The sequence below is a fragment of the Micromonospora coerulea genome (assembly GCF_016598485.1).
GTDB classification, from domain to species: domain Bacteria; phylum Actinomycetota; class Actinomycetes; order Mycobacteriales; family Micromonosporaceae; genus Micromonospora; species Micromonospora coerulea.
In genome coordinates, this window is record NZ_JAEMUW010000002.1 from 113,740 (window position 1) to 167,875 (window position 54,136).

Sequence of the window (54,136 nt, forward strand, 5' to 3'; positions counted from 1 at the left end):
CTCCAGGATGCGGTCCTTCACGTCGGCCAGGCCGGCGTGGTCGGCGTCCAGCACCGCGCGGGCCGCGGCCAGGTCGGTGTTGTCCTCGGTACGCGTGTTCCACGGCATTTCGAGGACGGTGTCGAGCCAGGTACGGATCCAGCCGGCCTCCGGGGAAGCGTCGCTGGCCCGCTCCAGCTTGCCGACCTCGCGCATGGCCGCCTCGCGGACCTTCTCCGGCAGGTCGGCGGACTCCACCCGGCTGCGGTAGTCGGCGGAGCCGTCGGGCTCGTCCTCACCGAGTTCCTTGCGGATGGCGGCGAGCTGCTGGCGCAGCAGGAACTCCCGCTGGGACTTCTCCAGCCCCTCGCGGACGTCGCTGTTGATCTGCTCGGTGACCTCCTGCTCGGCGAGGTGGTCCTTCACCCAGCCGACGAGGAGCTCCAGCCGGGCGGTGACGTCCGGCGCGGCGAGCAGTTCGGTCTTCTGCGCCAGGCTGAGCCAGGGCGCGTAGCCGGCTGCGTCGGCCAGCTCGGAGAGGTCGGTCATCCGCTCCATGGCGTCGATGACCTGCCACGCGCCGCGCTGTTGGAGGACCGAGGTCATCAGCGCGCGGTACTCGCGGGCGAGTTCCCGGGCCTTGCCGGCCGGGGCGGGTTCGTCGAGTTCGGTCGCCTCGACCCACAGGGCGGCGCCGGGTCCGGGCACGCCGGAGCCGATCCGGGCCCGGGACAGGCCGCGGACCACGGCGGCGGGTTCGCCGTCGGGCAGTCGACCCACCTTCTCGATCATGGCGACCGTGCCGACGGAGCCGTACTCGCCGTCGATGCGGGGCACGGCGAGGAGCTTCTTGTCCCCGGAGGCGCGGGCCGCGTCGACCGCGGCCTGGGTGGTCGGGTCGAGGGTCACCGGGATGACCATGCCCGGCAGCAGGACGGCGTCGGTCAGGGGAAGTACCGGAAGAGTTGCCATCGAACACCTGCTATCGCGTTGAGTTGAGCGTGTCAGGCTCAAGTAACAAAGCGTTCCCCTTGTTCCTGACTGTGACCCAGACCACCCCGCCCGGGCATGGGCCGGCGCGGCAGGAACAGCTCCCGCACCGCCCTTGCGCCGCCGGCCAGGGCGACCACGAGCGGGATGGCGAGACTGGTCGCCCAGAGCGCCGTGACCGCCGGCGCGGGCAGGCCGCCCACGGTGGCCACGACGGCCAGCGCCACGAAGACCAGCAGCTTCGTCCGGATCCGCCCCAGCGGGACGGGTAGCACGGGAGCGGACATGTCGCCTCCAGGAGGTACGCGGATCAGCCGAGCAACAGCAGGACGGCGGTGCCGACGACCGCCGCCGGGATGGTCGTGATCACGGTGGCCAGGGCGGCTGAACGCCGGCGCAGGGCGGCCAGCGGGATGAGCGCGTCGCCGTCCTGGCTGACCGCGTTGGCCAACAGCGTGGGCAGCGGCAGGCCGCCGCTGATGAACAGGCCGGTGAAGACGATCTGTACGGCGCAGCCGGGGATCAGTCCGATCCCGGCGCCGACCAGCACCCCGAGCAGTCCGGTCAGGGCGAGCTGCGAGCCGTCGAAGCCGGTGGTGGTGGTGAGGACCTGCCATCCGACGTACGCCACGGCGACCCAGACGGTGACGAACGAGGCCTCGTGGGCGCTGTGTCGCAGCGTTTCCCGGAGCGACCCCGGCAGCGCGGTTTCCAGGTTGTCGTCGGCGAGCCGGCACCCGCCGGCGGCAAAGATGACCACCGCGGCCAACGTGCCCAGCACCCCGAGCGCCAGGTACGGGTCGACCCCGCCGAAGGTGTCGGTGAGCGCCACCGGGTCGACCAGCTGGAAGACGACCGGCACCGAGACGGCGAAGGCCGGCGTGGTGAGCCCCCAGAACGCCGTGGCCGGGTCACGTCGGCGGAGCCCGCCGAGCAGCCGGAGCGGGGCCGGGACAGGGCGCCGCGCGGTGGTGGTCGGCGGGTGGACGGCCACGTCCACCCCGCCGCGCCCGGCGCCGACACCACCGGCGACGGCCGCCGCAGCCGGGATCGGGGCGGGCCGACCAGCCGTGCCGGCGGCCCGGATACCACCTCGGTCCCCCCGGGAGGCCACGCCGGATCGGGCCGGGTCGATGCCGACGGCATCCACCACGTAGCCGGTGACCAGACCGACCGCGAAGAGCAGCAGATGCAGCTTCAGCGCGAAGCCGGGGTTCCAGGCGAGCACCACCCAGGACGAGTCACCCATGGTGGCGGTCAGCGCGGCGACGACCGTACCGAAGGAGACCTTCTTCCAGGCGTAGAGCGGCATCAGGATGATCGCGCCGCCGCAACCGGGACTGACCCCGAGCAGCGCGCCCACCAGCGGCCCGAGGCGGGGCCGGTTGGTCAGGCCGTCGGTCACCCGGTCGCCGTACCGCCAGCGCAGCCAGCCGAAGAGCGCGACGAGGACCGCCACGTAGACGCCGACCTGCATGAACGCGTCCGCGAGCGGGCGCAGTACGAGTTCCGTCATGCGAACACCTCCTGGAGACGGGCCGGGACGCCGCCGGGCCGCCCGCATGCCGCGGGCGACCCGGCGCGGTGGCGTCAGGTGACAGCGCTCTTGACCTTGCTGGCCAGCTTCCCGGGGCCGGACGGATTGGTGCCGTAGAGCCGGGGGTCACCGGGCGGCAGGACCGGTTCCGGCGCGTGCGCGCGCGGGCTGTGGTCGTAGCGGAACTCGCCCTTCCCGTCCGGGGTGGGTCCGGACGCCCAGGCGCCCTCGGCCGCGTCGTTGCCCGGGGAGAAGTCCAGGTAGGTCCGGCCGAAGTCCTCGAACTCCTTGGAGTCCGGGAAGGCTTCGGGCACCGGCATCCCCTCCAGGCCGTCCTCCTTGAGCTGCTCGATCGCCGCCAGCCACATCCGCTGGTGCATCGTGTCCCGGGCGAGCAGGAAGCGGAGCATCTGCTTGACGCCCGGGTCGTCGGTCATGTTGAACAGGCGGGAGACCTGGAGCCGCCCCTGCGCCTCGGCCGTCACGTTGAGCTGGAAGTCGGCCATCAGATTCCCGCTGGCGGTGATGAAGCTGGCGTTCCACGGCACCCCGGCACTGTCCACCGGAAGCGCCCCGCCCCCGCCGTGGATGAAGTGCGCCGGGTTGGACCCGCCGTAGATCGCCCCGACCATCGGGCTGTCCTCGGCGGCCTCCGACAGGGCGAGCGGCGCGTTCTCCAGCAGCCGCGTGATCATCGTGGAGATCATCTCGACGTGGCCCATCTCCTCGGTGCCCACGTCGAGCAGCAGGTCCTTGTACTTCCCGGGCAGTCGGCAGTTCCAGCCCTGGAACAGGTACTGGTTGGCGACGGTCATCTCGCCCCACTTGCCGCCCAGGATCTCCTGGAGCCGGCGGGCGAAGGCGGCGTCCGGGCCGTCCGGCTTGGCCTCGAACTGCAGGTCCTTCATATGGGTGAACATCGGTCCTCCTCGGTACCGCTGGTGTGGTACCGAGGACAGTTCCCGCCGTGCTGGCCCACCTGGGCCAACCACCGGCCCCCGGGGGTCAGCCGGTGGGACCGGGCAGCCGCACCTCCACGGCGACCCCGCGGGGCCGCAGCGCGAGGGCCCGCACCGTCCCCCCGTCGGCCGCCACCAGTTCCCGCACGATCCAGAGCCCGATGCCGTGCATCCCGACCGCGGGAGCCGGCCGACGCAACGCCTCCCGCAGCGCGGGGCTGATCCGGCCCTGGTCCGTGACCAGCAGACTCAGCCCGGTACGCCGCACCGCCGCACGGACACCGATCTCCCCCGCCCGCGGACCGTGGCGGAGCGCGTTGCTCACCAGGTTGGTCAGCACCTGCCGGGTCCGCCGTTCGCAGACCGGCCAGGCGGCGGCCCGGCGGGTCACGCTGACCCGCAGCCGGTCCGGCGGCACCAGGAGCATCGCCGAGGGCAGCACGGCGGAGAGCGGTACCGGCGCCTCATCCGCTCTGGTCAGGGCCAGCGCGCCGGTGTCCGCCACCATGGCGCGCAGCAGGAGGTCCAGGTGGACGGCCTGGTCCCGGGCGAGCTGGCTGATCGCCCTGCGGTCGTCACCGGTCAGCGGCCGGCGGTCGTCCGCCAGTGCGCGGGTCAACGCCGTGAGCGTGCTGACCGGGGCCCGGAACTCGTGGCACAGCACCCGCAGCATCAGCCCGGACTCGGTCCCGGCCACCGGTCGGGACGGCTCGCAGGGGACCTCGGCCTGCGCCAGCGCCCGGCGCAGCCCCCGCAGCAGCGTCCGGAACCCGTGTCGTCGTCGCATCAGCCCGGCTCCCCTCGTGCGGCGGCCAGCGGCATGATCGGTACCCGCTCGGGAAGGGAACAGACATGCCCAATTCCCCCAATATCCGGTTGGTGGTCGTGGACGACCACCCGCTCTTCGTCCGGGGCCTGCAGCTGCTGCTGCCGGTCACCACGGACGGACGGGTGACGGTGGTGGAGTCGACCGGGGACGCCTCCGCCGCCGCGTCCCTGGTCGGCCGGTGCCTGCCGGACCTGGTGCTGGTGGATCTGCACATGCCGCCGCCCGGCGGGATCCGGGCGGTGGCGGCGATCCGGCGCACCACACCCCGGGTCCGGATCGTGGCGATGTCGGGCTCGGACGACCCGGCGCCCGCCCTGGAGGCGCTGCGCGCCGGCGCGGAGGGGTTCCTGCCGAAGAGCAGCGAGCCCGAGGAGCTGATGCCGCCGCTGCTGGCGATCCTCGACGGCTGGGCGGTCCTGCCGGCGGCCCTGCTGCGCAACCTGCTCCGGCCCCCGCGCGCCCCCGCCGTAGATCTGGACGACGAGGAGCGGCGGCTGCTGCGGGCGATCTCCGCCGGCCGACCCACGGTGGAGATCGCCGCGGAACTGCACGTCTCCGAACGGACGGTGAAGCGGATGACCGCCGCCCTGCTCCGGAAGTTGCGGGTGTCCAGCCGGACCGAGGCGGCCGCGGTCGCCGGGCACGCGGGGCTCCTGGGCGGGTGATGCCGCCACCCCCGGATACGGCGAAAAAGCGCGACCCGCCGAATGGCGATCGCCGGTATTGTTGCGAATTCGCCGCGCCGTACGTCAAACTCTTAGCCACACCCCGCCCGACACAGGGAGCAATGGCGATGGCAAGGAAAGTAATCACCGTTCTGACCGACGACCTCGACGGCGGAAAGGCCGATCGGACCGTCGAGTTCAGCCTGGACGGCGTGGCGTACACCATCGACGTCTCCGATGAGAACGCGGGCGTGCTGCGCAAGGCGCTCGACCCGTACATCAGCGCTGGCCGGCGGATCGGCCGCGGACCGGTTGAGGCCACCCGGCCCGCCCGCCGCGCGGGCCGCCCGGCCGCCCCGGGAATGGACCGCGAGCAGAACCGCGCCATCCGGGAATGGGCCGCCAAGAACGGGTACGAGATTTCCGAGCGGGGCCGCATCCCGGTCTCGGTGGTGGAGGCGTACAAGAACCGCTGAGCCGTCGGAGATCACCTTCGGGCACACCGGGGTCACGCTGAGAAATCGGCGGGACCCCGGTCGCTTTTTCCCCTGTTCACAATTTCCCGCCGGGCGGTGGACCCCGGGCCGGGAACGGCGGAGCCGCCCGGGACAGGCCCGGGCGGCTTCGTCCGTGTCGTGAACGGGAGTCAGTTGACCTCGATCCGCACCACGTCGAAGGCCGGGGTCTGGTTGGCCCGCTCCATCATCGGGATGCGGTGGGAGCCGTCACCGGCCCAGACCGCGCACTGCGCCAGGCCCGACTCCGGCAGCCCGGGGATCTGGATCTGCACGTCGTCCGGCTCCGCGCCGCCGCGGCCGTCCTCGGTGGCCACGAAGAACGCCGGCACGTCCTGCGGGTTCGGGGGTTGGCGGGTGCCGTTGAGCATCCGGCACGCGGTGTGGAAGTGGCCGCGGACCAGACCCTGGTCGTTCAGCAGCGAGCTTTCCAGGTAGTACCCGCCCTGGCCGGCGGCCAGGAAGCGGTCCCGGATCAGGTTCTTCGTGGTGACCCGGAGGGTGAACGGCTGATTCCGGTTGACCTCGTTCGGGAACTGCGTGATCAGCAGCGAGGGATTGTTGGCGGCGGCGCCGACCTCACCGAAAGCGGTACTCACGCAGCGGTTCCCATTCTGGAAACCGTCGTGCGCCTCGAGCTTGCTGTTCGCGCAGTCCTTGGCGAGCACGCCCAGCCCGTTGCCGTTGTTGTTCCCGCCGTTGTCGTTCTGACCGCCGTTCTGATCGCCGCTGTCCTGACCGCCGTCCTGACCGCCGCTGTCCTGACCGCCGTTCTGGCCGGCGTCGGCAAGGGCGCACGGGGCGAACTGGTCGAGGCCCTCTGGCCGCTGCGCCACCCGCCCGATCGCGGTCGCGATCCGGTTCAGCGTCGCCTTCCGCTTGTCGGCCAGGGGCCGCAGGATGACGTTGTCGATGAAATCCTGCCCGTTGCGGCTGCCGTCGGCGGCGAGCCGCCGGTTGGCCTCGGCGATCTGGGCGTCCAACTGGGCCAGGTTGCGGTCCACCTCGTTGCGCGCCTGGTCGGGCACCTGCGGCAGCTTGCCCTTGACGTCCGGGCAGGCCACGGTCGGCGGGCCGGGCGCGGCGCCGCCACCGGCCTTGACCGCCTGGCACTCCGCGACGGACATCTGCCCGTCGCCCCAGTGGTTGCGCACCCAGCGGCCGTCCTGCCACGTCCGGGTGGTGCTGCCCCGGCCGCTCGGCGAGGTGGCACCGGGGCTGGGCTGAAGGCACGACGCCGACGCGGTGCGGGTGTACGTCCGCCGGTCCTGGGCCGACGAGATCTGGGTCACGGCGACGATTCCGCCGAAGACCACGAGCGTGCCGACAACGGCCAGCAGTCGCTTGCTCCGCGCGTTACCGGATGCCCGGCGCGCCCGTGTGGACCTGCGCATCGAATTGCTCTCCTTCTCGATCCGGTGGCTGACTCGTGACCCCGGCGGACCGACGGAATTCGGGGTGAGGATCACTGCGACGTTCCGGTCACACGTCGATGACCGACGATGCCCTTTCCGCACCGTCTCCCGCGCCTGCCGGTGCGGGTGGAGGATCTGGTCCATTCCCGCTTAGGTACGGAGCGACGACGGCGAAGGTTCAACCGTTGATCGGAGAATTCCGCACCGCTGCTCCGCCCGTCGGGCGATCAGCACCCAAAGTGCAAGATCGACGGGGTGGCGGGCGGGGCGGGGGTCAGTCCGCGCAGAGGTGGTCGAAGGCGAAGCCGCCAGCCAGCTCGTTTCGGCGGGAGGCGAGCTGGCGGATGTCGCCGCGGAGCCGGTCCCGGTCCACCAGCGGCGGCTCGCCGGCGTCGAGGTCGCGCAGCCGCTCCCCCACGGCCAGGGCGGAGAGGTCCTCGGCGAGGCGGGCCGGATCCACCCCGCAGGAGAACCGCTGCGCGATGACCCGGACCCGCTCGACCAGGCACCACCCGGGCCGCACCTCGACCCAGCTCCACCCCTCGGTTGGACCGTCCTGCCAGCGCACGTGCAGGCCCCGGACGATGGGATCGGCGAGCCGCCGGTCCACGTACGCCTCGACCGCGGTGGCGCGGGCCAGCGCGCCGAGGTCGTTGACGTGTCCGCTGCGCCCGTCAGGCAGCCGTCCGATGATGTCGCGGAAACCGACCGGGTCGACGCCGTCCGGCCCGGCCGCGGCGGCGTCCGCGTAGCCGCGCGCGTCGATGACGTACTCGACGATCCGGCGGCCGTGGTCGGCGCCGCGCAAGGTCGGCGACTCGATCCGCAGCACCGGCAGGCCGACGGCCGCGCAGACGGCGTTCGTCATCCGCTCGGCGCGCTGCTCCGGTGAGCCGGGCGCGGGCGGCGCGGCGATGTCCACGGCGAACAGCGGTCGGCCGGTGTCCGCGGCACAGACCACCTGGTCGAAGCCCGCGCGGAGGGCGGTGCTCCACTGGTTGCCGGTGATGCCCGGCGGCCGCCCGTGCACGAGGTCGCCGAGCCGGCGCGACGCGTACCCGACCTGACCGGCCCGGGTGAACAGCGGCGCGCCCCCGGCCGTGATCGGACGCAGCAGGGAAGCGGCCTCGCTGCCGGTGCTCGTCATCGTCGTCAGATCCATCCGTCGGTCGGTCGACCCGGCCGAGTCTAGGACGTCGATCATGGTCAGCGCCTCGCCGGTGCGGCCGAATCCGGTTTCCGGACCGGCCGGCGAGGGCGGCGCCGGGCCGGTGACGGCCCTCCTGACCACCGACCGGCTGGCGTTGCGCGCGTTCACCGCCGCCGACGCACCGCTGCTCACCGGGCTGGACGCCGGCCCGAAGGTGCTGCGCCACCTCACCGGCGGCCGGGCCAACCCGCGGAGGAGATCCGGGAGCGGGCGCTGCCGCGGTCGGGCCTCCCCCGTCACCGGCCCCGCGCTGAACCGTCACCGGCCGACCGGTGCACCGGAGCGCCGGCACCTCTAGGCTCGGCCGGGTGCCGCAGAGTGGACGGACCCAGGAACGGTTGACCAAGCGCAGCCTCGTCGCCATCTCCCACGCCATCGAACGCGCCGCGTTGGCCACCGCGGAGGACGGGCCTCTGGTGGTGCTCGCCCTGTTCCAGCGGACGCCCTACTTCGAGCGCGAGCGCGCGATCTACGAGCGGATCGCCGCCAGCGCGGCGGTGACCGTGGTGGCGGTGGTCGGCCCGACGCCGCCCGAGCTGACCGCCGGGGCGTACGGGGTCGTGCTGGACGGGGCGGAGGAGTTGGCCCGGGAGTGGAGCGTGGTGGCCCTGACCCCGCGCTTCGGGGCCACCCTGGTGGCGTACGACCGGGGCGAGGTGGCCCCGGCGGCGACGCTGGAGGCCGGGCGGCTCTTCGACGGCCACTGGGGTTTCCGCCGCGACGAGGCGCTGCACCAGGTGATCCGGCTGCGGGCGCGGCTGGCCGAACGGTTGCCGGAGCCGGCCCGGTCCCGGTTGGACGAGGTCGTCGCCCGGGTCCGGGACATCCCGGCGGCGCCCGGCGAGTCCCGGGCCGAGGCGGCGATCCGGATGCTGGCCGACCGGGGTGAGCGTGTGCAGCGGGCGGTGACGCAACGGGCGGAGCCGGCGGACGGGCCGGCCGGGCTGCTCGACGAGCCGGGTCTGCGGCGCTGGACCGGCGAGGCGGGGGTGACCGCCTCCGGCATCCTGCGGGTGGCGCTGGTCGGGGTCCGGGTCGACGAGCCGCCCGGCACCCCGGAGCGGTTCGGGCGACGCAGCGCGGCCCGGGAGGCGCAGGCCGTGCTCGCGGCGATCACCGGCGTGCTGCGTCCGGTCGACCGGGCGGTCCGCCTCGCCGACAACGAGTACCTGCTGATGCTGCCGGCGCTGGACGAGACGGGGGCGCTGGAGGTGGCGGGCCGGGTGCACGAGGCGGTCGGCGGACTGGCCCGGTCGTACCCGTTCGTCGCCTTCACCGTGCACGCGGCGGTCACTGTGACCGACCGGCGGCCGCTGCCGCTGGCGGACGTGCGGCACGCGGTGGAGTGGGCGGCCCGCGAGGGCGTGCCGGTGGCGACCCTGGCCCCGGAGCCGACGGGGGCGCGCTAGCTCTCGGCGCCCATCACCAGCCCCTCGATGGTGTGCTTCTGGCGGATCGGGACGAGGGCGTCGACGACCGGACAGCGCAGGTGCGCCCGGACCAGCTCGGGCAGGCCCGCCCAGTAGTCGTGGGTGACCGCCATGTCGTGGTGCGCGGCGTTCCCGGCGCCCGGAGCGTCGACGCCGAGCACCAGCACCGGCCGGGCGACGTCGGAGACGTTCGGGGTGCCCCGGTGGACGGTCAGCGCGGAGCGCGCCGAGATGTCGCCGCGCTGCGGGTACTTGCGCACCGCGCGGGCGGCGTACCGGGGGTACCGGTCCTTGGGCGGGAACATCTGGTGGTCGAAGTCGCGACCGTCGTCCCACTGGGTGCCCGGGGCGATCTCGAACGGCCCCATCTCCTCGACCGTGTCCACGGTGGTCAGGTTGAACGCCAGCGAGGTGAGCCGACGCCGCAGCCGGGTCTCCTCGGGCATCGGGAAGTCCCGGTGCCAGGGCTGCAACGCCGCGCCCGGGAACGGGATGTCGAAGCCGAGCTCGACGATCTCGTATTCGGGGCCGAGGACGGCCCGACAGACCGACACCACCCACGGGTGGGTCACCAGGTCGACGAAGCCGCACAGCTGCTCGGGGTGGATCTCGACATACCAGCGCTGCGGGCCGCGCCCGACGGCGCCGTCGGGCCGGGACCGGGCCTCGCGGAACGCCGCGTCGATGTCCGCACCGACCCGCTCGACCCACGCCACGTCGAAGGCCCCCCGGCACGCGGTGATGCCGTCGCGGTAGAGGTCGCCGAGCGCCTCGACCGGCGTCTCGTCAGCGGGCTGGGTGGCGGGCCACGGGTCGGTGACCGGCGCGGACTGGGGGATCATCGGACCTCCTCGACGGCGGACGACCCGAGTATTACAACGTTGTAGAAAACTGGCAAGGGCGGGAACGGGGTACGGCACAGGCGCGGAGGTACGGCGTCCGGCCTCCGGGCGACGGACGCCCGTGCGGCATGATCAGGGACGGGTCAGCGGCGAAGGGAAGTGGACGATGCGGGTGGTGTCCCTGGTCCCGTCGCTGACCGAGGCGGTGGCGCTGACCCGCCCCGAGGTGCTGGTCGGGGCGACGGACTGGTGCACACACCCGGCCGGACTCGACGTCGCCCGGGTCGGCGGCAGCAAGTACCCGGACCTGGACCGGGTCTGCGCGCTCCGACCCGACCTGGTCCTGCTCAACGAGGAGGAGAACCGCCGGGCCGACGCCGACGCTCTGGTCGCGGCCGGCGTGCCGGTGCTGGTCACCTTCCCGCGCACCGTGCCCGAGGCGCTCGCCGAGCTGGCCCGGCTGGTCGACGCCCTCGGCACGACCGCCGAGCCGGACTGGCTGGTGGCGGCCCGGCGGGCCTGGGCCACCCGGCCCGAGCCGGAGACGCTCCGCCGGGCGGTCGTCCCGGTGTGGCGCCGCCCCTGGGTGGTGCTCGGCAGCGCAACGTTCGCCGGCGACGTGCTGCGCCGGCTCGGCGTGGTGAACGCGTACGCCGAGCACCCCGAGCGCTACCCGCGCCCCACCCTGCACGAGCTGCGGGAGCGCCGGCCCGAGCTGGTGGTGCTGCCCGACGAGCCGTACCGGTTCACCGCCGACGACGGGCCGGAGTGCTTCCCCGGCGTACCGTCCGCGCTGGTCTCCGGGCGGCACCTGACCTGGTACGGCCCGTCCCTCGCCGAGGCACCCGCGCTGCTCGCCGCCCAGCTCGCCCAGCCCGGCTGAAGCGGGCCGACCGTCCCGCCCGGCCGGGCCCGCCGCCCTGGTCCACCGCGCACCGCGGCGGGCCCCACCCGGGTGCATGGGACCCGCCACCGCGCTCAGGCGATCGGGGTGGGGTGCACCGGGTCCAGCTCGACCGGGGTGCTGTCGTCCACGTCGTACCCGATCGCGTTGTGGACCGCAACCACGCCACTGACCTGGGCCGCGAGCCGGCCGGCGAGGTCGACGGCGGTCCGCCGGTCGAGCCGGCCGTCCAGGGTGACCGCGCCGTCGCGGACCTGGACGGTGACCAGGCCGTCCCGCACGGCGAGCACCCGGCGCAGCACCTCCTGCACCACGTCCGTACGGATCGCGGCGTCGCTGCGCAGGTGCACCCGGAGCCGGTCACTGCGGGTCACGATGCCGACCAGCCGGCCCAGGTCGTCCAGCACCGGCAGTCGCTTGACCGCCTCGCGGTCATCAGCCGGGCCGCTGCCGGGAGCGACGCCTCCGCGAAGGTGGTCACCGCCGGGGCCGTCATCAGGTCCCGGGCGAGCACCGCGTCCGCCTTCTCCCGGGCGGTCCGCCGGCGCCGCCCCTCGAAGACCCGCCGCTCGTCCGGATGCCCGGCCCGCTCCACCTTGTGCAGCAGGTCGGCCTCGGACACCACCCCCAGCACCCGGCGGAAGTCGTCCACCACCGGCACGGCGCTGATGCCCCGCCGGATCAGCGCGTCGACGATTTGGCGGTAGGGGGTCTCCTCCCCCACCGTCACGACGTCCCTGGTCATCACGTCGCCCACCTGCCACGTCCTCATCACGACCTCCTCGGCCCGGGTTCTCCACCCGCACCATAGGTCCGGGTCGACGGCCCGGGTCAGAGCCGGTGGACCGGGGCGGAGAGGCCGACCGGACCGGGCCGGAAGGGGTCCAAGGTCCCGGTCAGGAGCGGCCCGGTCGGCCCTGACCGGGACACCGGGACAGGAGTGGAATGAAAGTGCCACCGGGAAGCGCGGTGCGAGGCACAAGAAGGGACGTGGAGACCATGACCGCGACAGTCGAGCGGATCACCGCCAACACCAGGGTTCCGGCGGCCGAGACCACCCGGGACGTGGAGGCCACCCGGCAGCGGGCCACCCGGTACGTCTTCGCCGGGCTCCGGATCGCGCTGGGCTGGACCTTCCTCTGGGCCTTCCTGGACAAGCTGTTCGGCCTGGGACACGGGACCGCGGCGAAGAACGCCTGGATCAACGGGGGCAGCCCCACCAAGGGCTTCCTCACCTTCGGCGCCGCCGGCCCGTTCGAGGGCTTCTACCACGAGATCGCGGGCGCGGCCTGGGCGGACTGGCTGTTCATGCTCGGCCTCGCGGCCATCGGCGTGGCCCTGCTGCTCGGCATCGGGATGCGGGTCACCGCGGTCGCCGGCGGGATCCTGCTGGTCATGATGTGGACCGTCGTTCTGCCCCCCGAGAACAACCTGTTCATGGACGACCACCTGATCTACGCGGGCCTGCTGGCCGGTCTGGCCCTGGTCGGTGCCGGCAACACCCTCGGACTGGGCCGGGTGTGGGCGAGGCTCCCGATCGTCCGGCGGTTCGGCTGGCTCAAGTGACGTGACGGCAACGGGCAGTACCACCTCGACAGGGCGGGCGTCACCGGCGGTGACGCCCGCCGTTCCGTAGGCCCACCGGTCCCCGCCGCCGACCAGCGGCGGGGACCGGCGCGTATCGGCCGGCCACGATCCGGCAGGATCGACCGGGAACGGACACATCACCCGTCGAGGTAGGAGTTTGCGAATGGACAAGCCCGAGGTAGGCCCGATCGAGGGCGCCCCGCCCGCCGATCTCGTCATCGAGGACATCACCGTCGGCGAGGGCCCGGAGGCCCGCCCCGGTCAGCTGGCCAGCGTGCACTACGTCGGCGTGGCCCACTCGACCGGCCGCGAGTTCGACGCGTCGTGGAACCGCGGCGAGAGCTTCGAGTTCCCGCTCGGCGGCGGCCAGGTCATCGCCGGCTGGGACCAGGGCGTGGTGGGCATGAAGGTCGGCGGCCGGCGTCGGCTGACCATCCCGCCGCACCTGGGCTACGGCAGCCGGGGCGCCGGCGGGGTCATCAAGCCCAACGAGACGCTGGTCTTCGTCGTCGACCTGCTCGGCGTGAGCTGACCGGACCACCGGACGCGGCAGCGGGTCCGTCGGCATCAGGCCGGCGGCCCGCGCCGGTTCCGGCCCCGCACCGACGGTGGGTCAGGCTGGCAGGAGCTGAGCGTCCCCCGCCGCGCCGACGGCCGCCGACTCACGCACCGGCAGCACCCGGTGCAGGCCGGTGGCTCGCAGCACCCGGGCCACGACTGGATCCGGGTCGACCAGCACCAGCTCGCCGCCGCGCGCCCGGACCCGCAGGTGGGTCGCGACCAGCGCGCGCACCCCGGCGGCGGAGAGCATCCGCACCCCGGAGAGGTCCAGCCGCAGCACCGGCCGTGCCGGGGCCGCCCAGAGCGCGGCCTGGAACGACCTGACGGTCGCGATGTCGATCTCGCCGACCGCCCGGACGTCGACCACCTGGTCACCGACGCTGAGCTCCACGTGGAAGCGGTCGCTGTGCTGTCCCATGCCGACGAACCTATCCGCCGGGACCGACAGTTCCGGCCCGCTGAGGCCCGGGACCCGGGTACGTCCCGGGTCCGACCCCGAGGACGTCAGGGTCGGCGCTCCGGTGCTTCACAGGATGTGCCGGGCTCCGCGGGGTGCCGCTGAGGCGCGGGTCAGTCGACCGGGTCCGGGGACGCGGCCCCGACACGCCAACGGGTGCTGCCTGGCGGCGCATCGGCGGGTGACAATCAGCGGATGGTTCCCCGCCAGCGCCCGCCCCGACTGATCCGGCCCGTCCGCGAGCCGGCCACGGTCCCCCCGCCCCTGGAGGGCCCGTGGGCCCCCACCGACCTGCGGCTCGACCGGGCCGACCTGCTGCCCCTGCCCGACGGCGCGCACGGGCCGGAGGACGTACTGATCGACCCGGACGGCCGGGTGATCAGCGGCGACGAGGACGGCCGGCTCTGGTGGTGGCCGGCGGACGCGCCGGCGGGCACCCGACCGCGGCTGCTCGCCGAGACCGGTGGCCGGCCGCTGGGCATCGAGCTCGACCCGGTCGACGGGGCGCTGGTGGTCTGCGACGCCTACCGGGGGCTGCTGCGGATCACCCCGGACGGCGTCGTGCACGAGCTGACCGGCAGCGCGCCGCCGGTGCACCTCGCCGACAACGCCACGGTGGCCCGGGACGGCACCATCTACTTCACCGACTCCTCCGACCGGTTCCCGCTCTCGCACTGGAAGAAGGACCTGCTGGAGCACCGGCCCAACGGCCGGGTGCTGGCGTACGACCGGCGGACCGGGCGGACGGAGGTGGTCACGAGCGGGCTCTACTTCCCCAACGGGGTGGCGCTGACCCCGGACGAGTCGGCGCTGATGCTGGTGGAGACGGCCACCCACCGGCTGCTCCGGGTCGACCTGCCGGACGGGCGGGCCACCGTGCTGAGCGACCTGCCGGCGTACCCGGACAACGTCGCCGCGGTGGGTGACGGGACGTACTGGGTCGCCCTGCCCAGCCCGCGCCTGCCCATCATGGAGCGGCTGCTGCCGCATCCCCGGGTACGCCAGGTGGTGGCCCTGCTGCCGGGCGCGGTGCAGCCGCAGCCCCGCCGGTACGGCCTGGTGGCGCTGGTCGACGGCGAGGGGCGGGTGCTCCGGACGTTGCACGGCCCGACCGGGGCGTACTCGATGATCACCGGCGTCCGGCAGCACGGCGACCAGCTCTGGCTCGGCAGCCTGACCGCGACGGGCGTGGCCCGGGTGCGCCTCGACTGAGCGGCCGTGCCGACCGGCCCGCCACCGGGAGAGGTGGCGGGCCGGGCGGTCGTTCCTCCCCGGTGGGTCAGCCGCCGCTGGCCGAGGGGGCCGGTGCGGGCGCCGAACCGCCGGCCACCGCGCCCGGGTGCGGCGTGCTGCTGGGGGTGGGCTTCAGCCCCGGCGGGACGGGCAGGGCGCTGCCCTTGGCGAAGTCGTCCCAGCTGACGTTCCAGGCGGTCCAGCCGTTGCCCTGATCCAACTTCACCTCGGTGCCCTTGACGGTCACCAGGTCACCGACCTGTGTGACTCCCATCAGCCAGTGCGCCGCATCGGCCGAGACATTGGTGCAGCCGTGCGAGACGTTGATGTTGCCCTGGTCCCCCTCCGACCACGGCGCGGAGTGGATGAACTCGCCGCCCCAGGTGAGGCGCTGCGCGTCGTCAACGTCGACCACGTAGCCGCCGTTCGGGTCCCCCCGGGTGTCGAAGGTGGTCCGATCGAACTTCTCCATGATCACCATGTTGCCGCTGGAGGTCGGGGTGCTCGACTTGCCGAGGCTCACCGGGATCTTGCGGAGCAGCTTGCCGTCCCGGTAGACCGACATCTGCTTGGTGGCGTTGTCGATGTCGAGCGAGACCTGCCGGCCGATGTTCGAGGTCGCGGTGTGGTCGGCGTCGCCGATGGCGTCCTTGCCGATCGGCAGCCCCTGCAGGGCGCTCCGTACGCTGATCTTCGTGCCGGGCTTCCAGAAATCAGGTGCCCGGTATTCGACCTGCTTGCCGTCCTCCACCCACGACCAGGTGCCCGGCTGCGGCGGGTCGGTCTTCACGAACAATCGCCGTTGCACGTCCGCCCGGGCCTCTTTCGGAATTGGCGGATCGAACGCGACGGTTAGCGGCAGAGCCGTCCCGTACGTCTGATTACTGGTGAAATAAAGCTCGGTGGTGATGGCCGGCTTGGACGATTTCGCCATCGTGGTGAACGTCGTCTTCTGCGTGGTGGTACGTCCGGAACCGCCGGTCGCGGTCACCTCCGCGGTGTACGTCCTCGAATTCTGCAACGGCTTGGTGGGCACCCAGCTCGACCCGTCCTCCCGCGGTTCGGCCGGCACCTGCGCGCCTTTGTCGTCGGTGAGCCGCACTGCGCTGATCTTCCCGTTCGTGACCTTCGCGCCCACCTCGGCGCTGATCGGCACATCCTTGGTCCGGTCCGTCGGTGTCACGACAACCGCCGGCGGGGCCGCCTTCTTGTGCCCCGGCTTCGCGGCCTCCCGCTGACCGGCGGTGCAGCCGCCGATCACCAAGGGTGTGACTGCGATGGTTACCGCGAACAGCCTCAGTCGCCGTCTCACATCCATATTCCGCACCCCATTTCCAGTCCCCGTTGGCCCCATTCTGTACGGCACCTCTCCGGCCCGGTCGCACTTTTGGGGGAAATGGTGGGCGAAGGGCCGGCCATTTGATGTCGGATGTGCCCGACAGGTGACGAGCGGGCCACGACGTCCGGGATCGGCAATCCTGGGCGGGCCGCGCACGGACGTGCCGGAGCGGGCCGGTCAGTCCCAGTCCTCGTCGCCGTGGTTACGGTCCCACCGCCCGCCCAGTGGCGGGGTGTCCAGCCGGGTCGCCGCCGCGGCGTTGCCGGCGAAGTCGTTGTCCTCCACCCGGCAGTCCACCCAGCTGCCCCGGTCCGTGACCCACAGGCCGTGGGTCTGCGTCCGCTCGTCGTGGTTGTCCCACACCCGGTTCCCGCGGATCGTCGTCGCGTCGAACGTCGCGTTGATGGCGATGCCGGCGCGGATCGGCGGCGCGGCCGGGAGCTCGTACGGGGTGCCGGGCAGCGGCGTGTCGCCGCTCCACGAGGTGCAGCCGTCGGGGCGTACCGGGGCGAGGGAGAGTTCGGAGCCGGTGTTGGCGGCCACCACGGCGACCCGCTGGCCGACCCGCAGCACCTTGCCGCGGTGGCCGTCGTGCGGCCAGTCCGCCGCCCGGTCGACCAGCTTCCGGTCGCTGTAGCGGACGGTCTCGCCCCCGCCGGTGCAGGCCCCGCCGCACTGCCGGCCGTTGTTGCGGATGCGGTTGTTGAGCAGCACGCTGTCGGTCATCGCCCGGTCGATCCGGATGCCGTCCAGGCCGTTACCCCAGAACTCGTTGCTCTCGATCACGATGTCCATCGCCGGGTCCTGGTACCCGCGGCCGAGGTTGTGCTCGTGGTATCCGTACTGGCCGTTGCCGCTGATCCGGTTGCCCCGCACGGTGTACGGACCGGGCGTGTTGCCCACGCTGACGCCGTCGGCCAGGTTGCCGTCAATCACGCAGTCGGTCAGCAGGCCGCCCCGCCCGGCCACTCCCGCGGTGCCGTTGGCCGAGATGTCGAAGCCCGCCTCCAGGTTCCCGGTCATCGTGCAGGCCGTGACGATCAGCCCGTCGGCCCCCCAGTCGGAGATGCCGAACCGGTTGCCCTGGCTGTGGCAGCCGACGATCCGGTAGCCGCGCGGCGGCGGCCAGTGGGCCTTCTGCAGCTCGAGGAAGATGCCGTTGGTGCCGTTGCCCAGGGTGGTGCAGTTGGCGATGGTGAGCCGCTCGACGGTTCCCCAGCCGCCGATGCCGACGCCGATGCCGGCGCCGCCCATCTCCTCGCCGTTGTCCAGCCGGCCGCAGCCGACCACCATCACGCCGTCGATAATGCTGTCCTGCAGGAAGTCGCAGCCCAGCCCGGTGGCCGCGGTGTGGTGGATGTACAGGTTGCGGAACACCCCGCGCACCACGTACTGCAGGCCCAGCCCCTTGGCCAGGTAGTTGTACTCCGCCATCGCCACGCCCGAGCCGTCGATCTCGAAGTCGGCGAAGGTGCAGTCGGCGATGTGCCGGTCCCGGCTCGCGCCGTGCTGCACGGTGGTCCAGAAGGCCAGCGGCGTCGGGTCGGCCCGGTTGCCCTCGTTGCTCAGCACGAACCGGGTCGCGGCCGGGCCGGCGCCGATCAGCGACACCCCGCTGCGCCAGACGGTCCCGGCGTCGCGGACGGAGTAGATCCCCGGCGGGCAGTAGATCACCCGCGCCCGTCCGTCGGCGACGTAGCCGTCGCCGAGCCGGTCCACCAGCGCGGCCAGCGCCGGCTGATCGTTGGTCACCCCGTCGCCGGTCAGGCCGTAATCGTGGGCGTCGCACCAGAGCGGCGCGCCCGCGACGGCCGGGCGGCGGTTCCGCACGGTGGGCGGCAGTTGCTGGTACGACACGGCTGCTCCTCTGGGACTCCAGGCGACGACGGCCTCGGATTCCCGGCCTCCCGAGCGGTTAACACCGCGGGACGGGCACGGGGAGCAGATGCGACAGACCGGACGGCGGTGGACTGCACCGCCTTCCGGGGGCGGTCCGGCCAACGCCGGCGACACCGGTCAGCGCCGGGGAACCGACCCGCACGGCAGCCCGTGCGGGTCGGAGCCGGCCGCCCGGACGGGCGGCCGGCTCCGCGCCATCAGACGTTCGCGACCAGCAGGGCGGGCTGCTCGACGCAGTCCGCGACGTGCCGCAGGAAGCCGCCGGCCACCCCGCCGTCGCAGACCCGGTGGTCGAAGGTGAGGCTGAGCTGCGTCACCTTCCGCACCGCGAGCTGCCCGTCGACCACCCAGGGCTTGTCCACGATTCGTCCCACCCCGAGCAGCGCCGCCTCCGGGTGGTTGATGATCGGGGTGGAGCCGTCCACACCGAACACCCCGTAGTTGTTCAGGGTGAACGTGCCGCCGGTCAGCCGCGCCGGCGGCAGGGTACCGGCCCGGGCGGCGGCGGTGGTGGCCGCCAGCTCGGCGGCGAGCTCCCGGGTGGTCAGCCGCTGGGCGTCGCGCAGCACCGGCACCAGCAGGCCCCGGTCGGTCTGCGCGGCGATGCCCAGGTGCACCCCACTCGACTGGATGATCCGCTGCCCCTCGGTGTCGACGTGGGCGTTGAGCTGTGGATACCTCCGCAGCCCGCTGAGGCAGATCCGGGCCAGCAGGGCCAGGATGCTGACCGGGGCGTCCGGGCTGGCCGCGTTGATCGCCGCCCGGGTCGCCAGCAATCCGGTGGCGTCCACGTCCACCCAGATGGTGACCTCGGGGATCTCCCGCCGGCTGCGGGAGAGCTTGTCGGCGATCACCTTGCGGATGCCGGTGAGCGGGATGACCACGTCCCGGTCGCCGGCCGGGGCGAGCCCGACGTGCGGGGCCGGGGCGGGCTCGTCGGGCACGGTGGCGAGCGGGGTCGCCGGTGCCGCCTGCGCGGCCTCGACGTCGGCCCGGCGGATCACGCCACCGGGGCCGGTGCCGCGCAGCGTGGACAGATCGACGCCGTGTTCCTTGGCGAGCCGGCGGACGATCGGCGAGATGACCAGGGGGGCGGTCGGCCCGGCCGGGCCGTCCTGGGCCGGCGACCCGGTGCCGCGGCCGGCGGTCGCGCCCGTCCCGATGGCAGCGCCCGGCTGTGCGGGGCCGCCGGCCGGAGTCGGCGCGCCGGCGGCGGGCTCCGGGGCCAGCACCAGCCGGGGCCGGCGGCGCCGACGGCCGGCACCGCCGTGCCCGGTGCCGTAACCGATCAGCACGTTGCCGGAGCCGGCCCGCTCCTCCTCGCGGTAGGTGGCGTGCCCGGCGGGCTCGTCGCCGGCGGCACCGTCCAGCGGCGCGATGGTGATCAGCGGCTGGCCGACCGGGCGTACCTCACCGGCCGCGCCGTGCAGGGCGACGACCCGACCGGCGTACGGGCAGGGCACGTCCACGACGGCCTTGGCGGTCTCCACCTCGACCACGCTCTGGTCGACGGTGACCACGTCGCCCACCGCGACCCGCCACTCGACGATCTCCGCCTCGCTCAACCCCTCGCCGAGGTCGGGCAGGAGAAAGACCTGGGTCCGCGCCACGGTGGTCATGCCGCGCTCCCCTGCGCAAGCCAGCGCGGGTCGGGCTGGTCGTCCCACTGGAGCCGGGCGACGGTGTCGAGCACCCGGTCCACCGAGGGCAGGTGGGTGTGCTCCAGCATCGGCGCCGGGTACGGGATGTCCAGCCCGGACACCCGCAGCACCGGGGCGTGCAAGGCGTGGAAGCAGCGCTCCTGCACCCGGGCGGCGATCTCCGCGCCGACGCCGGCGAAGCCCTGCGCCTCCTGGATCACCACGCAGCGGCCGGTCTTCCGCACCGACGCGGTGACGGTGGCGTCGTCGAACGGCACGATGGTGCGCACGTCGACCACCTCCAGGTCCCAGCCCTCCTCGCGGGCGGCCTCGGCGGCCTCCAGCGCGACGGGCACGGCGGGGCCGTAGGCGACCAGGGTGGCGTCGGTGCCGGCCCGCCGGACCACGGCCCTGCCGAACGGCGCGGTGCGGGCGGGCAACTCCGCCTCGGCGCTGGAGAAGTAGAGCTTCTTCGGCTCCATGAACACGACCGGGTCGGGGTCGTCGATCGCCTCGCGCAGCAGCGAGTAGGCGTCCTCGACGGTGGCCGGGGTGACCACCTTCAGGCCGGGGGTGTGCGCGTAGTACGCCTCGGAGGAGTCGCAGTGGTGCTCCACGCCACCGATGCCGCCGGCGTACGGCACCCGGATCACGATCGGCACGCTGAGCGCGCCCCGGGTGCGGTTGCGCAGCTTCGCCACGTGCGAGGCGATCTGCTCGAACGCCGGGTAGGCGAACGCGTCGAACTGCATCTCGACGACCGGGCGCAGCCCGGACATGGCCAGGCCGACGGCGAAGCCGACGATGCCGGCCTCGGCGAGCGGGGTGTCGAAGCAGCGCTTGTCGCCGAACCGGGCCTGGAGCCCGTCGGTGATCCGGAAGACGCCGCCGAGCTGCCCGACGTCCTCGCCGAAGACGACCACCCGCTCGTCGTCCAGCATCGCGTCGGCGAGCGCGGCGTTGAGCGCCTTCGCCATGGTCATGGTGGCCATCAGGCGTCCCCCTCCTCGTCCCGGGCGGCGGCCAGCTCGGCGCGGACCTGCTCGCGTTGCTCGACCAGCTGCGGGGTCGGCTCGGCGTAGACGTGGTCGAAGAGGCTGAGCGGGTCGACCGCGGGCTGCGCGTTCATCCGCTCGCGCAGGTCCGCGGCGTACGCCTCCGCCTCCTCGGCGATCGCGGCGACGGCGGCGTCGTCGAGCACGTCCCGGGCCCGCAGGTACGTCTCCAGGCGGGCCACCGGGTCCCGGTCGCGCCACGCCTCGACCTCGTCGGGGTCCCGGTACCGGCTGGCGTCGTCGGCGTTGGTGTGCGCCTCCATCCGGTAGGTGTGCGCCTCCACCAGGAACGGCCCCTTGCCGGACCGGGCGTGCTCGACCGCGCGGGTGAGCACCGCCAGCACGGCCACCGGGTCGTTGCCGTCGACCTGCTCGCTGGGCACGCCGTAGCCGACGCCCTTGTACGCCAGGCTGGGCGCGGCGGTCTGCCGGGACAGCGGGACGCTGATCGCGTACTTGTTGTTCTGGACGAAGTAGACGACCGGGGCCTTGAACACGGCGGCGAAGTTGACCCCCTCGTGGAAGTCGCCCTCGCTGGTGGCGCCGTCGCCGATGAAGGCCAGCGCGACGGTGTCCCGGCCCTGGTAGGACTCGCCGTAGGCGAGGCCGGCGGCGTGCACGCACTGGGTCGCCAACGGGGTGCACTGCGGCGCGGTGTTCACTCGCGTCGGGTCGTACCCGCAGTGCCAGTCGCCGCGCAGCAGGGTGAGTACCTCGACCGGGTCGATGCCCCGGGCGGTCAGCGCCATCGACTCGCGGTAGGTGGGGAAGACCCAGTCGGTGTCCCGGACGGCGAGGACGCCGCCGACCTGGCAGGCCTCCTGGCCACGCGAGGACGGGTAGACGGCGAGCCGGCCCTGCTTGGTCAGCGCGGTGGCCTGGGCGTCGAAGCGGCGGCCGACGACCATCCGGCGGTACATCTCGCGCAGCGCCTCGACGGGCGGCTCGGGGTAGTCGTCGCGGGGTGGCAGCGGGGTGCCGTCCGGGTTCAGCAGTCGGACCGGCTCGGTCCGCGGCAGCAGGCCGGCCGTCGGGTCGGGAGCGGCCGGGGTGGCCGGCCGGCGGGTGCGCGGGGATGCCCTGCGGACCGCCTGGGGTGTGGTCGTCACGGCGGGGACCTCCTGGACGTGTGGTGGCCCTATGCTCCTGCCGTTGGATGATTGACTCAAGATCCCTGGTGAACGTGGGACGAATGGCGAGCTGAGGAGCGATTCATGAGCCAGGAGACCAGCCCGACACCGGGCGAGGCGGGCGGAACGGGACGTTCGGCCGGGCCGCTGGACGAGGTCGACCGGCGGATCCTCGACGAGCTGGTCCGGGACGGCCGCCTGTCCATCCGTACGCTGGCCGAACGGGTGCACGTCTCGCGGACCAATGCGTACGCCCGGGTGGAGCGCCTGCTGCGGGACGGCGTGCTCACCGGGTTCCGGGCCCAGGTCGCGCCGGAGCCGGCCGGGCTGGGCACGTCGGCGTACATCGCGCTGACCATCGAGCAGAACACCTGGCGGGAGGTCTCCGCCGAGTTGGCCCAGGTCCGCTACGTCGAGCACGTCGCACTGCTCAGCGGCGAGCACGACGTGCTCGCACTGGTCCGGGCGCCGGACAACGCCACGCTGCGGAACGTGGTGCTGGAGCGGGTGCAGAGCATCGCCGGGGTGCTGTCGACGCGCACCTGGCTGGTCTTCGAGGAGTTCGACGGCACGCAGAGCCCCTGGGAATAGGCGGCACCTCGGGTGCGATGGCGGCGCGTGGAGCAGAAGTGGGGTTTGACCTCAAGCCCACCTGGGTGCGGGTCGCTCCGGTCAGCCGCCGAGGGTGGCGAGCAGTTCCCGGACCTCCTGCCCGGTGCGTGGCTGGTGGTGGCTGTCGACATACCAGTCGAAGCGCCCGAACCTGCCCTCGTCGAGCAGCGACCGGATCAGCTCCCCGTCGTACGTGTCACCCGGCTGGCGGAGGTGATACGGCGGCGGATAGAAACAGTCCCCGAGCGGCGAACCCGTGACGTGGTCCCAGTGGTGAGCAGGACCCCACCCTGGATGTTGTCGTGGTCCTCGTCGTGCGGATACCACCACACGCGACCGGCCAGATTCCGCAACGATCCCTGCACCGCCGGACTGTAACAACGACGACAGGAGCACCATGAACGAGCAGCGCTGCCGGGCCCGCGACCTCGGGATCGTCGTGGGCCCGCTGTCCACCGGGCGGCACAACGCGATCACCGATGTCGCGGGGATCCTGGTCGGGCACACCACCATCGACGACGGCGCCGACCTGCACACCGGTGTCACCGCAGTCGTACCGAGTCAACTCGGCCCCGGACGGTGGACCCTGCCGGCCGCCGTGTACTCCGGCAACGGTCACGGGAAACTCGTCGGCTCGACCCAGGTGGATGAACTCGGCGTACTGGAGTCACCCGTCCTCCTGACCGGCACGCTGTCCGTGTTCCGGGCTGCGGACGCGCTGCTGGGGTACCTGATGGACCGCCGGCCGGGCGAGCTGTCGTTCAACCCCCTGGTAGGAGAGACCAACGACGGGCATCTCTCGGACATCCGCCGCCGCCCGATCACCGAGGAACACGTGCTCGCCGCCATCGCCGGGGCATCCGGCGAACCGCCGGCGGAGGGCTGCGTCGGGGCCGGCACCGGCACCTCGGCCCTCGGCTTCAAGGGCGGCATCGGCACCTCGTCCAGGACGGTACGGGTGGCCGACCTCCCGGCGACCGTCGGCGCCCTCGTCCAGTCCAACTTCGGCGGAGTCCTGACCGCCCTCGGAGTCCCGCTACCGGTCGATGAGCTGATCCCGGACGCCGACCGGACCGAACCACCCGGCAACTCATGCATGATCGTGGTGGCCACCGACGCGCCCCTGGACGCGCGACAGCTCGGGCGGCTCGCCCGACGGGCGGTCTTCGCGATGGGCCGGGTCGGGGCGTCCTACAGCAACGCCAGCGGCGACTACGCGATCGCGTTCAGCACGATACCGCCGGACCGGTCACCGATCCCCGACGTGGAGATCAACCCGGTCTTCGCCGCCGTCCTGGACGCGGTCGAGGAAGCGCTACTCAACTCGCTGTTCGCCGCCACCACCACCAGTGGGCGCGGTCATACCAGTTACGCCGTTCCGCACCGAGCCGTGGTCGGGCGGTTGTCGGCGGCCGGCCGGCTGGCGGCGCGCGCCTGAGCCGGGGTATGGGCACCTGAACGATGCTCGGAGGCCTCGTCCACGACCCCGACGGCGCAGCCGGGCGGCGGGCCAGGGCCTGAGACACGGCTCCGCCCGACGTCAGCGCTCCGGCGGGGCCGCCAGCCCCTCCCGGTCGGCCAGCTCCAGCAGCGGCTCCAGCGAGAACCGCCGTTCGTCCAGCCCGGCGTGCGGGTCGCCGCGCTCGGCGAACCGGGCCGGCATGCTCACCACGTCGAAGTCCTCCGGCCGCACGTCGTCCAGCTCCGCCCAGTCCACCGGTGCGGAGACCAACGCCGCAGGCGTCGGCCGGATCGAGTACGCCGAGGTCACGGTGTGGTCGCGGGCCATCTGGTTGTAGTCGACGAAGACCGGCCGGTCCCGCTGCTCCCGCCACCAGGTGGTGGTGACCAGGTCGGGGCGGCGACGCTGCATCTCCCGGCCCAGCGCGAGCACCGCCCGCCGGCACTCGCCGAAGCTCCACCGCGGCTCGATCGACAGGTAGACGTGCAGGCCGCGCCCGCCGGTGGTCTTCGGGTAGCCGACCAGCCCCAACTCGTCGAGGAAGGCGCGCACCTCCTGGGCCACCGGCACCACCTGGTCGAAGCCGACGCCCGGCATCGGGTCCAGGTCGATGCGGAGCTGGTCGGGGTGCTCCACGTCGGCGGCTGAGACCGGCCACGGGTGAAACCGCAGGGTGCCCAGGTTGGCCGCCCAGATCACCACCGCCAGCTCGCTGGGCGCCACCTCGTCGGCGGTCCGCCCGCTCGGGAAGGTGAGGTGCGCGGTGCGCACCCAGTCGGGCGCGCCCGCCGGCAGCCGCTTCTGGTAGAACGCGTCTCCCCGGTTGGTCTGTCGGGTGGCCACCTTCGCTCCCTCGAACACGCCGCGCGGCCAGCGCTCCAGCATGGTCGGACGGTCCCGTAGCGCGCGCAGGATGCCGTCACCGACGGAGAGGAAGTAGCGGACCACGTCCAGCTTGGTCAGTCCGCGCTCCGGAAAGTACGGCTTGTCCGGGCTGGAGACGCGGACCAGCCGCTCCCCCACCCGGATCTCCTCGGCCGCCGTGGTCGCCACGCCTCACACCGTACGACGCGGGTCCACCCGCCGCCGGGCACTTGTCCGGCGACGAGCAGGACGCCGGCGGCCGGAGACCCGCGACATGGCGCGGCGACCGGCGGGCGCACCGCCCGCCGGTCGCCGTACGTCCGGTCTAGCCGTTTTCCTTCTGCATCCGCTCCATGAGCATCTTCTTGCCCTGGTCGGCCGCCTTGCGGTTGTTCTCCTGCATCTTGCGGAACCAGGTGGCCAGTTCGGTGTCACCCCGTTCCTCGGCGTCGCCGATGTACGTCTCCATCCGCCAGACGTGTTCCAGCGAGAGCTGGATGGTGTGGATCAGGTCGTAGTTCTTGTCCTTGACCACGCTGACCTGCTCGCTGATTGTCGTCACCACAGCGGACCTCCCCAAGTGTCGGCTTCGAGTGGAGCCAGCGCTTACCCGCCCACCGGGTGTTCACGCATCCGCTCCGACCCGCCGGCCGGCGACCGGGACGGTTACCCGGGCTGGGGCCCGGGTACCGGGTGGCGCATGGCGGAACTGGCAACGCTCTGGATCGTGCGGCACGGCGAGAGCACGGCGAACGTCGCGGCCACCGCGGCCGAGGCGTCCGGGGCCGAGCTGATCGACCTCACCCACCGGGACGCGGACGTGCCGCTCTCGGCGACCGGGGAGGAGCAGGCCCGGGCCACCGGCCGCTGGCTGGCCGGCCTGCCCGAGGCCCACCGGCCCGACGTGGCGGTGGTGTCGCCGTACCTGCGGGCGGTGCGGACCGCCGAGCTGGCGCTGGCCGGCACCGGCATCCCGGTGAGCCGCGACGAGCGGCTGCGCGACCGGGAACTGGGCATCCTCGACGGGCTGACCGGCAGGGGCGTGCGCCAGCGCTTCCCGGCGGAAGCGGACCGCCGGGCCCGGCTGGGCAAGTTCTACTACCGGCCGCCCGGCGGGGAGTCGTGGACCGACGTGGCGCTGCGGCTGCGCGCCCTCCTCGGCGACCTGCGCCGCGACCACGCGGACCGCCGGGTGTTGCTGTTCGGCCACGACGCGCTGGTCTTCCTGCTGCGCTACCTGGTGGAGGGGCTGACCGAGGCGGAGCTGATGGCGCTCACCCGGGAGCACGTGATCGCCAACTGCTCGATCACCGGCTGGTCGGCCGACGCCGACGGACGGTTGGTCCCGGACGTGTTCAACGACGTCGCCCACCTGCAGCAGCAGGGCGCGCGGCCGACCCGGGAGGACGAGGTCCATGCCGAACCGGTCTGACCCGCGGGTGATCACACCCGCGCTGCTGCGGGAATGGGCGCTGCCCGTACCGTCCGGCGGCAAGGAGGCCCGCGGCACCGTGCTGGTGGTGGGCGGGTCGCGGTTCACCCCCGGCGCGGTGCTGCTCGCCGGGGTGGCCGCGCTGCGGGCCGGCGCCGGCGTGCTGCAACTGGCCGCCGCGGAGTCGACCGCCGCGGCGCTGAGCATCCAGGTGCCCGAGGCGCTCGTGGTCGGGCTGGCGGAGACCCGCGAGGGCGCGGTCGAGGGCGGGCCGGGAGACCTGCTGGCCGACCTGGTGGCCGACGCCGACGTGGTCGCCGTCGGACCCGGTCTCAAGGACATCGACACCACCCGCGGGCTGCTGGACCTGGTGCTGGACGCGGCCGGGCCGGAGACGTCACTGGTGCTCGACGCGTACGCCCTCGGCGCGCTGAGCCACGCGCCGGACCTGCTGGTCGGCTCGGGGCGGCCGGCGGTGCTCACCCCGAACCTCACCGAGGCCCGGCACCTGCTGGACCGGGAGCTCGGCGACGACCTGGACGCCGAGGCGTTCGAGCTGGCCCGCCGGTACGACGCGGTGGTCTCGCTCTACGGCCACATCACCACCCCGGACGGGCAGGGCTGGCGGGAGGAGAGCGGGGACGCCGGACTGGGCACCTCGGGCAGCGGCGACGTCCGGGCCGGGCTGCTCGCCGGGCTGCTCTCCCGGGGCGCCGAGCCGGCGCAGGCCGCCTGCTGGGCCGCCTTCGCGCACGCCGTCAGCGGCGAGCGGCTGGTCCCCCGGTACGGCCGGATCGGCTTCCTCGCCCGCGAGCTGCTCGACGAGATCCCGCACACGCTGGCCACCGTCTGACCTCCGCCGGGCGCCCCGCGCGGTCGCGCCGCGCGTCGCGCCGCGCGGTCGCCCGTTTTCGCAGCTCCGGACGGGGGTAGGGAGTCCTGCGTCGACCCAGATTCAAGGAGGTACCGGTGTCCACCGACGCCATCGTGCTGCTCAAAGAGGACCACAAGGAGATGCGCCGCCTGTTCCGGGAGTTCCAGAAGGCCGAGGAGGGCCCGGCCGCCAAGCGTCAGGAGCTGGTGAACCAGATCCTGGAAGCCCTGACCGTGCACACCTACCTGGAGAACGAGGTGATGTACCCGGAGGTCCGCAAGCTCCTGCCCGACCTGGAGGACGACATCCTCGAGTCGTACGAGGAGCACCACGTGGCCGACCTGCTCTGCGCGGAGCTGGCCGCCATGGACGCCTCCGACGAACGCTTCGTCGCCAAGACCACGGTGCTGATCGAGAACGTCGAGCACCACGTCGAGGAGGAGGAGCAGGAGTGGTTCCCCAAGGTGCGGGAGGCGCTCGGCCGCAACCAGCTCCAGGAGATCGGGCAGCGGATGATCGACATGCGGGCGGATGCCCCGCGCACCCCGACCGCGCCCAAGGCGATCAAGAAGTCCGTCGACGCGATGACCGCCTGACCCCCACGACATTCCCCGGGGCCCGACCGTCGGTCGGGCCCCGGCGTGCGTCACCAGGCGGTCGGCGGTGTCCCCTCCGGGGCGGGCAGGATCCGCCGCGGGCCGCCCGGCGGCACCGACCGCTTCCGCCATTCGCGCGGGTAGCCGACCGACACCTCCTCGAAGCGCACCCCGTCGTACCAGGTGATGCGCGGAATGTGCAGGTGGCCGTAGACCACGGCGGCGGCGTCGAAGCGCCGGTGCCAGTCGGCGGTGGCCTCGGTGCCGCACCACAGGGCGAAGATCGGGTAGCGCAGGATCCGGGTCGGCTCGCGGACCAGCGGGAAGTGGTTCACCAGCACCGTCGGCAGCGCCGGGTCGCGCGCGGCCAGCCGGGCCGCCGTCGTCGCCACCCGGTCCGCGCACCAGGCCGCCCGGCTCGGGTACGGGTCGGGTTGCAGCAGGAACTCGTCGGTGCAGACCACCCCGGTCCGGTACGCCTCGGCCAGCGCCGCCTGCGGGGTGTCCAGCCCGTCGGGGCGCCAGCTGTGGTCGTAGAGCAGGAACAGCGGCGCCACCAGCGCGGGCCCGCCCGGACCGCGCCAGACCGGGTACGGGTCCTCCGGGGTGAGCACGCCGAGGCGGCGGCACAGGTCGACCAGGTGCTCATACCGGGCGACGCCGCGGAGCTGCACCGGGTCGGCCGGCGAGGTCCACAGCTCGTGGTTGCCGGGGGCCCAGACCACCCGGGCGAACCGGTCGGCGAGCAGGGCGAGGGCCCACTCCACCTGGGCCACGGTGTCGCCGACGTCGCCGGCCACCAGCAGCCAGTCCCGGGGTGACTCCGGGCGCAGCGCCTCGACGATCGCGCGGTTGTCGGCGTGCCTGACGTGCAGGTCGCTGATGGCCAGCAGCGCCCCGTCGTCCTCCCCCATCCGTCGATCCTAGGGCCGGCCGCGCCGGCCGTTGGCGGAGGTGGACCCGGCCGTCCCCGGCGCACCCGGTAGGATCGGCGCGGGCCGTGACTGGCGCGTGGGGATGGAGAACCATCGGGAAGCGGTCCCGTCATGAGGACGCACGCCGAGCGCCTGGGCCTTCCGCACGTCAGTAGGAGGTCGCATGTCGCTGAACGCCGAATCCACCGCCTTCCGCAGCGCGCTCGAGGTGATCCGCGCCGTCGAGCCGCGGGTGGCCGACGCCATCGGGGCGGAGCTGGCCGACCAGCGTGAGTCGCTCAAGCTCATCGCCAGCGAGAACTACGCCTCCCCGGCCACCCTGCTGGCCATGGGCAACTGGTTCAGCGACAAGTACGCCGAGGGCACCGTGGGCCGCCGCTTCTACGCCGGCTGCCAGAACGTCGACACCGTCGAGGCGCTCGCCGCCGAGCACGCCCGGGAGCTGTTCGGCGCCGCGCACGCCTACGTGCAGCCGCACTCCGGCATCGACGCCAACCTGGTCGCGTTCTGGGCGATCCTGGCCGACCGGGTGGAGTCCCCCGCGCTGAAAAAGGCCCAGGTCCGGCAGGTCAACGAGCTGACCGAGGCGGACTGGTTCGCGCTGCGCCGCGAGCTGGGCAACCAGCGGATGCTGGGCATGTCGCTGGACGCCGGCGGCCACCTCACCCACGGCTTCCGGCCCAACATCTCCGGCAAGATGTTCGACCAGCGCAGCTACGGCACCGACCCGGCGACCGGCCTCATCGACTACGACAAGGTTGCCGAGGCGGCCCGCGAGTTCAAGCCGCTGATCCTGGTCGCCGGCTACTCGGCGTACCCCCGGAAGGTCAACTTCCGGATCATGCGGGAGATCGCCGACTCCGTGGGCGCCACCTTCATGGTCGACATGGCGCACTTCGCCGGCCTGGTCGCGGGCAAGGTCTTCACCGGCGACTTCGATCCGGTACCGCACGCGCACATCGTCACCACCACCACCCACAAGTCGCTGCGCGGCCCGCGCGGCGGCATGGTGCTCTGCGGGCCGGAGCTGGCCGACCAGGTCGACCGCGGCTGCCCGATGGTGCTCGGTGGCCCGCTGCCGCACGTGATGGCCGCCAAGGCGGTCGCCCTGGCCGAGGCCCGCCGGCCCGACTTCGCCGACTACGCCCAGCGCATCGTGGACAACGCCCAGGCGCTCGCCGAGGGGCTCACCGGTCGGGGCGCGAAGCTGGTCACCGGCGGCACCGACAACCACCTGGTGCTGATCGACGTCACCGGCTACGGCCTCACCGGCCGGCAGGCCGAGCAGGCGCTGCTCGACTCGGGCATCGTCACCAACCGCAACGCCGTCCCGCAGGACCCGAACGGCGCCTGGTACACCTCGGGCATCCGGATCGGCACCCCGGCGCTGACCAGCCGGGGCCTCGGCACGGCGGAGATGGACGCCACCGCCGAGCTGATCCACACCGTGCTCACCCAGACCACGTCCGGCGAGTCCAAGGCCAAGTACGTCCTCGACCCGGCCCTGGCCGACAAGGTCAGCAAGCAGGCCAGCGAGCTGCTGACCGGCTTCCCCCTCTACCCCGGCGTCGACCTCGGCTGATCCGCGGCTCCTCCCCGACGCCCCGCCCTGCCTCCGGCCGGGCGGGGCGTCGCATCCCGCGGTCTACGATCGCCTCGCGGCGTTGTCCCACCAAGGCGGGAGCGAAGTGGCTGGCGGGCATCCGGCACATCCCAACAGGCCCATTCCTCGGGTCGTGCCGGCAGGCGATCCTGCCGGCTGCACAGCTGACCAGCTCATGGACGTGATGAAGGCGTTCATGGCGATCCTGACCCTGCCTCAGTCAGCCGCTGACCACGTCGACGCACTCGTCGTACCCACCGGTCAGGGCGAGGTGTGGCGGCTCACCCACGCGATCCGCCGCTGGGAGGCCAACCGGGACCTCCGCTACCTGCTGATAGCGAATGGGAACCCGGCGGAGGACACCTACCTCGAGATCACGCCTGCCTACCTGCGCAGCCTCGGCCTCCGTCGCTTTGACGGGGTGCACCTCCAGGCCGAGCCGGCCCCCCACACCGGCCGACAGGGCGCATGGATCGTCGGCCAGGTCGAGGACCTCGGCATCACCAGCCTCGCGCTCACCGTCTCCGCATACCACCTGCCGCGCGTCTACCTCACGGTCCTCAGAGCGCTCAGCCAGCGCGGGATCCGTATCCCTCTCCTCCCGGACCCGGTCCCCATCTCGCCCGACACCGCCAGTCCGGAGACGCGAGCGACCGCCTACGATCTGCTCCCCGGCGAAGCGGCACGCATCCTCGCGTACATGAACAACCACTGGGTTGCCACGCTCGAGGAACTACAGGAGTACCTGCGGTGGGTGTGGATCCAGCACCCGGCCCTCCTGACCCGGACTCCGGCCTGAAACCGCAGCCCACCTGTGGCGCGGGGTCAGAGGCGGGGGTGGGCGCGGTTGCGGAGGGCCCGGAGGCGGTGCAGGACGTCGGTGCCGCCCCGGCCGAAGTGGTCGTGCAGGGCGCGGTACTCGGCGTAGAGGTCGTCGTAGGCGGCGGCCCGGGCCGGGTCGGGGTGCCAGGTCTCGCGGTGCCCGGCGCCCATCGCCGCCGAGGCGGTCTCCACGTCCGGGTACGCCCCGGCGGCCACCGCCGCGTGGATCGCCGCGCCCAGCGCCGCCGGGTGCGCGGTGTCCACCACGTGCAGTGGGCGGCGCAGCACGTCGGCGTAGATCCGCAACAGCAGCCGGTTGGCGGTGAGCCCGCCGGCCGCGGTCAGCTCGTCGACGGGCACCCCGGCGGCCTCGAACGCCTCGACGACCGTCCGCGCCCCGAACGCGGTGGCCTCCAGCAGTGCCCGCCAGATCTCCTCGGGCCGGGTGGCCAGGGTCAGCCCGACCAGGACGCCGCTCAGCTCGTGGTCCATCAGCACCGAACGGTTGCCGCTGTGCCAGTCCAGCGCCAGCAGCCCGTGCCCACCCACCGGCTGCTCGGCGGCGAGGGAGTCGAGCAGCTCGTACGGCGAGACCCCGCGCCGTCGCGCCTGCTCGGCGTAGGCGGCCGGCAGGGCCCGCTCGACGTACCAGGCGAAGATGTCGCCGACGCCGCTCTGCCCGGCCTCGTACCCCCAGCGCCCGGCGGTGACGCCACCCGCGACGACCCCGCAGATCCCGGGCACCTCGTGGCCGGCGTCGGAATTCATGATCAGGCAGGTGGAGGTGCCGAGGACGGCGAGCATCCGGCCCGGCTCGACCGCGCGCGCCGCGGCGGCGGTGACGTGCGCGTCGATCGTGCCGGCGGCCACCGCGACGCCGGCCGGCAGGCCGGTCCAGCGGGCCGCCTCGGCGGTGAGACCGCCGGCCCGCGTGCCGAGCGCCGCGAGCGGCCCGTCGACCTTGGACAGCAGGTCGGGCAGCTCGGGATGGAGCGCGGCGAGGAACGCGGCGGTCGGGTAGCGGCCGTCCTGGCGCAGGCCCTTGAAGCCGGCGGCGGAGACGTTGCGGGTCTCCCGGCCGCAGAGCTGCCAGACCAGCCAGTCGGCCGTCTCGATCCAGCGCGCCGCGCGGCGGAAGACCGCCGGGTCCTCCTCCAGCAGGTGCAGCGCCTTGGCGAGCTGCCACTCGGCGGAGACCCGGCCGCCGTACCGGGCCAGCCAGGGCTCGCCGCGCTCGGCGGCGAGGGCGGTGATCCGCTCGGCCTGCCGTTGCGCGGCGTGGTGCTTCCAGAGCTTCGGCCAGGCGTGCGGCCGGTCGCGCAGCTCCGGCAGCTCGGCGAGCGGGGTCCCGTCGGCCAGGGTGGGCAGCACCGTGCAGGAGGTGGCGTCCAGCCCGATGCCGACCACCTCGGCCGGGGCGACGCCGGCCGCGCGGACGGCGGCGCGCACCGCCGTCCGCAGCACCTCGCGGTGGTCCGCCGGGTCCTGCAACGCCCAGTCCGGGGGCAGCGCCGGACCGTCCGGCAGCCGGTCGGTGAGCACCCCGCGCCGGTACGCGTGCACCGCGCTGCCGAGCTCGGCGCCGTCGGCCACGTCGACCACCACGGCCCGGCCGGAGAGCGTGCCGAAGTCCACGCCGACGACGTAGCGGCCCACGGTTCCTCCTCCCGCCCCCGCCGGCCCGGCGGCGGTGGGAGGACACGCTAACGGGTCAGGCGAGCGGGCGCTTCAGGTGGTAGCGGTGCACCTCGGTGCTGCCCTGGACGTTGTTCACGTCCTCGGCGGCGGAGACCAGCTCCCAGCCGTCCCGGCCGGCGCGGTTGAGGTGCGCGATCGCGGTGTCGCCGTACGCGGTGATGTCGGTGCGCGACCCGTCGGGGCCGTACCAGACGAACGACACGTGGAAATTGCGGCCCTGCCCCTGATAGCGGCGGACCAGCAACGCGTACTCCCAGGCAACCATCGGTCCATTATGTTGGGTCGCCGCCAGCGTCCGGAACCGGCCTGCCTGCGCTCCGGGCATCAGGTGTCGGGCCGCGACACCGCCAGGTCGGCGGCCAACTCGGCCCGCGTGGGCGGGTCGGCGCCCCGTCGGCCGCAGGTGCGGGCGGCGACGTGGGCCGCCTCCGCCAGGACGGAGGTGAGGGTGTCCCGGCCGACGCCGCCGAGGGCCGTCCGCCGCGCGGCGCCGAGCAGGTCCCGCTCGCCGAGCGCGGCCAGCAGGCCGGCGGTGAACGCGTCGCCGGCGCCGACGGTGTCGACCACCCGGATCGGTCGGGCGTCCACCCGCGCCGCACCGCGCCGGGTGACCGCCCAGGCCCCGCCGTCACCGAGGGTGACCACCACGAGGACGGCGCCCCGCGCCAGCCACTCCCGGCCCAGCTCCTCGTGGCCGCGGCCCGGGTGCAGCCACCCCAGGTCCTCCAGGCTGACCTTCACCACGTCACTGACCGAGACCAGCTCCTCGACCAGGTGCCCGGCGGTGGTCCGGTCGCCCATCAGGGCCGGCCGGCAGTTCGGGTCGTAGCTGATCATCGTGCTCGCCCGGCGGTCCCGGAGCAGCGCCAGCACGTCGTCGGCGCCCGGTGCGAGGACCGTGGCGAGCGAGCCGGTGTGCAGGCAGTGGCTCCCCGAGCCGACACCGGCCAGCGTACGGTCCGGAAAGGACCGCCAGGCGATGTCGAAGTCGTACCGGGCCTGCCCGTCCGCGGCCACCCGGGTCCGGGCCACGCTGGTGCCGGGCAGGTCCAGCACCGACGCCGGGTCCAGCCGTACGCCGCTGCCGGCCAGGTGGGCGCGGAGCAGTCGCCCGTACGCGTCGGCACCGAGCTGGGTGAGCAGGGTGGTGGGCTGACCGAGGCGGGCGAGCGCCACGGCGACGTTCGCCGGGCTGCCCCCCGGGTGGGCGACCGCCTCGCCCGACGGATCCTCGATCAGATCCACCAGGCTCTCGCCGACAACGGTGATCACAGTCTTCCTCTCCCGGGCTGGATCGCCCGGTCACGTCCGTGGCGGGCTTCAGGCCGCCGGCCGGCCCGGGGTCTCCGCGAGGGTGGTCGCGCCGGTCATGATGGCCACCGCCTCCGGCATCGTGTGCGACGCCGGTGTCACCACGCCCGCGCAGCGGCCCAGCCGCTGGATGTGGATGCGGTCGGCGACCTCGAACACGTGCGGCATGTTGTGGCTGATGAGGATCACCGGCAGTCCGCGCGACCGGACCTCCTCGATCATCCGCAGCACCTGGTTGGACTCCTTGACCCCGAGCGCCGCGGTGGGCTCGTCGAGCACGAGCACCTTGCTGCCGAAGGCCGCGGCCCGGGCCACCGACACGGCCTGGCGCTGACCGCCGGAGAGCGTCTCGACCGCCTGCGCCACGTTCTGCAGCGTGCCGATGCCGAGGTCGGCCAGGGCCTGCGCGGCCTCCCGGCGCATCCCCTTCTGGTCGAGCATCCGGAACACCGAGCCGAGCACGCCCCGGCGGCGCTTCTCCCGGCCCAGGAAGAGGTTGCTCGCGATGTCCAGCGCCGGCGCCACGGCCAACGTCTGGTAGACGGTCTCGATCCCGGCGTCGCGGGCGTCCTGGGGGCGCTTGAACTGCGCCGGCCGGCCCTCCAGGAACAGTTCCCCGGCGTCCGGCGTCAGCGCGCCGGTGAGGCACTTGATCAGCGTGGACTTGCCCGCGCCGTTGTCCCCGATGACGGCGAGCACCTCGCCGGGGTAGAGGTCGAGGTCCACCCCGTCGAGCCCGACGACCCTGCCGAACGTCTTGACCAGGCCGCGGGCCGACAGGACCGGCGAACGCTGCCCGCTGTTCGCCGCGCCGGACCGGCCGGCGGGGGTGTGCGTGGTGGTGGCGGTCATGACCTCACCTTCCTGATCCACTGGTCCACGGCCACGGCGAGGATCACCAGCAGGCCGACGGCGAGCACGCGGTACTGGTCGTCGACCCCGGCGAGGGAGAGGCCGCTGCGGAAGAAGCCGACGATCAGCGCGCCGAGCAGGGTGCCGAGCACCGCGCCCCGGCCGCCGAAGAGGCTGGTGCCACCGATGACGACGGCGGTGATGCTCTCCAGGTTGGCGTCGGTGATGGCGTTCGGGCTGGCCGCGCCGGCCCGGCCGATCAGGATCCAGGCGGTGATGCCGTAGATGGCGCCGGCGACGACGTACACGCTCAGCAGGACCCGGTCGACCCGGATGCCGGCGAGCCGGGCGGCTTCCTTGTCGTCACCGACCGCGTAGACGTGCCGGCCCCAGGCGGTCTTGGCCAGGGCGAAGCCCACCGCGAGGTAGAGCAGGACGACGGCGACCACGCCCACGGTGATCCGGAACCGGCCCACCGGGAAGGACTCGCCGGTCCAGCTGAGCACCGCGGGCAGGTCGGTGGCCTGGACGCTCCGGCCCTCGGAGTAGAGCAGCCCGACGGCGGTGAAGACGCTGAGCGTGCCGAGGGTGACGATGAACGGCGGCAGCTTCAGCCGGGTCACCAGCGCGCCGTTGAGCGCGCCCGCCGCGGCGCCGACCGCGATGGCGAGCGCGATGGCGAGGCCGCCCGGCAGCCCCTGGCCCTCGGCCAGCTTGGCCGCGAGCATCATGGCCAGGATGGCGATGGCGCCGACTGACAGGTCGATGCCCGCGGTCAGGATGATCAGGGTCTGCCCGACGGCGAGCGCGCCGATGACCGCCACCTGCTGCAGGACGAGCGACAGCGAGTTCGGCGAGGCGAAGCGCGGGTTGAGGGTGGAGAAGACGACGAACGAGATGACCAGCACGAGGAACGGGCTGATCGCGGGGTGCGCGTGCAGCAGGTGCTGGACGCGTCGTAGTGGCGAGTGCCGGCGCAGGGCGAACTGCTGCGCGGCGGTGGTCGGTGGTGTCGTGGTGGTCACGGCGGGCTCCCTGCCGGGGTCGGCGGTGGCGGACGGTCTGCCCGGTCGAGGGCGCGGGGCGGAGGATGCCGCGGGCCCTCGACCGGGGTGGCGGTGGCTCAGCCCCAGCAGCGCTGGGCGCCGTCGGCGCTGGTGATGCTCTCGACCCCGGTGGCGGCCTTGTCGGTGACCAGGGCGACACCGGTGTCGAAGAAGTCCAGGCCGTCGGAGACCTTCGGCTTCTCTCCGTCGTTCGCGATCTTCTTGATCGCCTGCACGCCCAGCTCGGCCATCTTCAGCGGGTACTGCTGGGAGGTGGCGCCGATGACGCCGTCCTTGACCTGCCGTACCCCGTCGCATCCGCCGTCGACGGAGACGACCAGGACCCCCTGGGTCTTCCCCGCCGCCTGCAGCGCCTTGTGCGCGCCGACGGCCGCCGGCTCGTTGATGGTGTAGACGACGTTGATGTCGGGGTTCTTGGTCAGGCAGTTCTCCATCGCCGTCCGGCCGCCGTCCTCGGCGCCGTTGGTCGGCTCGTTGCAGGCGATCGTGTAGCTGCCGCCGGAGTAGCTGCCGGTCTTCGCCTCGTCGCCGTTCTTCTTCTTGTCGGCGGTGTCGATGCCCATGCCGGTCAGGAAGCCCTGGTCCCGGTTGTAGTCGACGGAGACGATCTTGTCGTTGAACAGGTCCAGCAGGGCGATGGTCGCCGGCTTGCCGCCGAGCTGGGTCGCCGTCCACTTGCCGATCAGCTCACCGGCCTTGAAGTTGTCGGTGGCGAAGGTGATGTCCACGGTGGTCGCCGGGTCGGGCGGGGTGTCCAGCGCGATGACGTAGAGGCCGGCGTCCCGCGCCTTCTTGATCGCGGGGTTGACGCCGGGCCCGTTCGGGGTGATCAGGATGCCCTGGTCGCCGCGGGCGATCGCGTCCTCGATGGCCTGGACCTGACCGGCCTCGTCGCCGTCCTCTTTGCCGGCGGCGACGGTCAGCTTCACGCCCTCCGCCTCGGCGGCCTTCTTCGCGCCCTGCTGCATGCTGACGAAGAACGGGTTCGTGGAGTTCTTGGTGATCAGCGAGACGGCGACGCTCTTGCCACCGCCACCGCCGCCGGAGCCGTCGCCCGAGCTGTCGCCGCACCCGCTGACGACCATGCCGGTCGCCGCCGCGGCGGCGACCAGCAGGGCCGCGCGGCGGCGGCCGATGCGCTGGATCATGTGTTCCCCCTCAATGACTCCCCGGCGGACCGAGGCCGTGTTGACAACGATGTCAGCGCAGTTTCGGCGCAACTCTAGAGGGATGTCAATGGGTTGCCGGCCGGTTTCTCATAACCAGCACGTAACTCGCAGGCAACTCTTGACATCGATGTCAGACCGGCCCCAGGATTCGCCCACGGTCCGGACGCCCGGGCCCGGCGGGCCACGGGCGTCCCCCATGGACGGAGGATGTGGATGAGGATCCGCCGATGGCTGGCCGCCTGCGCGGCCGTGACTCTCCTGGCGACGACACCGGACGCCGGTGCGCAGGCAGCACCGACCACCACCCGGGACGAGGCCCACCGACCGCAGCTTCACTTCAGTCCCGAGCGCAACTGGATGAACGATCCGAACGGGCTGGTGTGGTACCAGGGCGAGTGGCACCTGTTCTTCCAGTACAACCCCGAGGGCGCGCAGTGGGGCAACATGTCCTGGGGGCACGCCGTCAGCCCCGACCTGCTGCACTGGACGGAGCTGCCGGTCGCGATCCCGTACTCGGCCGACGAGCACATCTTCTCCGGGTCGGTCGTCGTCGACGAGCGGAACACCTCCGGCTTCGGCCGCCCCGGCGCGCCGGCCCTGGTCGCCGTCTACACCAGCTCGTACCCGGCCACCGGCATCCAGGCGCAGTCGCTGGCGTACAGCACCGACCGCGGGCGCACCTGGACGAAGTACGCCGGCAACCCGGTGCTGGACCTCCGCTCCCGGGAGTTCCGTGACCCGAAGGTCTTCTGGGACACCAGGTCCGGCCGGTGGACCATGGCGGTCGTGCTGGCCACCGAGCACAAGGTGAGCTTCTACGGCTCCCCCGACCTGCGGTCATGGACCCATCTGAGCGACTTCGGGCCGGCCAACGCCGTCGGTGGCGTCTGGGAGGTGCCGGACCTGTTCGAGCTGCCGGTCGACGGCGACCCGCGGCGCACCAGGTGGGTCCTGGTGGTCAACCTGAACCCGGGCGCGGTGGCCGGCGGGTCGGGCGCGCAGTACTTCGTCGGCGACTGGGACGGCACCCGGTTCACCGCCGACAACGTCGTCACCGGCGAGCCGGAGCCGCCGGCCGGGACACTCTTCGCCGACTTCGAGGACGACTACGCCGGATGGGCGGTCGAGAACGACCCGACGCTGGGGCCCGGGCCCTTCGGCACCGGCCCGTACCCGGGAACCGTCCCCGGGCAGCAGCAGGTGAGCGGCTTCCGCGGCCGGTCCCTGGTCAACAGCTTCGTCGGCTTCGACGCGCCCAGGGGGCGGCTGGTCTCCCCCGAGTTCACCCTCGGCCAGGACTACCTGAACCTGCTCGTCGGCGGGGGCGCCCACCCGCACCTGCCCGGCACCACGACCGACTTCGTGCCGGCCGACGCCGAACCCGTGCTCGACTTCGAGTTCCCCGACGGCCAGACGTACGAGCAGGCGGGGTGGACGGCGACCGGCGGGCTGCGCGACCGCGCGCCGGTGGTCGGACCGGCCCGGTCGGAGCGCGGCCACGTCGGCGACAAGTTGCTCACCACCTTCTTCGAGGCCGACTCGACGACGGGCACGCTGACCTCGCCCGGCTTCACGATCGACCGCAACCACCTGAGCGTGCTCGTCGGCGCCGGCGGCCACCTGACCGACGGCACCGGGCGTACGGTGGTCGAGCTGCTGGTGGACGGGCGGGTGGTGCGGACCGCCACCGGCAACTTCTCCGGCTTCCTGAACTGGCGCAGCTGGGACGTGAGCGACCTGCGGGGTCGCACCGCGCAGCTGCGGATCGTCGACGAGAACACCGGCGGGTGGGGGCACCTCCTGGTCGACCACCTCGTCGCCACCGACGAACCGGTACTGCCCCGCTCGGTGGAGACCGCGGTCAACCTCGTCATGGACGGCCAGGTCGTGCGGACCGCCACCGGTAAGGACAGCGAACGCCTGGACTGGGTGGGCTGGGACGTCCGCGAGTACGCGGGGCGGCGGGCCCACCTGGAGATCAACGACCTCAACTCCGGTGGCTGGGGGCACATCCTCGTCGACCACGTCATGTTCGCCGACCGGCCGGCGCAGAGCGAGCTGGAACGCTACGACTGGCTCGACCACGGCAAGGACTACTACGCGGCGGTCTCGTACAACAACGCCCCGGGCGGCAGCCGCGTCGCGATCGGTTGGATGAACAACTGGCAGTACGCCGGCAGCGTCCCGACCGCGCCGTGGCGCGGCGCGATGGCCCTGCCCCGGGAGTTCGCGCTGCGGACCGTCGCCGGCGAGGTGCGCCTCGTCCAGTCGCCGGCCGACCAGCTCACCACCCTGCGGGGCGACGGCGAGGGGTTCACGCTGCACGACACGACCCTGCGGCCCGGGGTGCTCGACCTGCCCCCGGCGGCGGACGGCACCGTGCTGGAGATCCAGGCGGAGTTCGAACTCGGCGACGCCGACCGCTTCGGCCTCCAGCTCCGCGGCGGCGACCAGGAACGGACGGTGGTCGGGTACGACGCCGGGGCGCGTCGCCTCTACGTCGACCGGACCCGCTCCGGCGAGGTGGAGGTCGGGCCACTCTTCCCCGGCGTGCACTCCGGCCCGCTCTCCGCCGACGGCAACCGGGTGCGGATGACGGTGTACGTGGACCGGTCGTCCGTGGAGGTGTTCGGCGGGGCGGGACAGACCACCATCACCGACCAGATCTTCCCCGCGGTCACCAGCGACCAGACCCGCCTCTTCGCCGAGGGCGGCGACGTGGTGGTGCGGTCGCTCACCATCCGGCCGCTGCGGTCGGTGTGGCGATAACCTGACCGTCGATCACCGTCGGTCCGGGGCCACGGCGTACGCCGTGGCCCCGGACCGCCACCGCAGCACCCCCGCCCGGTAGGAGCGCCCATGCACGCTGCCGCCCCCGCGACGTCGGCCGGCAAGGCCCGACCGACGCTCCGCGACGTCGCGCTGCTCGCTGGCGTGAGCCCGAAGACGGTCTCCCGGGTGGTCAACGGCGAGGCGGGCGTGTCCGCACCGAAGACCGCCGCCGTGCAGCGGGCGATCGCGCAACTCGACTACCGGCCCAACTTCACCGCGAGCAGCCTGCGGCGGTCCAGCGGCCGCAGCGCGGCGATCGCGGCGGTCCTGGAGGACCTGGCGAACCCCTTCTCGGCCGCCCTGCACCGCGCCCTCGAGGACGCCGCGCGGGATCGGGGCGTGCTCATCTTCGCCGGCAGCGTGGACGAGAACCCGGAACGGGAGCGGGACCTCATCCACGCCTTCACCATGCGGCAGGCCGACGCCCTGGTCGTGGTGCCGGCCAGCGACGACCAGAGCTACCTGGCCGGCGAGGTCAACGCCGGCACCCCGGTGGTCTTCGTCGACCGGCCGCCGGTCGGGCTGCCGGTCGACGCCGTTCTCGCCGACAACCACGACGGCGCCGCGTCCGCCGTCCACCACCTCGTCGCCCACGGCCACCGGCACATCGCCTACCTCGGCGACCTCCAGACCATCCCCACGGCCCGACAACGGTTCCAGGGTTTCCGGGAGGCGCTCGCCGACCACGGCATCCGACCGTCCACCGCCCCCGCCGTCCACGATCTGCACACCGAGCGGGCCTCGGAGGAGGCGGTCCGCCGGCTGCTCTCCGCCGAGTCCCCACCCACCGCGCTCTTCACCTCGCAGAACCTGGTCACCATCGGGGCGATCCGGGCCCTCCAGCAGCTCGGCCGGCAACACGAGGTCGCCCTCGTGGGCTTCGACGACTTCCCGCTCGCCGACCTCCTCCAGCCGGCGGTCACGGTGGTCGCGCAGGACCCGTCCGAGATGGGCCGGGTCGCCGCGTCGTTGATCTTCCGGCGCCTCGACGGCGAGCAGTGGCGACCGCGGACCCACCTGGTGGCGACCCGGCTGATCCCCCGTGGCTCCGGCGAGATCAGGGGACCGCACCGCGGCTGATGAGCGCGCCGGCCGCCCCGGCGCCGGCCGCCCCCGGCGGCGCCGAGCTCGTCGATGATCAGCGCGGCCAGCCGGTCCAGCCCCAGGTCGATCTGCTCCGGCGTCACCGCGCTGACCGACAGCCGCAGCGGGTCGACCGTGATGTTCAGCTCCACGGTCAGCCTCCGGTCGTCGTGCGCAGGTGTCGGGCGGCGGCCGGGTCGGCGCAGCCGGTCAGGGTGAGCGCGTCGCGCAGCTCGGCGGCGAGCAGCGCCAGGGCCGCCTCGGCGCCGGCCCGGCCGCCCGCCGCGAGCGCCCAGAGCATCGGGCGGCCGACCAGCACCCCGGTCGCGCCGAGCGCCAGCGCCCGCAGCACGTCGACCCCGCCGCGCACGCCGCTGTCCAGCAGCACCTCGCACCGCTCCCCCACCGCGGTCACCACGTCGGGCAGCGCCGTCGCGGTGGCCGGCGCGGCGTCGAGCTGCCGGCCACCGTGGTTGGAGACCACCACCGCGTCCGCCCCGGTCTCCGCGGCGCGGGCCGCGTCGCGGGGGTCGAGGATGCCCTTGACCACCAGGGGCAGCGGGGTACGACCGCGCAGCCAGGCCAGGTCCGCCCAGCTCAGCGCCGGGGCGAAGACCGCACCGGGGTGTACCGCCACCGCGGAGACCCCGGGGGTGCCCTGGTGGGCCAGGTCGTTCCGCCCGCCCGGCAGGTTCGCCGCGGTGACATGCGGGGGCAGGGCGAAGCCGTTGCGGACGTCGCGCAGCCGCCGGCCGAGGATCGGCACGTCGACGGTGACCATCAGCGCGGCGCAGCCGGCGGCGTGCGCCCGGTCCAGCAGGTCGGCGACCATGCCCCGGTCGCGCAGCCAGTAGAGCTGGAACCAGACCTCCCCGCCGGCCGCGGCGACCTCCTCGATCCGGGTGCTGCTCAGCGTGCTGGCCACGTAGGGCACCCCGGCCGCACGGGCGGCGGCCGCCAGCGCCGGCTCGCCGTCCGGATGCACCAGCCGCTGGTACGCCATCGGCGCGACCGCCACCGGCATCGCCTGCGGCCGGCCGAGCAGCGGTGCGTCGGTCCGCGGCCGATCCACGCCCGTCAGCACCCGGGGCAGCACCGCGACCCGGTCCAGCGCCGCCCGGTTGGCGGTCAGCGTGGTCTCCGTCCCGCTGCCGCCCTCGACGAAGTCCCACACCTCCGGCGGCAGCGCGGCCCGGGCCAGCCCCGCAAAGTCGGCCAGGCTCGCCGGCAGCAGCGGCTCAGCCATCGGCGCGCCCGCCGTCCGTCGCACCGGCCGCCGACCGACCGTGTCCAACCCGAACCGCTGCGGCAGGAACGCGGCTGCCCCGCCGGCTGACGTTCGCGGCGGGGGTGGCGCTGAGCGGCACGCCCCGGCTGCTCGCGCTGGCGCTCAGCGACCGGCTGCTGGTGGTGCTCATGATCCGGCGCATCACGATCCTTCCGGTTCGCGGGCAGACCGTCAGTCTGCCAAGGTCCAGGGGTGAACGGGGACCAGGTGACCGCACTGCTGGACGAGTTCGCCGCGGACGGGCTGCGGGTCTGGGTGGCCGGCGGCTGGGCGGTGGACGCGGTGGTGGGCCGGCAAACCCGGCCGCACGCCGACCTCGACCTGGCGATCGACGCGAGCCAGCAGGCGGAGTTGCTCGCGCTGCTCGACCGGCTCGGCTTCGTGACCACGGTGGACTGGCTGCCGGTCCGCGCCGAGCTGACCGCGCCGGACGGCCGGAAGGTCGACATCCACCCGGTGGCGTTCCGCTCGGACGGCAGCGGAGTGCAGTCCGGACTGGACGACGCGACGTTCGCGTACGCCGCGGACGGCTTCGCCGAGGGCGTCATCGACGGCCGCCCGGTGCCCTGCCTGTCGGTGGGCCAGCAGCTCCGTTTCCGGGAGGGCTACCCGCCGCGGGAGGTCGACCACCACGACATCGCCCTGCTGCGCGGGCTCTGACCAACCTGCCGGCCGCACCGTGGTGTCGGTGGGCGGGAGTACGGTCGGGCCATGGCGACCTGGGACGACGTACGACGGATCGCGCTCGCCCTGCCGGAGACCACCGAGCGCGGCTCCCACGACGACCTGCCCGCGTGGCGGGTCCGCGACAAGCTCTTCGTCTGGGAACGGCCGCTGCGCCGCGGTGACCTGGCGGCGTTGGGCGATGCCGCGCCGGACGGGCCGATCCTCGGCGCCCGGGTGCCCGACGAGGGCGCCAAGGAGGCGCTCCTCGCCGACGACCCCGAGGTCTACTTCACCACCCCGCACTTCGACGGATACCCGGCGGTGCTGGTCCGGCTCGACCGGATCGGCGTCGAGGAGCTGACCGAGCTGATCACCGAGGCGTGGCTGGCGCGCGCCCCGAAGCGGCTCGCCGGCCAGTTCAGGACGACGACCGGCTGAGGTTCCCCCGCCGTCCGACCGGATCCCGGCTGCCCTAGCATCTGCCCATGCGGGCGGCACACGAGCGGGTGGACGCGATCGTCTTCGACATGGACGGCACGCTGATCGAGTCCCACGCGGTGGTGCCCGCGGCCTACCGTGCCGCCATCATGGACGCCGGCGGACCGCTGCTCTCCGACGCCGAGATCATCGCCGGGTACCCGCTCGGGCCACCGGCCGCGCTGCTGACGCACCTGCTCCGACGGTCGGCCACCGACCGCGACCTCGCCCGCTACCACGCCCACCTGACCACCCTCGCCACGCAGGTCACCGTCTATCCCGGGGTGGCCGACCTGCTCGCCGGCGTCGCCGGGCGGAGGGCGGTCGGTCTTTTCACCGGCGCCAGCCACCGGGCGGCCGAGATCCTGCTCGACCGGGTCGGTCTGCTCGGGCATTTCCAGGTCGTCGTCGGCGGGGACGAGGTCGGGCGACCCAAACCCGAGCCCGACGGCGTCGAGCTGGCCTGCCGGCTGCTCGGCGTCCCTCCCACCCGAACCGCGTATGTCGGTGACTCGCCGCTCGACCTTCGAGCGGCGCGCCGCAGCGGCGCGCTGGCGGTGGCCGCCGGCTGGGGCCATCAGTACGACCCGGGTGTGCCGGCGGACCGTACCGCCGGCCATCCTCGTGAGCTGCTGGCGCTGCTCGGCTGAGCGCGGATCACCGCCCGGGCGGGAGCACCGCCTGCACCGCCTGCGCCGGGGTGTCGACGGGACGTGGCCCGGGCACCGGCTCGCCGGTGGGACCGAGGATCCGCCAGCCGCCGAGAAGCACCACCGGAACGGTGCCCCGCCGCATCGCCAGGGCCACCTCGCTGAGCGTCCCCCAGGAGCCGCCGACCGCGATCACCGCGTCCGCGCTCCACACCAGGATCGCGTTACGCGCCTGCCCCATGTTCGTCACCACGGACGCGGACACGTCGGCCGGGCCGGGATCGGCGCCGTCGTCGGGGCGTACGGCGATGACCAGGCCGTCGCGGGAGCGGGCGCCGGCGGCGACCGCGGCCATCACCCCGCCGCCGCCTCCGCAGAGGACGGTGACACCCCGCTCGGCCAGCAGCTCCCCCACCCGTCGGGCGTGCGTCAGCTCCGTCTCCGTGGCCTCCGCCGGCCCGCACACCGCCACCTGGAATCGCACCGCCCCACCTCCACCACCGAGGCTATCGAGACGTACGCGGGCCGGCCGGCGGGTCCGATCGACCCGGACGCGGAGTTCACCGTGGGCCCGGACGAAGAGACCGACTCGGGTCCTGTCTGGACGGCTGCGTCGAGGCGCGGGCGGTGGTGGCCGCCGGGAGCCTGGCCGACGTGGTGCGGACGAACTGGGGCGCGCCGGTGAACCTGCGATCGATCCCGGTCCACAGCGGCCCGGTCAGCTCCCCTAGTCCGTCGGCGGTGGCGGCGCGGCGCCGCGCAGCACCAGCGCGCTGTTGAAGCCGTCGAAGCCCCGCGCGCCGACCAGTGCGATGCGGCTGCGCGGCCGGCGGGGCGCCCGCAGGAACCCCAGTTCGCAGCCCTCGGCGGGCTGCTCCGGCCCGGCGGAGGCGGGCAGCAGGTTGTGCCGGAAGGCGAGCAGCGCGGTCGCCGCGTCCAGCGCGGAGCCGCCCTGGTGGGCCCGCCCGGTCAGCGGCTTCTGGGTGGTTACCGGCGGCGTCCGGTCGCCGAACACCGCGCGCAGCGCGGCCGCCTCGGCCCGGTCGTGGGCGGGCATGCCCAGCGCGTCCGGCCAGACCATGTCCACGTCGTGCGGCCGGACCCCGGCCCGGGTCAGGGCCAGCCGCAGCGCCCGGGCGTAGTGCGTCGGGTCGGGGCCGGCATGCGGGTCGGTGGGGGCGGCGTCGTGGGTGGCGGCCCAGCCGGTCACCTCGCCGTAGATCCGCGCGCCCCGGGCCAGCGCGTGCCCCAGCTCCTCCACCACGAAGACCGCGCCGCCCTCGGCGGGGACGTAGCCGGACGCCGCGACGTCGAACGGCCGGTACGCCAGCTCCGGGTCGGCCACGTCGCTGAGCAGCCCGGAGCGCAGCTGGCAGGCCAGCGCGTACGGGCTCAGCGGGCACTCGGTCGCCCCGGCGATCACCACCGGGGTACCCCGGCGGACGGTGCGCACGGCGTGCGCCAGGCTGTCCAGGCCCCCGGCAGCCTCGGCGACCAGCACCCCGCTCGGCCCCTTGAACTGGTGGTGGATGGAGAGCTGCCCGACGCTGGCCGCGTAGAACCAGGCGATCGACTGGTACGCCCCGACCGTGCGGGTCGGGCCACCCCAGAGCCGTTGCAGCTCCCGCTGGCCGAACAGGTTGCCCCCCGAGGAGCTGGCCAGCGTGACCGCCCAGCCGCACGGGTCGGGGGCCTGCTCGGGCAGGCCGGCGTCGGCCAGCGCCAGCCGGGTGGCGGCGAACCCGAGGTGCGTCCACCGGTCGGTCTGCACCCGCTGCCGGGCGTCGACGTACCCGGCGGGGTCGAAGTCGGCCACCTCCCCGGCGATCCGGGTGGGGTAGCTCGCCGGGTCGAACAGGGTGATCGGCCCGGTGCGCCGGGTGCCGGCGACCACGGTGGCCCAGTGCGCGTCGGCGCCGACGCCGCTCGGCGCCACCACCCCGACACCCGTCACCACCGCCCGCGCGGTCACGCCGTCACCGCCGGGACCCCGCGCTGGCCGGCACAGGCCGCGGTCACAGCGTCGCCGCCAGGCGGCGGAAGAGCATCGCGGACTGGAAGCCGCCGAATCCGCTGCCGACCGAGAGCGCCACGTCGACCGGCAGCTCGCGGGCCTCGTTGGGCACGTAGTCCAGGTCGCACTCCGGGTCGCGGGTGGCCCAGTTCGCCGTCGGCGGCACCACGCCGTACTCGATGGCCAGCGCGCAGGCGGCCATCTCGATCGAACCGATGGCGCCGAGCGAGTGCCCCACCATGGACTTGATCGAGCTGATCGGCACCCGGTACGCGGCCGGGCCGAGGGCCCGCTTGAACGCCGCCGTCTCGTGCCGGTCGTTCTGCCGGGTGCCGGAGCCGTGCGCGCTGATGTAGGAGACGTCGCCCGGGGCGACCCGGGCCTGCCGCAGCGCGTCGCTGATAGCCAGCGCCATCTCCACCCCGTCGGGGCGCAGGCCGGTCATGTGGAAGCCGTTGCTGCGGCCGGCGTAGCCGGCCACCTCGCAGTAGACGTGCGCGCTCCGGCGGCGGGCGTGCCCGGCCTCCTCCAGCACCAGCACCGCGGCCCCCTCGGCGAGCACGAAGCCGTGGCGGTCGGCGTCGAAGGGGCGGGAGGCGTGTTCGGGGTCGTCGTTGTCCGGGCTGGTGGCCTGGATGGCGTCGAACGAGGCCACGGTGACCGGGGAGATCGGCGAGTCGGCCGCCCCGGCGAGCACCACGTCGGCCTCGCCGTCGGCGATGAGCTGGTGGGCGTACCCGATGGCGTCGATGCCGGAGGTGCAGCCGGTGGAGACCACCTGGGCCGGGCCGTGCAGGCCGTGCCGGCAGGCCACGTCGGCGGCCAGGCTGCTCGGGATCAGCGCCTGGTAGAGGTACGGCCCGCCGAGGGTGTGGTCGACCAGCCAGCGCCGGCCGGAGTCGCTGACCCGGACGAACTCCTTCTCCAACGCCATGGTCCCGCCGACGGCGGTGCCGAGCACCACCCCGGCGCGCTCCCGCACCGCGTCGGTGAGGGCCAGCCCGCTGTCGGCGACCGCCTCCGCCGAGCAGGCCAGGGCGAACTGCACGTACCGGTCCGCGCGCTGCCGCTCGGCGAGGGTGATCCCGGCGGCGTCCGGGTCGAAGTCGCACTCGGCGGCGATCCGGGAGCGGAACGGCGTTGGGTCGAAGAAGGTGATCCGCCGGGTGGCGGTACGCCCCTCGGTGATGCTCTTCCAGAACCGGTCCCGGGTGGCGCCGCCGGGGGCGACGACGCCGATGCCGGTGACCACGGTGCGCCGGCCGGTCACGATGGTCCCCGCTGTTCGACCAGTTCGGTGTCGACGTGGCCGAGCTCCGGGCGGGGCGCGAGCGGCCCGAGGTGGAACACCACCTCGGCGGGTTCGTCGCCGGTGTTGCGCAGCCGGTGACGCACCAGCCGCGGCACGAACAGCGCCTCCCCGGCCGCCAGCGGCACCGGTTCGTCGTCGAGGTCCACGGTGATGGCGCCGCGCGCGACGTACAGGAACTCCTCGCTGTAGGGGTGGTAGTGCTCGGCGATCCGCTCCCCCGGCGCGAGCGCCGCGACCCCCATGAAGCCGGACGTGCTGCCGACGGTCTTGGGCCCGAGCAGCACCCGCAACTCCCCGCCGCGCCGCCGATCGGCGGCGACGTCGCGGGCGGCGATGACCCCGGTGACGATCTCACTCATCGTCGCCTCCCGCGTACGCCCGCTCGATGCGCTCCTTGATGACCTCGAGCTGCACCCGGCTGTTGGTGTTGATCCGCTCGGTCATCCCGGCGTTGTCGACCGGCGCGGTGGGCTTCATCGCGAAGTCCTGCACCCACGTCATCCGGGTGCCGCCGGGCACCTCGTCGTAGCGCCAGTGGATGCGCATGTACTCGAACGGACCGGTCTCGACCCGGTGCGCCCGCACCTGCCGGGTCGCCGGGTCGGCGGTGCGTTCGCTGACCCAGCTCCAGCAGACCCCGTTCTCGTCGGGGTGCATGGTGAGCCGGAATCGGACGGTGTCGCCGGTGGACTCCAGGATCTCCACCACGGCGTACTCGGTGAACAGGTCGGTCCACCTCGCCACGTCGTTGGTGATCCGCCAGACCAGCGGCAGCGGCGCGTCGATGACCACGCTGTTCTCGGTGTGCCCGGGTGGGTCTGCCCGGCGGGCCACCAGGTCGGCGACGCCGGCGATGCTGAGCTGCCCGGCCTGTTCCGGAATGCGCACCCGCCACCGGTCGGCGACCACGGCGGAGAGTTCCAGCAGGGCCAGGGAGTCCATGCCCAGTTCCTCCAGGCTGGCGGCGGGGCTGCGGGCGGCGGTCTCGACGTCCAGGCCACAGTGCGTGACCAGGATGTCGGTGATCTCCGTGGTGAGCGGTCGGTCGGGGGCGACGGTCATCGGGTCCTCCTGACGGGCGGGTCGGCGAGAGCGGCGTCCCCGGCGGGCACCGCAGCCGGCGCCGGCGCCGGGACGGTGGCCGGGGCGGGGACGGTGGCGGCCGGGGCGGTGGCGCCTCCGGCGCGGTCGGCGAGCAGCCGGTCGACCAGGCCGGTGGTGTGGCGGGCCTTGCGGAAGGCCGGATCGTCGAGGACCCGCCGGACGAAGGGGATGGTGGTCCGCACGCCGCGGCCGGCGACGTCGAACTCGCCGAGCGCGCGGTCCAGCCGGTCCAGGGCGGAGGGCCGGTCGGGCGCCCAGACCGCCACCTTGGCAAGCAGCGAGTCGTAGTGCGGGCTGATCAGGTAGCCGACGTGGCCGTGGGTGTCGACCCGGGTGAACGGGCCACCGGGGGGCCGGAACCGGTCCAGCCGCCCGGGGGTGGGGGCGAAGCCGTGGTCCGGGTCCTCCACGTTGACCCGGCACTCCACGGCGACCCCGTGCAGTCGGATCTCCTCCTGGCGCAGGCGCAGCGGCACCCCGGCGGCGATGTGCAGCTGCTCGTGCACCAGGTCGACGCCGGTGACCATCTCGGTGACCGGGTGTTCCACCTGGATCCGGCAGTTGATCTCCAGGAAGTGGCACCGTTCGGCCTCGTCGACGAGGAACTCCACGGTGCCCGCGCCGGTGAAGCCGACCGACAGGGCGCCGCGCAGCGCGGTCTCGGCCAGGGTGTCCAGGGTGGCCGCGGCGAGCGCCGGAGCGGGCGCCTCCTCGACCAGCTTCTGGTGGCGGCGCTGCACCGAGCAGTCCCGGGTGCCCAGGTGCACCCCGTTGCCGTGGCCGTCGCAGAGCACCTGCACCTCCACGTGCCGGGCGTCGGTCAGGTAGCGCTCGACGTACACCCGGTCGTCGCCGAAGGCGACCTGGGCGGCGGACCGGGTGCGGGCGTACGCCCGGGGCAGCGCGGCGGCGGAGCGGACCACGGTCATCCCGCGCCCGCCACCGCCCGCGGCGGCCTTCACGATCACCGGATAGCCCACCTCGGCGGCCACCTCGACCGCGTCGGCGACGGTCGGCAGGGTCCGTACGCTGCCCGGCGGCAGTGGCAGCCCGGCCCGGCGCATCAGCGCCCGCGCGGTGGCCTTGTCAGCCAGCGCGGACATCACCTGCGGTGGCGGCCCGATGAAGACCAGGCCGTTCTCCGCGCAGATCTCGGCGAAGTCGGCGTCCTCGGAGAGGAAGCCGTAGCCGGGGTGGACGGCCTGCGCACCGGTCTGCCGGGCGGCCTCGACGATCGCCGCCGCGTTGAGGTAGCTCTGCCGGCTGGGCGCCGGTCCGATCCGGACGGTCTCGTCGGCCAGCCGCACCGGCAGGGAGTCCGCGTCGGCGCTGGAGTGCACCACCACCGTGCGCACGCCCAGTTCCCGGCAGGCCCGCAGCACCCGCAGCGCGATCTCGCCCCGGTTGGCGATCAGCACCTTTTCGAACATCATCCACCCCGCTGCCCAGCCGGCTCCAGGGCGAGCAGCGGCTGGTCGTACTCGACCGGCTGGCCGTCGTCGACCAGCACCTCGACCACCCGTCCGGCCTGGTCGGCGGTCACCTCGTTCATCAGCTTCATGGCCTCCACGATGCCGACCACCTGACCGGGACGGATCAGGTCGCCGACGGCGACGAAGGGCGGCGCGCCCGGTTCCGGGGCCCGATAGAAGGTGCCGACCACGGGCGCCCGCACGGTGAGCCGGCCCGGCTCGGGCGGCGGCTCGGCGGGCGCCGCCGGGTCGGGCTCGGTCCGGGGGGCGGGCGCGGGCGCGGCCTGGGCCGGCCCGTGCCACTCCACCTCGAGGACGGTCTCGCCGCTGCGCAGCCGGACCCGGCGCACCGGGCCGGCCAGCTCGGCGACGAGCCGGTGGGCGTGCCGGCGCAGCCCGTCGAGGACGGCGTCGGGGCTCTGGCCGCTGCTCATCGCCGCACCGCCGGAGCGCCGGCGCGGGCCGCGCCGTACCGGCGGAAGCGTTGCCGGCGGCGGCGGACCAGGGTGGCCGGCGGCACGTCGAGCAGCGGGGCGAGGTTCGCCGCCACCGCCCGGGCCAGCAGCTCGGCGGCGGCGGCCGGGTCGTGGTGGGCGGCGGGCGGCGGCTCGGGCACCACCTCGTCGACCACGCCGAGCCGGCACAGGTCCGGCGCGGTGAGCCGCAGCGCGCGGGCGGCCTGCGGGGCGGCGGAGCTGTCCGGCCAGAGGATCGCGGCGCAGCCCTCCGGGCTGATCACCGAGTAGACGGCGTGTTCGAGCATGAGCACCCGGTCGGCGACGGCCAGCGCCAGCGCGCCGCCACTGCCGCCCTCCCCGGTGACCACCGCGACGATCGGGGTGGGCAGCACGCTGAGCGCCAGGATGTTCTCGGCGATCGCCGCCGCCTGGCCCTGCTCCTCCGCGGCGACCCCCGGGTCCGCCCCCGGGGTGTCCACCAGGGTCACCACGGGCAGCCCGAGCCGGGCGGCCAGCCGCATCAGCCGGAGCGCCTTGCGGTGCCCGGCCGGGCTGGCCATGCCGAAGTTGCGGGCCACCAGCTCGGCGGTGGTGTGCCCTTTCTGGTGGCCGACCACCATCACCGGCCGGCCGTAGAGCCGGGCCAGCCCGCCCACGACCGCCGGGCAGTCCGCGCCGAGCCGGTCGCCGTGCAGCTCGACGAAGCCGTCGAAGGCGCTCTCCAGATAGTCCAGAGTGGTGGGTCGGCCGGGGTGGCGGGCCGTGCGGACGGTGTCCCAGGCGTCCCGGGCCGCGCCGTCCGCCGGATCCGGCGGGACGCCGGCCGCCGGCTCGGGACGCGGGGCGCCGGCCACCGCCGGCGGCCGGCGCGCCGGCTCCTGCCGGGGTACGAGCGGCCGGCGGTTGCCCCGGCCGGCCCGGGCGGCGGCGAGCAGCGCGGTCAGCCGCCCGCGCAGCGCGTGCCGTGGTACCACCAGGTCGACGTGCCCGCGCCGCAGCAGGAACTCCGCGGTCTGGAAACCGGCCGGCAGCGCGGCGCCGGTCACCTGCCGGATCACCCGCGGGCCGGCGAAGCCCAACCGCGCGCCGCTCTCCGCCAGCACCACGTCGGTGTTGGTCGCGAAGGAGGCCGCCACCCCGCCGTACGTCGGGTCGGTGATCACGCTGACCGTGAGCAGGCCCGCCTCGCGCAGCCCGGCGACGGCCTGGCTGACCGTGGCCATCTGCATCAGCGACAGGGCCCCCTCCTGCATCCGGGCCCCGCCGGAGGCGGTGACCAGCACCAGCGGAATCTCCTCCGCGAGGGCCTGCTCGGCGGTCCGGGTGATCAGCTCGCCGACCGCGCAGCCGAGGCTGCCGCCGAGGAAGCGGAAGTCCATCACCGCCAGCGCGATCCGGTGCCCCCCGACCGCCCCGGTGCCGCAGACCACCGCCTCGTCCAGCCCGGTGGCGGCCCGCGCGGCGGTGAGCCGGTGCGGGTACGGCAGCGCGTCGACGAAGCCGATCGGGTCCACCTCGACCGCCCGGTCGGGCAGCGCGGTGAACGAGTCCGGGTCGACGAGCTGCGCCACCCGCGCCGGCGCGTCCACGCGGGAATGCGTGCCGCACTCCGGGCAGACGTCGAGGTTGCGCCGCAGCCGCTTGCGGTACAGCAGCGAGGCGCAGCCGGCGCAGCGGGACCAGAGCTGCTCGTCGCGCGGTGCGGTCGTGGTCACGGTCGCCGCCCGGGCGCGTCGAACCGGTAGAAGCAGTGGGCCATCGCGTCCCGGGGCGACTGCCAGTCCGGCAGGTACGGCGAGATGAAGGGCCGCAGCCGCGCGCTGACCCGGGCGAACTCGGGATGCCCCCGGGCGTTCTCCACCGCCCCCTCGCCGGGGAGTTCCGTCTCCAGCAGGTGAACGTAGAGGTCGTGCAGCCGGTACAGCGAGCGGTGCCGAACGCCGACCAGAAGCGGTAGCTCGGTCGCGTCGGACTCGGCGAAGATCTCGGCGACCCGGTCCTCGGCGGTGGGCACCACCTTCGCGACGATGAGCGAACGGTCCATGAAGAGTCTCCCCCTGGGGCGGGTTCCGGTCCGGCCGGACGACGTCCGACACGATGCCCGCGGGGACGTCACCACGGCGTCACCCGGCGGCACCGCCGCCCGTAGAGAGTTCGTGACGCTGCGTTGACGCAACCTGTGCACCGGCTATGCGCCCGCTTACCGCGCCCGTCGCATGGTGACACTTATTCGCAGTTCAGAGCGGCTCTTTCCGGCCCCTCCGGACCGTCACATTAGCGACGAATGTGTTGACTCAGTGTAACCGTGGTTGATAATCTCCGATCGGTCAGCCCGGACGGCACCGGTATCCAACGCCGTCGCCGCGGCGGAGCCGTTCCGACACCGTTGTCGCGGGCAGCCGCGCACCGGGAGCAACAAGGACGGTCGGGACGAGGATTCCGGGGCAGGGGGTGCGCGCCGGTGACCGGTCATTCCACAATGCCGACAGCCGGCACCGGGCCCGCGCCGCGGGTGTCGCTGCAACTGCTCGGTGGGTTCCGCCTGCTGCACAACGACGTGCCGGTGGTGGTGCCCCGGGGACTGCAACGGGTCATCGCGCTGATCGGCCTGCGGCCGGCCGCGACCCGCAGCCACCTGGCCGGGCTGCTCTGGCCGGAGACGTCCGAGGAGCGGGCGCTGTCGTCGCTGCGTACCGCGCTGTGGCGGCTGCGCCAGGACCCGTGCTGTCCACTGGTGACCGACGGGGACACCGTCCGGCTCGGCCCGACCGTGCACCTCGACACCGACGAGCTGGTCGAGGTCGCGGCCCGGGTTCGCGACGGCGACGCGCCGGACGTCGTCGGCACCGCCGGCCGCCACGACCTGCTCCCCGGCTGGTACGACGACTGGGTCCTGCTGGAACGCGAACGGCTGCGCCAGCTCCGGCTGCACATGCTCGAACAGCTCGCCGGCAACCACCTCGCGGCGGGCCGGCACGGCGAGGCGCTGGAGGCGGCGCTGGAGGCGATGGCCGCCGAGCCGCTCCGCGAGACGCCACACCGCCTGGTCGTCCGGATCCACCTGGCCGAGGGGAACGCCTTCGAGGCGGTGCACGCCTTCTACGTCTACCGCGACCTGCTGCTGCGTGAGCTGCGCCTGGAGCCCTCGCCGGCGATGTGCGCACTGCTCGACGAGACCCTGGCCCCGATCCGGCACGCCACCCGACCGCCGCCGCCCCGACCCGGCGTCACCGGGCGGTTCCCGCGCGTGACGGGCAGGTGACAGCGGCCCGTCATGGTGACCCGACATGGTGTCACGTCCTCGGGC

At 73.8% G+C, this 54,136-nt stretch carries 57 protein-coding genes and 1 riboswitch (1 of these 58 cut by a window edge); of the genes, 21 read left to right on the top strand and 36 right to left on the bottom strand.

The features are described from left to right. From lon to I8N68_RS02930, 5 genes are all read right to left on the bottom strand, one after another. A protein-coding gene (gene lon, locus I8N68_RS02910) for an endopeptidase La (RefSeq protein WP_200207251.1) crosses the window boundary here: on the bottom strand, positions 1–951 show its 5' portion. It extends 1,386 nt beyond the left edge of the window; the window shows 951 of its 2,337 coding nt (coding positions 1–951); its start codon is at positions 949–951; its stop codon lies off the left edge, out of view. A 38-nt stretch (positions 952–989) separates the two neighbouring features. Further along, the gene (locus I8N68_RS02915) at positions 990–1,256 is read right to left on the bottom strand and encodes a hypothetical protein (protein ID WP_200207253.1); all 267 of its coding nucleotides are present in this window, start codon (positions 1,254–1,256) and stop codon (positions 990–992) included. Between the two features lie 23 nt (positions 1,257–1,279). Next, positions 1,280–2,485: a putative manganese transporter gene (locus I8N68_RS02920; RefSeq protein ID WP_200207254.1), complete on the bottom strand. Its 1,206-nt coding sequence runs from the start codon at positions 2,483–2,485 to the stop codon at positions 1,280–1,282. Positions 2,486–2,559: 74 nt separating this feature from the next. After that, positions 2,560–3,426, bottom strand: coding sequence for a manganese catalase (locus tag I8N68_RS02925; RefSeq protein WP_200207255.1), 867 nt, complete (start codon positions 3,424–3,426; stop codon positions 2,560–2,562). A gap of 85 nt (positions 3,427–3,511) precedes the next feature. Continuing rightward, positions 3,512–4,252 carry a sensor histidine kinase gene (locus tag I8N68_RS02930; protein WP_200207256.1) on the bottom strand — a complete coding sequence of 247 codons (741 nt, stop codon included), beginning with the start codon at positions 4,250–4,252 and terminating at the stop codon, positions 3,512–3,514. Between the two features lie 65 nt (positions 4,253–4,317). Here I8N68_RS02930 and I8N68_RS02935 point away from each other — a divergent pair, with 65 nt between their 5' ends. Beyond that, positions 4,318–4,959, top strand: coding sequence for a response regulator (locus I8N68_RS02935; protein ID WP_200207257.1), 642 nt, complete (start codon positions 4,318–4,320; stop codon positions 4,957–4,959). 128 nt (positions 4,960–5,087) lie between these two features. Continuing rightward, the gene (locus tag I8N68_RS02940) at positions 5,088–5,435 is read left to right on the top strand and encodes a histone-like nucleoid-structuring protein Lsr2 (RefSeq protein ID WP_200207258.1); all 348 of its coding nucleotides are present in this window, start codon (positions 5,088–5,090) and stop codon (positions 5,433–5,435) included. A 170-nt stretch (positions 5,436–5,605) separates the two neighbouring features. Here I8N68_RS02940 and I8N68_RS02945 read toward each other — a convergent pair whose 3' ends face one another. Then, the gene (locus I8N68_RS02945) at positions 5,606–6,868 is read right to left on the bottom strand and encodes a hypothetical protein (RefSeq protein WP_200207259.1); all 1,263 of its coding nucleotides are present in this window, start codon (positions 6,866–6,868) and stop codon (positions 5,606–5,608) included. Positions 6,869–7,163: 295 nt separating this feature from the next. Then, positions 7,164–8,093 carry a PDDEXK family nuclease gene (locus tag I8N68_RS02950; RefSeq protein ID WP_234038668.1) on the bottom strand — a complete coding sequence of 310 codons (930 nt, stop codon included), beginning with the start codon at positions 8,091–8,093 and terminating at the stop codon, positions 7,164–7,166. Between I8N68_RS02950 and I8N68_RS02955 the strand changes: the two genes are divergently transcribed. Both I8N68_RS02955 and I8N68_RS02960 read left to right on the top strand, forming a co-directional pair. Then, positions 8,092–8,397, top strand: a complete 306-nt coding sequence (locus I8N68_RS02955) for a GNAT family N-acetyltransferase (RefSeq protein WP_200207260.1) — start codon at positions 8,092–8,094, stop codon at positions 8,395–8,397. The genes I8N68_RS02950 and I8N68_RS02955 overlap by 2 nt on opposite strands. A gap of 10 nt (positions 8,398–8,407) precedes the next feature. After that, on the top strand, positions 8,408–9,508 hold the full coding sequence (locus I8N68_RS02960) for a DICT sensory domain-containing protein (protein WP_200207262.1): 1,101 nt from the start codon (positions 8,408–8,410) through the stop codon (positions 9,506–9,508). On the opposite strand, the gene I8N68_RS02965 is transcribed toward I8N68_RS02960, so the two are convergent. Next, positions 9,505–10,371, bottom strand: a complete 867-nt coding sequence (locus I8N68_RS02965; protein WP_200207269.1) for a phytanoyl-CoA dioxygenase family protein — start codon at positions 10,369–10,371, stop codon at positions 9,505–9,507. The genes I8N68_RS02960 and I8N68_RS02965 overlap by 4 nt on opposite strands. A 166-nt stretch (positions 10,372–10,537) precedes the next feature. Between I8N68_RS02965 and I8N68_RS02970 the strand changes: the two genes are divergently transcribed. Continuing rightward, the gene (locus I8N68_RS02970; RefSeq protein WP_200207270.1) at positions 10,538–11,254 is read left to right on the top strand and encodes a helical backbone metal receptor; all 717 of its coding nucleotides are present in this window, start codon (positions 10,538–10,540) and stop codon (positions 11,252–11,254) included. A gap of 95 nt (positions 11,255–11,349) precedes the next feature. Here the strand turns inward: I8N68_RS02970 and I8N68_RS32635 are convergent, their stop codons facing one another. Together I8N68_RS32635 and I8N68_RS32640 are read right to left on the bottom strand one after the other, a co-directional pair. Continuing rightward, entirely contained in the window at positions 11,350–11,682 is a 333-nt protein-coding gene (locus I8N68_RS32635) for a BON domain-containing protein (protein ID WP_307812532.1), read from the bottom strand. Beyond that, positions 11,646–12,047, bottom strand: coding sequence for a CBS domain-containing protein (locus tag I8N68_RS32640; protein ID WP_234038669.1), 402 nt, complete (start codon positions 12,045–12,047; stop codon positions 11,646–11,648). Before I8N68_RS32640 ends, I8N68_RS32635 begins: the two co-directional genes overlap by 37 nt. Positions 12,048–12,274: 227 nt before the next feature. On the opposite strand from I8N68_RS32640, the gene I8N68_RS02980 reads away from it, so the two are divergent. Both I8N68_RS02980 and I8N68_RS02985 read left to right on the top strand, forming a co-directional pair. Then, on the top strand, positions 12,275–12,841 hold the full coding sequence (locus I8N68_RS02980) for a DoxX family membrane protein (protein ID WP_200207272.1): 567 nt from the start codon (positions 12,275–12,277) through the stop codon (positions 12,839–12,841). Between the two features lie 184 nt (positions 12,842–13,025). Then, positions 13,026–13,394, top strand: a complete 369-nt coding sequence (locus I8N68_RS02985; protein WP_200207273.1) for an FKBP-type peptidyl-prolyl cis-trans isomerase — start codon at positions 13,026–13,028, stop codon at positions 13,392–13,394. Positions 13,395–13,475: 81 nt separating this feature from the next. Here I8N68_RS02985 and I8N68_RS02990 read toward each other — a convergent pair whose 3' ends face one another. After that, a complete protein-coding gene (locus I8N68_RS02990; RefSeq protein WP_200207274.1) occupies positions 13,476–13,841 on the bottom strand; it encodes an STAS domain-containing protein in 366 nt (121 codons plus the stop codon). A gap of 234 nt (positions 13,842–14,075) precedes the next feature. Here I8N68_RS02990 and I8N68_RS02995 point away from each other — a divergent pair, with 234 nt between their 5' ends. Then, entirely contained in the window at positions 14,076–15,092 is a 1,017-nt protein-coding gene (locus I8N68_RS02995; RefSeq protein ID WP_200207276.1) for an SMP-30/gluconolactonase/LRE family protein, read from the top strand. A 67-nt stretch (positions 15,093–15,159) separates the two neighbouring features. Here I8N68_RS02995 and I8N68_RS03000 read toward each other — a convergent pair whose 3' ends face one another. The 5 genes from I8N68_RS03000 to pdhA all read right to left on the bottom strand — a co-directional run bounded on the left by I8N68_RS03000 (position 15,160) and on the right by pdhA (position 22,188). Then, complete coding sequence (locus tag I8N68_RS03000; RefSeq protein ID WP_200208051.1) at positions 15,160–16,431, bottom strand: L,D-transpeptidase; 1,272 nt, start codon at positions 16,429–16,431, stop codon at positions 15,160–15,162. 198 nt (positions 16,432–16,629) lie between these two features. After that, positions 16,630–18,309 carry a right-handed parallel beta-helix repeat-containing protein gene (locus tag I8N68_RS03005; protein WP_200207277.1) on the bottom strand — a complete coding sequence of 560 codons (1,680 nt, stop codon included), beginning with the start codon at positions 18,307–18,309 and terminating at the stop codon, positions 16,630–16,632. A 239-nt stretch (positions 18,310–18,548) separates the two neighbouring features. Beyond that, positions 18,549–19,970, bottom strand: coding sequence for a dihydrolipoamide acetyltransferase family protein (locus tag I8N68_RS03010; protein ID WP_200207278.1), 1,422 nt, complete (start codon positions 19,968–19,970; stop codon positions 18,549–18,551). Then, entirely contained in the window at positions 19,967–20,983 is a 1,017-nt protein-coding gene (locus I8N68_RS03015) for an alpha-ketoacid dehydrogenase subunit beta (protein ID WP_200207279.1), read from the bottom strand. The genes I8N68_RS03010 and I8N68_RS03015 overlap by 4 nt, the downstream gene beginning before the upstream one ends. Further along, positions 20,983–22,188 carry a pyruvate dehydrogenase (acetyl-transferring) E1 component subunit alpha gene (gene pdhA, locus I8N68_RS03020; RefSeq protein WP_200208053.1) on the bottom strand — a complete coding sequence of 402 codons (1,206 nt, stop codon included), beginning with the start codon at positions 22,186–22,188 and terminating at the stop codon, positions 20,983–20,985. Before pdhA ends, I8N68_RS03015 begins: the two co-directional genes overlap by 1 nt. A gap of 72 nt (positions 22,189–22,260) precedes the next feature. Between pdhA and I8N68_RS03025 the strand changes: the two genes are divergently transcribed. Beyond that, positions 22,261–22,767: an Lrp/AsnC family transcriptional regulator gene (locus tag I8N68_RS03025; RefSeq protein ID WP_200207280.1), complete on the top strand. Its 507-nt coding sequence runs from the start codon at positions 22,261–22,263 to the stop codon at positions 22,765–22,767. Positions 22,768–22,848: 81 nt separating this feature from the next. Here I8N68_RS03025 and I8N68_RS03030 read toward each other — a convergent pair whose 3' ends face one another. Next, entirely contained in the window at positions 22,849–23,115 is a 267-nt protein-coding gene (locus I8N68_RS03030) for a hypothetical protein (RefSeq protein ID WP_200207282.1), read from the bottom strand. Positions 23,116–23,185: 70 nt separating this feature from the next. Here I8N68_RS03030 and I8N68_RS03035 point away from each other — a divergent pair, with 70 nt between their 5' ends. Beyond that, positions 23,186–24,226, top strand: coding sequence for a P1 family peptidase (locus tag I8N68_RS03035; RefSeq protein WP_200207285.1), 1,041 nt, complete (start codon positions 23,186–23,188; stop codon positions 24,224–24,226). Between the two features lie 102 nt (positions 24,227–24,328). Here the strand turns inward: I8N68_RS03035 and I8N68_RS03040 are convergent, their stop codons facing one another. Then, positions 24,329–25,303, bottom strand: coding sequence for a DNA polymerase domain-containing protein (locus I8N68_RS03040; RefSeq protein ID WP_200207286.1), 975 nt, complete (start codon positions 25,301–25,303; stop codon positions 24,329–24,331). Positions 25,304–25,439: 136 nt separating this feature from the next. Beyond that, on the bottom strand, positions 25,440–25,676 hold the full coding sequence (locus I8N68_RS03045; protein WP_307812537.1) for a hypothetical protein: 237 nt from the start codon (positions 25,674–25,676) through the stop codon (positions 25,440–25,442). Positions 25,677–25,814: 138 nt separating this feature from the next. On the opposite strand from I8N68_RS03045, the gene I8N68_RS03050 reads away from it, so the two are divergent. The 3 genes from I8N68_RS03050 to I8N68_RS03060 all read left to right on the top strand — a co-directional run bounded on the left by I8N68_RS03050 (position 25,815) and on the right by I8N68_RS03060 (position 28,016). After that, positions 25,815–26,546, top strand: a complete 732-nt coding sequence (locus tag I8N68_RS03050) for a histidine phosphatase family protein (protein WP_200207287.1) — start codon at positions 25,815–25,817, stop codon at positions 26,544–26,546. Beyond that, positions 26,530–27,399: an NAD(P)H-hydrate dehydratase gene (locus I8N68_RS03055; RefSeq protein WP_200207288.1), complete on the top strand. Its 870-nt coding sequence runs from the start codon at positions 26,530–26,532 to the stop codon at positions 27,397–27,399. Before I8N68_RS03050 ends, I8N68_RS03055 begins: the two co-directional genes overlap by 17 nt. A gap of 116 nt (positions 27,400–27,515) precedes the next feature. Next, positions 27,516–28,016: a hemerythrin domain-containing protein gene (locus tag I8N68_RS03060; RefSeq protein ID WP_200207289.1), complete on the top strand. Its 501-nt coding sequence runs from the start codon at positions 27,516–27,518 to the stop codon at positions 28,014–28,016. Positions 28,017–28,066: 50 nt separating this feature from the next. On the opposite strand, the gene I8N68_RS03065 is transcribed toward I8N68_RS03060, so the two are convergent. Beyond that, entirely contained in the window at positions 28,067–28,930 is an 864-nt protein-coding gene (locus I8N68_RS03065; protein ID WP_200207290.1) for a metallophosphoesterase family protein, read from the bottom strand. A gap of 76 nt (positions 28,931–29,006) precedes the next feature. Then, positions 29,007–29,096, top strand: a riboswitch (ZMP/ZTP riboswitch). Between the two features lie 18 nt (positions 29,097–29,114). Here I8N68_RS03065 and I8N68_RS03070 point away from each other — a divergent pair. After that, complete coding sequence (locus tag I8N68_RS03070; protein WP_200207297.1) at positions 29,115–30,533, top strand: glycine hydroxymethyltransferase; 1,419 nt, start codon at positions 29,115–29,117, stop codon at positions 30,531–30,533. 217 nt (positions 30,534–30,750) lie between these two features. Further along, positions 30,751–31,353 (top strand): YdcF family protein, encoded by a 603-nt coding sequence (locus I8N68_RS03075; protein ID WP_234038671.1) that lies wholly within the window; start codon positions 30,751–30,753, stop codon positions 31,351–31,353. A gap of 26 nt (positions 31,354–31,379) precedes the next feature. Here the strand turns inward: I8N68_RS03075 and I8N68_RS03080 are convergent, their stop codons facing one another. From I8N68_RS03080 to I8N68_RS03105, 6 genes are all read right to left on the bottom strand, one after another. Continuing rightward, entirely contained in the window at positions 31,380–33,032 is a 1,653-nt protein-coding gene (locus I8N68_RS03080) for a ribulokinase (protein ID WP_200207305.1), read from the bottom strand. A 55-nt stretch (positions 33,033–33,087) separates the two neighbouring features. Then, positions 33,088–33,339 (bottom strand): hypothetical protein, encoded by a 252-nt coding sequence (locus tag I8N68_RS03085; RefSeq protein WP_200207309.1) that lies wholly within the window; start codon positions 33,337–33,339, stop codon positions 33,088–33,090. A gap of 59 nt (positions 33,340–33,398) precedes the next feature. After that, entirely contained in the window at positions 33,399–34,346 is a 948-nt protein-coding gene (locus I8N68_RS03090; RefSeq protein WP_200207311.1) for a carbohydrate kinase family protein, read from the bottom strand. A gap of 48 nt (positions 34,347–34,394) precedes the next feature. Further along, complete coding sequence (locus I8N68_RS03095; RefSeq protein WP_234038672.1) at positions 34,395–35,237, bottom strand: ATP-binding cassette domain-containing protein; 843 nt, start codon at positions 35,235–35,237, stop codon at positions 34,395–34,397. Next, the gene (locus I8N68_RS03100) at positions 35,234–36,262 is read right to left on the bottom strand and encodes an ABC transporter permease (RefSeq protein ID WP_307812540.1); all 1,029 of its coding nucleotides are present in this window, start codon (positions 36,260–36,262) and stop codon (positions 35,234–35,236) included. The genes I8N68_RS03095 and I8N68_RS03100 overlap by 4 nt, the downstream gene beginning before the upstream one ends. 98 nt (positions 36,263–36,360) lie before the next feature. Further along, entirely contained in the window at positions 36,361–37,452 is a 1,092-nt protein-coding gene (locus tag I8N68_RS03105; protein WP_200207312.1) for a substrate-binding domain-containing protein, read from the bottom strand. A 234-nt stretch (positions 37,453–37,686) separates the two neighbouring features. On the opposite strand from I8N68_RS03105, the gene I8N68_RS03110 reads away from it, so the two are divergent. Both I8N68_RS03110 and I8N68_RS03115 read left to right on the top strand, forming a co-directional pair. Further along, on the top strand, positions 37,687–40,242 hold the full coding sequence (locus I8N68_RS03110; protein ID WP_200207313.1) for a glycoside hydrolase family 32 protein: 2,556 nt from the start codon (positions 37,687–37,689) through the stop codon (positions 40,240–40,242). A 90-nt stretch (positions 40,243–40,332) separates the two neighbouring features. Further along, positions 40,333–41,385: a LacI family DNA-binding transcriptional regulator gene (locus I8N68_RS03115; RefSeq protein ID WP_200207314.1), complete on the top strand. Its 1,053-nt coding sequence runs from the start codon at positions 40,333–40,335 to the stop codon at positions 41,383–41,385. A gap of 157 nt (positions 41,386–41,542) precedes the next feature. On the opposite strand, the gene I8N68_RS03120 is transcribed toward I8N68_RS03115, so the two are convergent. Then, positions 41,543–42,634, bottom strand: coding sequence for an alpha-hydroxy acid oxidase (locus I8N68_RS03120; RefSeq protein WP_200207315.1), 1,092 nt, complete (start codon positions 42,632–42,634; stop codon positions 41,543–41,545). A gap of 234 nt (positions 42,635–42,868) precedes the next feature. On the opposite strand from I8N68_RS03120, the gene I8N68_RS03125 reads away from it, so the two are divergent. The 3 genes from I8N68_RS03125 to I8N68_RS03135 are packed head-to-tail and all read left to right on the top strand — an operon-like array spanning position 42,869 to position 44,469. Next, positions 42,869–43,336: a nucleotidyltransferase domain-containing protein gene (locus I8N68_RS03125; protein ID WP_200207316.1), complete on the top strand. Its 468-nt coding sequence runs from the start codon at positions 42,869–42,871 to the stop codon at positions 43,334–43,336. Positions 43,337–43,387: 51 nt separating this feature from the next. Beyond that, on the top strand, positions 43,388–43,780 hold the full coding sequence (locus I8N68_RS03130) for an MmcQ/YjbR family DNA-binding protein (protein WP_200207320.1): 393 nt from the start codon (positions 43,388–43,390) through the stop codon (positions 43,778–43,780). A 47-nt stretch (positions 43,781–43,827) separates the two neighbouring features. After that, positions 43,828–44,469, top strand: coding sequence for an HAD family hydrolase (locus tag I8N68_RS03135; protein ID WP_200207322.1), 642 nt, complete (start codon positions 43,828–43,830; stop codon positions 44,467–44,469). A gap of 7 nt (positions 44,470–44,476) precedes the next feature. Here the strand turns inward: I8N68_RS03135 and I8N68_RS03140 are convergent, their stop codons facing one another. From I8N68_RS03140 to I8N68_RS03180, 9 genes are all read right to left on the bottom strand, one after another. Further along, complete coding sequence (locus I8N68_RS03140; RefSeq protein WP_200207324.1) at positions 44,477–44,953, bottom strand: SLOG cluster 4 domain-containing protein; 477 nt, start codon at positions 44,951–44,953, stop codon at positions 44,477–44,479. Between the two features lie 243 nt (positions 44,954–45,196). Next, a complete protein-coding gene (locus I8N68_RS03145; RefSeq protein WP_200207326.1) occupies positions 45,197–46,441 on the bottom strand; it encodes a beta-ketoacyl synthase N-terminal-like domain-containing protein in 1,245 nt (414 codons plus the stop codon). A 43-nt stretch (positions 46,442–46,484) separates the two neighbouring features. Further along, complete coding sequence (locus I8N68_RS03150; protein WP_200207328.1) at positions 46,485–47,753, bottom strand: beta-ketoacyl-[acyl-carrier-protein] synthase family protein; 1,269 nt, start codon at positions 47,751–47,753, stop codon at positions 46,485–46,487. Next, positions 47,750–48,154 (bottom strand): cupin domain-containing protein, encoded by a 405-nt coding sequence (locus I8N68_RS03155; protein ID WP_200207330.1) that lies wholly within the window; start codon positions 48,152–48,154, stop codon positions 47,750–47,752. The genes I8N68_RS03150 and I8N68_RS03155 overlap by 4 nt, the downstream gene beginning before the upstream one ends. Further along, positions 48,147–48,857 (bottom strand): SRPBCC family protein, encoded by a 711-nt coding sequence (locus I8N68_RS03160; protein ID WP_200207332.1) that lies wholly within the window; start codon positions 48,855–48,857, stop codon positions 48,147–48,149. Before I8N68_RS03160 ends, I8N68_RS03155 begins: the two co-directional genes overlap by 8 nt. Continuing rightward, a complete protein-coding gene (locus tag I8N68_RS03165; RefSeq protein ID WP_234038730.1) occupies positions 48,854–50,329 on the bottom strand; it encodes an acetyl-CoA carboxylase biotin carboxylase subunit in 1,476 nt (491 codons plus the stop codon). The genes I8N68_RS03160 and I8N68_RS03165 overlap by 4 nt, the downstream gene beginning before the upstream one ends. Next, a complete protein-coding gene (gene accB, locus I8N68_RS03170; RefSeq protein WP_200207342.1) occupies positions 50,329–50,805 on the bottom strand; it encodes an acetyl-CoA carboxylase biotin carboxyl carrier protein in 477 nt (158 codons plus the stop codon). The genes I8N68_RS03165 and accB overlap by 1 nt, the downstream gene beginning before the upstream one ends. Beyond that, positions 50,802–52,544 (bottom strand): acetyl-CoA carboxylase carboxyltransferase subunit alpha, encoded by a 1,743-nt coding sequence (locus tag I8N68_RS03175; protein WP_200207344.1) that lies wholly within the window; start codon positions 52,542–52,544, stop codon positions 50,802–50,804. The genes accB and I8N68_RS03175 overlap by 4 nt, the downstream gene beginning before the upstream one ends. Next, the gene (locus tag I8N68_RS03180; protein ID WP_200207346.1) at positions 52,541–52,873 is read right to left on the bottom strand and encodes a TcmI family type II polyketide cyclase; all 333 of its coding nucleotides are present in this window, start codon (positions 52,871–52,873) and stop codon (positions 52,541–52,543) included. The genes I8N68_RS03175 and I8N68_RS03180 overlap by 4 nt, the downstream gene beginning before the upstream one ends. Before the next feature lie 435 nt (positions 52,874–53,308). Here I8N68_RS03180 and I8N68_RS03185 point away from each other — a divergent pair, with 435 nt between their 5' ends. After that, a complete protein-coding gene (locus I8N68_RS03185) occupies positions 53,309–54,091 on the top strand; it encodes an AfsR/SARP family transcriptional regulator (RefSeq protein WP_200207347.1) in 783 nt (260 codons plus the stop codon). Positions 54,092–54,136: the final 45 nt, after the last annotated feature.

Excerpts from the sequence above, each read along its gene's own strand:
- I8N68_RS03010 (WP_200207278.1), bottom strand. The coding sequence starts at position 19,970 with ATGACCACCGTGGCGCGGACCCAGGTCTTTCTCCTGCCCGACCTCGGC.
- I8N68_RS03070 (WP_200207297.1), top strand. The coding sequence starts at position 29,115 with ATGTCGCTGAACGCCGAATCCACCGCCTTCCGCAGCGCGCTCGAGGTG.
- accB (WP_200207342.1), bottom strand. The coding sequence starts at position 50,805 with ATGAGCAGCGGCCAGAGCCCCGACGCCGTCCTCGACGGGCTGCGCCGG.
- I8N68_RS02920 (WP_200207254.1), bottom strand. The coding sequence starts at position 2,485 with ATGACGGAACTCGTACTGCGCCCGCTCGCGGACGCGTTCATGCAGGTC.
- I8N68_RS02995 (WP_200207276.1), top strand. The coding sequence starts at position 14,076 with ATGGTTCCCCGCCAGCGCCCGCCCCGACTGATCCGGCCCGTCCGCGAG.
- I8N68_RS02990 (WP_200207274.1), bottom strand. The coding sequence starts at position 13,841 with ATGGGACAGCACAGCGACCGCTTCCACGTGGAGCTCAGCGTCGGTGAC.
- I8N68_RS03160 (WP_200207332.1), bottom strand. The coding sequence starts at position 48,857 with ATGACCGTCGCCCCCGACCGACCGCTCACCACGGAGATCACCGACATC.
- I8N68_RS03120 (WP_200207315.1), bottom strand. The coding sequence starts at position 42,634 with ATGGCTGAGCCGCTGCTGCCGGCGAGCCTGGCCGACTTTGCGGGGCTG.
- I8N68_RS02940 (WP_200207258.1), top strand. The coding sequence starts at position 5,088 with ATGGCAAGGAAAGTAATCACCGTTCTGACCGACGACCTCGACGGCGGA.
- I8N68_RS03180 (WP_200207346.1), bottom strand. The coding sequence starts at position 52,873 with ATGGACCGTTCGCTCATCGTCGCGAAGGTGGTGCCCACCGCCGAGGAC.
- I8N68_RS02935 (WP_200207257.1), top strand. The coding sequence starts at position 4,318 with ATGCCCAATTCCCCCAATATCCGGTTGGTGGTCGTGGACGACCACCCG.
- I8N68_RS03155 (WP_200207330.1), bottom strand. The coding sequence starts at position 48,154 with ATGAGTGAGATCGTCACCGGGGTCATCGCCGCCCGCGACGTCGCCGCC.
- I8N68_RS03165 (WP_234038730.1), bottom strand. The coding sequence starts at position 50,329 with ATGTTCGAAAAGGTGCTGATCGCCAACCGGGGCGAGATCGCGCTGCGG.
- I8N68_RS03185 (WP_200207347.1), top strand. The coding sequence starts at position 53,309 with ATGCCGACAGCCGGCACCGGGCCCGCGCCGCGGGTGTCGCTGCAACTG.
- I8N68_RS03115 (WP_200207314.1), top strand. The coding sequence starts at position 40,333 with ATGCACGCTGCCGCCCCCGCGACGTCGGCCGGCAAGGCCCGACCGACG.
- I8N68_RS03135 (WP_200207322.1), top strand. The coding sequence starts at position 43,828 with ATGCGGGCGGCACACGAGCGGGTGGACGCGATCGTCTTCGACATGGAC.
- I8N68_RS03130 (WP_200207320.1), top strand. The coding sequence starts at position 43,388 with ATGGCGACCTGGGACGACGTACGACGGATCGCGCTCGCCCTGCCGGAG.
- I8N68_RS02980 (WP_200207272.1), top strand. The coding sequence starts at position 12,275 with ATGACCGCGACAGTCGAGCGGATCACCGCCAACACCAGGGTTCCGGCG.
- I8N68_RS03015 (WP_200207279.1), bottom strand. The coding sequence starts at position 20,983 with ATGGCCACCATGACCATGGCGAAGGCGCTCAACGCCGCGCTCGCCGAC.
- I8N68_RS03050 (WP_200207287.1), top strand. The coding sequence starts at position 25,815 with ATGGCGGAACTGGCAACGCTCTGGATCGTGCGGCACGGCGAGAGCACG.
- I8N68_RS03095 (WP_234038672.1), bottom strand. The coding sequence starts at position 35,237 with ATGACCGCCACCACCACGCACACCCCCGCCGGCCGGTCCGGCGCGGCG.
- I8N68_RS02930 (WP_200207256.1), bottom strand. The coding sequence starts at position 4,252 with ATGCGACGACGACACGGGTTCCGGACGCTGCTGCGGGGGCTGCGCCGG.
- I8N68_RS02965 (WP_200207269.1), bottom strand. The coding sequence starts at position 10,371 with ATGATCCCCCAGTCCGCGCCGGTCACCGACCCGTGGCCCGCCACCCAG.
- I8N68_RS03075 (WP_234038671.1), top strand. The coding sequence starts at position 30,751 with ATGGCGATCCTGACCCTGCCTCAGTCAGCCGCTGACCACGTCGACGCA.
- I8N68_RS02970 (WP_200207270.1), top strand. The coding sequence starts at position 10,538 with ATGCGGGTGGTGTCCCTGGTCCCGTCGCTGACCGAGGCGGTGGCGCTG.
- I8N68_RS03085 (WP_200207309.1), bottom strand. The coding sequence starts at position 33,339 with ATGGTTGCCTGGGAGTACGCGTTGCTGGTCCGCCGCTATCAGGGGCAG.
- I8N68_RS03035 (WP_200207285.1), top strand. The coding sequence starts at position 23,186 with ATGAACGAGCAGCGCTGCCGGGCCCGCGACCTCGGGATCGTCGTGGGC.
- I8N68_RS03000 (WP_200208051.1), bottom strand. The coding sequence starts at position 16,431 with ATGGATGTGAGACGGCGACTGAGGCTGTTCGCGGTAACCATCGCAGTC.
- I8N68_RS03025 (WP_200207280.1), top strand. The coding sequence starts at position 22,261 with ATGAGCCAGGAGACCAGCCCGACACCGGGCGAGGCGGGCGGAACGGGA.
- I8N68_RS32640 (WP_234038669.1), bottom strand. The coding sequence starts at position 12,047 with ATGAGGACGTGGCAGGTGGGCGACGTGATGACCAGGGACGTCGTGACG.
- I8N68_RS02945 (WP_200207259.1), bottom strand. The coding sequence starts at position 6,868 with ATGCGCAGGTCCACACGGGCGCGCCGGGCATCCGGTAACGCGCGGAGC.
- I8N68_RS03105 (WP_200207312.1), bottom strand. The coding sequence starts at position 37,452 with ATGATCCAGCGCATCGGCCGCCGCCGCGCGGCCCTGCTGGTCGCCGCC.
- I8N68_RS02925 (WP_200207255.1), bottom strand. The coding sequence starts at position 3,426 with ATGTTCACCCATATGAAGGACCTGCAGTTCGAGGCCAAGCCGGACGGC.
- I8N68_RS02985 (WP_200207273.1), top strand. The coding sequence starts at position 13,026 with ATGGACAAGCCCGAGGTAGGCCCGATCGAGGGCGCCCCGCCCGCCGAT.
- I8N68_RS03110 (WP_200207313.1), top strand. The coding sequence starts at position 37,687 with ATGAGGATCCGCCGATGGCTGGCCGCCTGCGCGGCCGTGACTCTCCTG.
- I8N68_RS02915 (WP_200207253.1), bottom strand. The coding sequence starts at position 1,256 with ATGTCCGCTCCCGTGCTACCCGTCCCGCTGGGGCGGATCCGGACGAAG.
- I8N68_RS02955 (WP_200207260.1), top strand. The coding sequence starts at position 8,092 with ATGGTCAGCGCCTCGCCGGTGCGGCCGAATCCGGTTTCCGGACCGGCC.
- I8N68_RS02950 (WP_234038668.1), bottom strand. The coding sequence starts at position 8,093 with ATGATCGACGTCCTAGACTCGGCCGGGTCGACCGACCGACGGATGGAT.
- I8N68_RS03055 (WP_200207288.1), top strand. The coding sequence starts at position 26,530 with ATGCCGAACCGGTCTGACCCGCGGGTGATCACACCCGCGCTGCTGCGG.
- I8N68_RS03065 (WP_200207290.1), bottom strand. The coding sequence starts at position 28,930 with ATGGGGGAGGACGACGGGGCGCTGCTGGCCATCAGCGACCTGCACGTC.